Genomic DNA, 57,671 nt, shown 5'->3' on the forward strand with positions numbered 1-57,671 from the left:
CCCCCACCACGCTCCGCCACACCCCGCGGCCGCCCCCAGGGCAAGATCCGCCTACGCGGGTCGTCGTGGGGGGCATATCGGACACGAATGCCCCCACGGCGACCCGTGTGCATCCTGCACACCCGCAGCCCTCGGCGGCGGCGTCACGGACCGTGGCCATAGGTGTGATCGTGGGCGGATGGCGGGGTCGGGCGGCCGGTGGTCGTGGTGCGGCCGGTTCCGCGGAACACTGGGCGGACGGTTCGGGTCACCGTGCGTCCGGTCTGTGTGACCATGATGGTATGGGCCTGCTTGGCGATGCGCTCGAGGCACTGTCCACCAGTGACCGCCGCCGGGGCGGCGTGCACGCCCGCCTCCACCGCCGCACGGATCATGTTCGTGCGACGGCGGCCCGGAACGCGGAGCAGGCCGCTCGTGGCTTTCCCACGCTGGTCGAGCCGCCCGGGGCCCCGTACCGCGGCGCCGGGGCCAATGCCGGGGCCGATGCCATCCATGATCGATGGGGAACCCTGCTTGCCGCCGGGGATGCCCTGCGCATCGACTGGCACCGCGCGGATGCCGCCGCGAGCACCCCTGGCGGTACCGCCGATACCGATGCCACCGACGGTGAGGTGGGTGAGGTGGGCGAGGTGACGGTCGTGCGGGGGGAGCAGTGGCGTCGGCGTGGTGCCGATGGGCAGGTCACCGGCTCGCGGCCGGCGGAACGGGCGAGCTCGGTGCTGACCCTGTTCGTGCCGGAGATCGGCCCGCTGCGTCCCTGGCTGCTGTTGTCCCATCTGCGGCTGAGCGCACTCGAGCGGTCGGTGCGGCAGGGCCGTGACATCATCCGCCTGCGTGGCACGGCCCGCGGCGGCCCGCTGGGCATGCTGCGCCAGTTCCACGGCCTGCCTCCCGGCGACACCTTCGACCTGGCCGTGGACGACGCGACCGGCATCCTCGTCGAACTGGTCGCTCACTGGGACGGCGGCGAGGTCGAACGCTGGGAACTGCACGACCTGCGCGTCGACGACCCGTCCAACCCGACCACCGTGGACGAGGCGGGGACGACGGGCCCGGAGCCCTTCGACCTGGACGCCGTCGGCATCCCGCGGGACGTGCAGGAACCGTTCCGCCGGGCCGTCCCGCTCGCCCGGCTCGCCGCCCAGGTCGACTTCACGCTGCTCGCACCGCAGGACGAGTCCTTCGCCGGCGTCCTGCGCGAGGGTGCCGGGCCGGTGGTGGTGGCGCATCCGTCCGGGGGGCGTCCTGCCGGTCGGACGGTGTGGTTCGAGCAGTCCCGCGGGGCCGGCATGCCCGACACCACCGGCTGGGACCCGATCACGCTGGCCGACGGGACGCCGGCCCACCGCTGGTCACCAGCCGCCGACCCGGACCAGGTCGACCTGCACCTCACCCGCGCGGGCACCCAGATCTGGATTCGCGGCCGTGGTCCCGCGGAGATTCTCGCCCTCGCCGACGGCCTCCGCCCGGTCCAGCCCTAGATCCGTTTCGTCCCCGCAGAAGGGCCCACCCGCTCCGCCGGGCCGCCAGCGGCGACGATGTCCCGTGATGATGTCCCGTGACGATGCCCCGTGATGACGGCCTGTGACTGCGGCGCTGTCCCTAACGCCGCAGTCGTGGACGGCGGGTTAGAGGTCGTGGACCTCGCCGAGGGCGGCGGCCAGGCCCAGGCCCAGGTCGGTGGGGGCGGGGGCGAAGAAGCGGTCGATCTCGGCGTCGGTGACGTCCGCCAGGCGGGCCGGGGACCAGCGGGGGGTGCGGTCCTTGTCGACGAGGGCGGCGCGGATGCCTTCGACCAGGTCCGGGGTGGACAGCGCGGCGTTGGCGATGCGGTACTCCTGGTCGAGCGCTTCCTCGAGGCAGTCCATCGTCGTCGCCGCGCGCAGGGCACGCAGGGTGACGACCAGCGCGGTGGGGGACTTGGTGGCGATCTCGGCGCCGGCGTCCCGGGCGGCGGGCTTCACACTGTGGGTGAGCAGGCTGAGGATGCGGGTCAGGTTGTCGCCGCGGTAGAGGTCGTCGATCCACTCCCGCTGCGCGGCGAGTTCACCCGGCGGCGGGGTGTGCGCGGAGAAGTCGTAGGCGGCGATGGCCTCGGCCGGGTCCGCGGCGGTGCGCAGCACCTCGAGCAGCGCCGGGAGCCGCGCGGACGGCAGGTAGTGGTCGGCCAGACCCGCGGTGATCGCGTCGGCGGGGCCGATGTGGCGTCCGGTGAGGGCGAGGTGGGTGCCGAGCTGACCGGGGGCGTGCGAGAGCAGCCAGGTGCCGCCGACGTCCGGCACGAACCCGAGGGTGACCTCCGGCATCGCGAGCAGCGAACGCTCCGTGACGATCCGCACATCCCCATGGGCGGACAGGCCGAGCCCGCCACCCATCACGATCCCGTCCATGATCGCGATATAGGGCTTGGGGAAGCGGCGGATGCGGGCGTTGAGCCGGTACTCCGACGACCAGAACGCCAGCGCGTCCTCCGGCCGACCGGCGACGATGGCGTCACGCACGGCCCGCATGTCACCGCCCGCGCACAGCCCCCGCTCCCCGCCCCCGTCGAGCAGGACGACGGCGACGCCCGGATCGTTCGCCCAGTCGGCGAGCGCCTCGTCCAGCGCCTCCACCATGGTGGACGTCAGCGCGTTGATGGCCCGGGGCCGGTTGAGGGTGAGCCGGCCGAGGGCGCCGCCGACGCCCTCCCGGCTGACCAGTACCTCCGGCTGTGCGGACGATGCGGAGAGTGCAGACATCTCGTGTGCCCACCCTTCGGGTCGCGGTCCGCGGCCGCCGCCGTGGCCCCCCGGCCGTGATCTCACGGTCGGATGACCCGGTCGTCGGGACGCGGTGGTCGGTCGTGAACCGCGGAGCATGGCCGAAGCTGACGGCCGGCCGCACGGACGGATTCCGTACATCCTGACGGCCCGACCCGCCAGACGGTAGTGATCCGGCCTGCGCCTAGATGAGCGTCACCATCCCTACGTAATCCGTGACTATATTCTGACGATTCGCCGCTTTGGTTCTACGGATGCGGACAGCCATCTCACTCAAAGCGCATGACCTCCGGCGACTGGCTGAGCATGGGGTGATGTGCTGGCTACCCTCCTGGTCGGCGCCGATCGGTCCAGATCGGCAGATTTCGTGGCGAGTCAGGCCGCCACCACTCGCCACGCGGCCCGCCCACCTCTCCCGGCGCCTGATGTGGCCCATGCGGCCACAACGCCGCCCGCCTCTGCGTGGCGAACACCATCCGAACGCTCTCTCGGCCGCTGCGGACATCCCAGATCCACCCGACCCCATCCGCTACCTTCCGTCGTCGTCAGCGTCTGTTGGTAACCAGTTCGCTGGCTCGGTGCCTGTTGGCTGGCCGATTCGCCGGGTCGGTAGCTGTTGGTGACCGATTCGCCGGCTCGGGGGCGGATGCCGAGGGCTATTCGGTGCCATGCCGAGGGCTGTTCGGTTTTCGGGGGCCCTTGTCCTTGAACAACCCTCGGCATGTCATGATCTCATCCGATCTCGGCCACTATCCGGGGGCGCCAAGCGGCCCGAAACCCCGCCGCCGCAGCCCAGAAGCCTCGCATTTGGTGCATATAGGACTACCTGAAATCCATGATCCAATGCGGGATGACCTGGCGGGCCAGCGGGACGAGCGGTCGGGTCAGTGGGACGAGCGGGCGTGACGCTTCGACTTTCGACGGTGGGCGGCTGTCGCGCCGTGGGTGGCCGACGGGCGCAGACCAGCGAACACGCCCGCATCCGGTGCTGAACCCTCGACGGTCTGGTCGGCGAGGACGTTCTGGTCGCTGCGCGCGGTCTGCTCGGCGTGGACGGCCTGGTCGGTGCGTGTGGGCTGGTGGGTGAGGGCGGCCTGGTCGGCGCGGCGTTCGGCGAGGGTGCGGGTGCCGGGGCCTTCGACCAGGCCGTCGGGGACGTGGCGTTCGGGGGGCGGGCCGATCGGCTGGGGTGGGCGCAGGCTTGTCCAGATGCGGTAGAGGCGGCGGTAGCCGTGGGCCATCCGGAAGTGCCAGTCGAGGTCACCGGGGCTGGTGAAGGCGGCGGCGCAGTCGAGGTCGGTGCGTGGGCACGGGTAGGTCGTCACGTCGGGCTCCCTCCGTCGAGGACGGCATACCCGCAGCTCAGGGCAGGCATCCGCACCGGCCGTCCCACGCCACGAGGTGGGGTGATCGCGGGGCGGGAGCGGGAGGATCGTCGACGAGACGCCGGGGTGACCATCGGCGCGGTGGAGCGGGACATGTGGAACGGGACAGGTGGAGTGGGACATAAGGAACGCCAAGGGATGTTACGGGCGAGCTGCTGAAGTGTTGCCGCAGGCGCGGCGTGGTCGGTGCGGTGGGTCGGAGCGGAGCAGACTGGAGGTATGTCGACCACACCGCCGCCGTCGTCGTCGTCCACCTCGTCCGCACAGTCGCTGTCCGCACGGTCGGTGTCCGGGCAGTCGGTGTCCGCGGGGCCGGGCGGGTTGCGGTTGCCGGTGACGGCGCCGAACGCCGAGGCCGAGGTGGTCGAGCTGTGCTCGGAGCTGCTGCGGTTCGAGTCGGTGAACTGGGGTGACGGTAACGGGCGGGAGCGGCCGGCCGCGGAGTACGTGGCGAGCAGGCTCGCCGAGGTGGGGATCGAACCGACGATCCTCGAGTCCGAGCCGGGGCGCACCAGTGTGATCGCGCGGATCGAGGGGGCGGATTCGAGCCGGGCGCCACTGCTCATCCACTCGCATCTGGACGTGGTGCCCGCCGATGCCAGCCAGTGGCGGGTCGGGCCGTTCTCCGGTGAGGAGCTTGACGGCTGCCTGTGGGGGCGCGGCGCCGTCGACATGCTCGACATGGTCGCGATGACCCTGGCCACCGTCCGTGACCTGGTGCGCAGCGGGCGTAAGCCGTCCCGGGACCTGGTGGTGGCGTTCCTGGCGGACGAGGAGGCCGGCGGTGTGCTGGGGGCCCGGTGGCTCGTCGACAACCATCCGCAGCATGTCGCCGACTGCACCGAGGCGATCGGCGAGGTCGGCGGCTTCTCCTACACCGTCTCCGACGACCTGCGGCTCTACCTGATCGAGACGGCGGAGAAGGGCCTGGCGTGGATGAAGCTCACCGCCACCGGCCGCGCCGGCCACGGCTCGATGATCAGCGATGACAACGCGGTCACGGCGTTGTGCGATGCGGTGGCGCGCCTGGGTCGCCACGAGTTCCCCCTCGTGCTCACCGACACGGTGCGTCGGTTCCTCGGTGAACTCGGCGACGCGATCGGCATGCAGTTCGACCTTGACGATCTGGACGCCACCGTCGCCAAGCTCGGCCCGGTCGCCCGCATGATCGGCGCGACGCTGCGCAACACCGTCAACCCCACCCAGCTCGCCGCGGGGGAGAAGGTCAACGTCATCCCCGGGGAGGCCGTCGCCTACGTGGACGGCCGCTACCTGCCCGGCCAGCGCGACGAGTTCCTGCGCCAGCTCGACGAGATCCTCGGCCCCGACATCCGCCGGGAGTGGGTCGTCCTCGACGACGCCGTCGAGACCAGCTTCGACGGCCCGCTGGTTGACGCGATGGCCGGTGCCCTGCGCGCCGAGGACCCGATCGCCCGCCCCGTCCCCTACATGCTCTCCGGCGGCACCGACGCGAAGTCCTTCTCCCGCCTGGGCATCCGCTGCTTCGGCTTCTCCCCGCTGCTTCTGCCCGCTGACCTGGACTTCTCCGGCATGTTCCACGGCGTGGACGAGCGTGTCCCGCTCGAATCGCTGCGTTTCGGCGTCCGCGTCCTCGACCGCTTCCTCCACGCCTGCTGACGGTTTCCTCCACGTCCGCTGACGGTTTCCTCCGCGCCTGCGGACGGTCCCGCCGTCGGACACGGCGACCACGGGAACATCACTGCCTGTGGATGGATAGTCGGCTCGTTGTGACATCATGGATATGTGACGGACGACGCACTGGCGGCCCTCGGCCTGGCCCGGCCGACCGGGGACCGCTGGGCCGTCCCCAACCGCACCTACGCCTACCTGGTCCAGGTCAGCGCGGACGGCACCCGCTGGAACGCCGACTGGACCGAACCCTCCGGCGGCTTCGAGCCCGACACCGCCGCGTCCAACGCGACGGAGGTCGCCCGCCGCGTGCTACAACGCCGCTTCCTCCAGATCCGCGCGGACGGCGACCCGCACCGCCACCGCATGTGGTTCCGCATCGACGTCTGGTCCCTCGACACCGCCGCGCCCCGCAACGGTCATGACCCCTCGACGAGGAGCGTCGACCTGGCGGCGATCGCCTTGTCCGGGCGCCACCTGCTCTCCCGGGGCGTCCCCCCCGACGCCGTCGAGATCCGCACACCCGCCCAGGTCCGCCACGAGATCGACGGCGACCCCACCCCGCTCCGCACCCCCCACTGACCCAAGGCCCGCCCCGCTCCCGCCCCGCTCAGGGTTGTGATCATGAGACGCCGAGGGTTGTTCGAGGATTCCGGTACCGGTTTTCCAACTAGCCCTCGGCATGCGGCCGAATAACCCTCGGCATCCGGCCTCGGCCTGACGTATCGACCGTCGATCGCCGGCGAGTGCGGGGTGCCCAGCGGCCACACTTCGGACCCTGGTCGGCGCCCGTCCGCGGATCCACGAGGAAACGCCTAGGTGGGAAGGTAACCGGGCAGCCCACCGGGACGTCGGCGGCGACGTAGGACGGCTCGGCGGGAACCGTCCGGGAACAGCCGGAGCCGGTCGAGCTCCCAGTCCCCGAACTCGGCGTGCATCGTGAGGATCTGCACCGCGGCCCGGCGGTCCGTGCCCGGCGGCATGTACAGCTTCTGGTACTCGAGCTCGACTCCAGCCAACGCGACCTGACCTTGTACGACGAGCGGACGGCGGGACGACGGCGAACCACGGCAGGCGCCCGACGGTACGGCGACGCCGCCGACCACCGTGCGGTCCCACCACGTTAACCGTCCCGCTACCTGCCGCAAGGGATGCCGACCCGTTTCCAACCAGATATCCGCCGATCCACCCCGCGGCCCCCGGCCGTCCCACCCGGACGGTTCCGCGGAACCGCCGCCGGCCACCCCACCCGGACGGTTCCGCGGAACCGCTTCCGGCCGTGCCTGGTTGACGAACCCGGAGCAGTGGGATGATTACCGGCAGCACCAACGGCAAGCACGATCCGACGAGAGGACGCCTCGTGCCGCACGCCCCGTCCGACCCTGACCCAGAGCGCGACCCGGGTTCGGCCGCCGAACCCACGGCAGCGGCCGACGACACCACGGCAGTGGCCGAGGACGAGGCCCGGGACCTCCCACGCCCCTTCGAGCGCCCCCCGCTACGCCCAGTCGACTGGAACGGTGACTTCTCGCGTACTTGGGGTTCTCGTGACAGTCAGGCTGTGGCGCACGAGATCTCGTCCAAAGACGAAGCCGAGGAGAGCCGACGCTTTCTCGCCAAACTCACGCGCGAGCAGACTGACCAGGCAAACGCTCGTGCCGACGCACGTCTTGATGCTGACCTGGAGCAGGAGCTGCCGACTCCGATGAATCCAGAGGATGACGAGAGGTCGCGCCTTTGGAAAAAATTGGAGAATCTCGGACGCGTCTTCGATGAAGATCGAAAATGGTCGCGCGGTAGCCCCGAAGATTCACCAGGTGCGAGTTGAATAAAGATTTTACTCGTGTCTCGCTCCGAGTATTCAGGGGCCGAATCGGTGCCGACCGGACTCGCTAGGTAGAGGTTCAGTTGGCCCGGGTTTCTCGGCTCTGTCTGCTCCCTCGGATTCGCGATTCCTGAGGGTCGGAGCGTCGGAATTGTGCTCGGCTTGGCGGGAATGATCGGCACGGGCGCGGCTCGCGTCAGTAGCCGTATTTTCGGCGCTGAGAGTGCGTAGACGTTCGGCATTTACACGTTCGCTGAGCTCAGCCGCCTCGGAGGCACGCCCGGTCTTATGGCACACCGCAGCCAGTCTGTCTGCAGTCCTCAGAAGGTCTTCGGGAGCACCGCTAGGGGTGCGTTCCCGAATTCCGAGCTGCCGGTCAAAGTGGTAATAGGAGGCGTCGAATTCTCCGATGTCACGGTAGTGAGATGCCAGCGCCTCCCGGGCCTCAAGGGCATAAGGGTGATCTTCTCCCTCGAGTTCTTCGTGTCGGTCGAGTATCCGTCCGAATATTCGCGTGGCCTCTTCCGGTGTCCCGTTCGCGATGTGGGCCGCTGCAAGTCCTCTGTAGCTGTCGATGGTAGTAATGTGATCGGGGCCGAACTCATTTTCGCGGCCGGAGGTGGCTCGTTCCATCCATGGCACAGCGCGTTCTGCCTGGCCAGATTCGAGATGTGTCTCGCCGAGCATGTAGGCGCTTTCGAGAGTGTGCGGATGAGTAGGTCCGAGCACTCTTTCCCTGCCAGCGAAGGCCTGGTCAAGCTCGTGGGTGGCGTCGTCGTAACGGCCGGCCTGTCGATAGGTAAGCCCGAGAGCATGGTGGCTTTCGAGGGTCGCCGGATGGCCCGGATCGAGCACCTCTTTGCGTGCCGCCAAGACGGGCTCAGCATAACGGATAGCTGCTTCTGTATTGCCCATTGCACGGTAAGTGATAGCAATGTGGTGGCCGGTGTCGAGAGTGTGCGGGTGCTCTGAGCCGAGCGCGCGGTCCCGAGCTATGTGGGTCGTCAGCAGGATAGTGAGAGCTTCTCCTCGGCGACCGCTTTGGTCGATCACGGCGCCGAGGTTGTGGCGGCTTTCGAGGGTGTCGGGGTCGCGGTCGCCGAGGGCGGCCTTGCGGTCGGCGAGGTTCTGGGTGAACAGGGCCTCGGCGTTGTCGAGGTGGCCGGCCTTCTGGTAGACGCGGGCGAGGGTTTCGCGGCTGGCCAGGGTGTCGCGGTGGTCGGGGCCGAGGAGGCGTTCGCGGTCGTCGGCGTTGCGTTCGGCCAGGGGGCCGGCCTCGGCGAAGTTGTCGTTGTTGAGGGCGGCGCGCAGGTAGATGTGGCGGGCGGCGAGCGTGTCGGGGTGGTCGGGGCCGTCGAGGCGTTCGCGGGCCTGGGCGGCGCGGGTCGCGAGCAGTTCGGCTTCGGCGGGCTGGCCGCGTTCGAGGCGGTAGGCGGCGGCGTGTTCGGCGAGCCAGGCGGTTTCGGGGGTGTCCTGGTCGGGGCTGGTGTTCTCCAGCACGGCCAGGGCGTGGGGGAGCAGCGTGTGCCAGGCCTGCCAGGTCGCCGGGTCGCCGACGACGTTCTCCGGCAGGGCGGCGTGCAGGAGGCGGCCGATGCTCGCGTTCAGGTGGGCGGCGTGGTCCGGGGTGGTGCGTCCACGTAGGACGGTGCCCAGGACCGACGGTAGGTGCAGCTCGTCGCCCTGGTAGCGGACCAGGCCGTGGCTTTGGAGGTCGCTGACGGCGCGGGCGAGAACCCGGGGTCTGGCCGTCGCCGCGCGTAGCCCCTCGGCGGCCGCCGACCAGGGCGAGTCCGGGCTGGGGGCGTCTGGGCTGGGGGCGTCCGGGCTGGATGGGGTGGTGTTGCTGGTGAGGGCGTCCAGGCTGAGGGCGTCTGGGTGGTCGCGTAGGAGCCAGAGGGGGAAGGGGGTGGCGATGTCGGCGTGCGCGGCCAGGCGGAGCAGTTCGCCGGCGGTGGGGGCGTTCGCGTCGACGAGGCGGATCGACGCGTCCGACAGGGTGACAGCGGTGATGCCGGGGCGTCCCGGGGCTTCGCCCTCGGAGAGCAGGGCCAGCGGGTCGGCGCGCAGTTCGTCGAGGTAGTGGCGGGCCTGGAGGCTTTCGCTGATCATCAGGTGCGCCGCCTGGTCCAGCGCCTGGGGGAGACCGCCGAAGCGGTCGGCGATCTCGCCGGCGGCGGTCCGGTCGATGGCGGGGAGGCGGTCGGCGAGCAGCTCCACGGCGTGGGCGCGGTCCAGCGCCTCGGCGTGGATGACCTGGCCGTGGGCGTCCCAGCGGTCGTCACGGGAGGTGACGAGGATGCGGCCGTCACCGGAGGTGGTCGGTAACCAGTCGGGTAGGGCGTCCCGGCTGGTGGAGGCGTCGACGACGAGCAGCCAGCGGCGGTGGCCGGCGTCCAACTGGGCGAGGACCGCGGACGCCGAGGTCTCGGCGGGCAGGCCCAGCAGGGGTGCGGCCGCGCTGACCTGGTTGGCGATCTGATCGGTGCGGCCGGCGGGGACCCACCAGACCGCGTCGAAGTCGGCCCGGTGCGCGCGGACGTACTCCAGAGCCAGGCTGGTCTTGCCGATCCCGGCGGTTCCCGTGAGGGCGACCAGCGGGCGGTCACCGGCCATGGCCTCGGTCAGCTGGGCGAGCTCCGGGCGGTCGACGAACCGCGCGGTCGGCTCCGGCACGTTCCAGATTTTTGGCAGTTCCGCGGGGAACATCGGCATGGGCCGGGGCTGGCCCACCAGCAGCGGTCGATCCGTGGACCGCGGCCCCGGGGGAGGTGCCTGGCCGGGCCGCCCCTCGACGATCGGAGCGGGGAAGTCCGGTGAGGCTGACGGCTTCTCCCGGCCGTCCAACGTCGCCCTGATGTCGGTGCGCAGGCGTTCACGGGCCTCCGGCTCCGACAGTCCGAACAGGTCGAGGGAGACGATCCTGCTCAGCACCCCGACGGGCCGGAACTCCTCGACGCGAACGGGTATGAGCTTGCGCAGCGTTCCCTGCGGGTCCGCGGCCCAGGCGCTGCGCATCTCCTCCAGGCCGAACCTGGACCGCATGTACGCGGGGGACAGCACCGCGATCGTGCGCGCGGCGTGGATCATGCCCTGTTCCATCTGGTAGCGCCAGTTCGTGCCGGGCGTGGAGTCCCAGGCCTGGATCAGGACCTTGTAGTCGTTCTCCTCCAGATGCCAGGCGATCCACGTGGCCCACGCCGCATCGGCGCTGGTGTAGGACACGAAGAAGTCCCAGGTGAACCCATCGTGACGGCCCTGCTCCACGATGCACCATTATGTCGTACCGTGCCCACGTGCTCACGTGTGGGCAGCCGGCGTCGGCCATGGAGGTGGGGTCAGGGGACGTAGGCGAGGGTGAAGGCGAGGGTGGCGTAAAGAGTCATCGCGGCGGTGGAGGCGACCAGGGCCGCGGTGAAGATCTCGCGGCGGGTGGTCACCAGGGCCGCGACCAGCAGGAACGGGAAGGCGCCGTAAAGGTAGCGCTCGCCGGAGTCGAGGTTGCTGCCGGTGAGGACGGCGACGAGCACCAGGGTGCTCCACAGCGCGTACGACACCGGGAGCAGACGGTACATCACGATCAGGCCGGCGACGGCCAGCAGAATCCACGGGACGTGCAGGGCGGTGCCGAGTTCACCGTGGAACGCGCCGGTGGCGGCCTGCCACAGCACCGAGAGCGGGTTGCTGGTGGCGCCGTGGCGGGCGGCGTCCCGCTGCATCGTGAAGGGCGCCAGGCCGTCCCCGTAGGTGTGCGCCGACCAGGCCACATAGATCCCGGCGCCGACCAGCGGGGCGAACACCGCCACCACCCGCCAGCCGAGGGCCGCGCCGCGGCGGCGCCCATCCGGTCGCCACAGATCGCCGGGCGGCCCGGCCGTCACCGGGGACGGGGACGCGGACGGCAGGGCGGACGCGGCCGTGGACGGGTCCGAGAACGCGGACGGCGACGACGGGCCGGTGAGCGCCGCGGCAGCGGTGCGGTGCGAGGGCGAGGACGAGGGTGCGGTCGTGGGGGAGCGGGGCACCGACGCGGTGGACAGAGGCGGCGCGCCCAGACGGCGGACCAGCGGAAGCGTGGCGAGCCGTGAACCGCGGGTGGCCTCGATCGCGAGCGGGACGACGAGCAGCACCCCGAGTGGACGGCACAGCCCGCCGAGCAGGCCGGCGAGCGCGGCGAGTTCGAAGCGGCGGGTGCGGGCGCCGAGGAACACCGCGACGGCGAGCAGCCCGGCGACGGCCTCGGCGTAGCCCATGACCAGCACGAACGCCGGCGGGGCGAGCGCGGTGAACCAGATCAGACGCGAGGTGGCGTCCTCACCGAGGCCCTCGACGGTGGCCAGGCGCACCAGCGCCAGCGCCAGGCCCAACGCGCACACGTTGACGATCACCAGCAGGATCGGGCCCTCACGCCCGGCCGCACCCGGCACCTGCGCCAGACCCCGCACCGCCATCGGCAGCAGCGGGAAGAAACGGCGGCTTTCCGCCCCGGCGCCGCCGTAACCGGACTCGGCGATCGTGCGGTACCAGCCGGCGTCCCAGCCGAGCAGGCCGGTGGTGCGCAGGGTGAGGTTCTGGTCGCCCTGGGCCTGGTCGGCGAGGAAACGGGTCATGGCCAGGGCCGCGCCGACGACGACCCGGGCGGCCAGCCAGGCGAGCAGCACCTCACGCCAGCGCCACGGGTCCGGCCGCCTGCGTGCCCCGGTGTGGCGTCCACCGTCGCGCCGGCCGTCACGCCGCGTCCCGCGTCGTTCGTCCACGACGACGGCGGACGCGGGGGTCGGCGGGGCGGCGGTCATCGTCAGGACGCCTGGAAGCGCAGCAGAGCGTAGTTCTCGTAGACCTTCGCCGGCAGGCCCTGCTTCATCACCTGGTCGGCGTGCGGACGGGCCTGCGCCAACGTGGTCTGCACCTCGGTGCACAGCTCCTCGTAGGTGCGGTACGCCCCGGAACCGGCGAGGAACACGGTGTGTTCGGGGCCGGCTTCGGCCAGGGCGCGCCGGGCGATCTCACGTCCGTCGGCGTTCTCGTTGCGCTGTTCGTAGTCGACCCAGTTGACCCGGTCCGGCGCGTCGTACGTCGGGACGACGTGCACCTTCAGCCACGGCGGGATGGTGCGGGCCAGGCCCGGGCCGATCTGGTCGGGGCAGATCAGCATCACATCGCCGGGATGGGCCAGCCGTTCCAGCACATCGGCGGCCTCGGTGGCCTGCGACCGTTCCCGGTGCAGGTCGGTGGTGCCCGCGAGCAGACCGATGGCCGCGGCGACGGCGATGACGCCCTGGAAGATCCGGCGGTCCCCGATGACGGTCGAGCCCAGGCCCAGGACCAGCAGGAACGGGACGAACGCGGTCGCGGTGTAGCGGTCAGCCCAGGCGTTGCCGACCAGCTTGCCGGCGGTGACCGCGACGAACAGGGTGCCGGTGGCCAGGAAGAACAGGGTGCGGCCGGGTTCCCGTCCGCGCAGGTCGATGAGCAGGAACCGGCCGCCGGTGGACTGCCCGGCGAGACCGGCCGCGGCCAGACCGGTGATCAGGAACAGCAACAGCCGCCCGAGGGTCGTCGGACCGCCGGCCCACTGGCCGTAGGCGTGGGAGATCGCCGCGTAGCTGGCCGGCTCGCCCCACGGGGTGCCGGTGTGGGCGAGCTGGTCGAAGAAGCTCGGCAGCCACGGCGCGAACACCAGCCCGCCGCCGACCAGCCCGATCAGCGCGTGGATCGGCCCCCGCCGCGCCGCCGCGGCCGACGACATGCCCCCCGCGGCGGACGCGGACGTCGCACCCGAGGTGCCACGCCCCCCCGAGCGGTGGCTGCCGCCCCCCGAACGTCCCGTCGAACCGGTGGACGTACTGCCCGAAACCCCCGCGGCCCGTGGCACCGGCGCGCCGGCCGGGCCACCGCGACGGGCGCGCCGGGCGCGATACCAGGGGCGGACGATCAGCAGCCCGAGCAGCCACACGCCGACGGTGACCAGCAGGTACAGACACCAGTAGTGGGTCAGCGCCAGGCCGCCGGCGGCCAGCGCCAGGCCGATCACCGACTTCGCCGAGGGTGCCCGCAGCACCCGTTCGAGCGCCACCCCGCCCAGCGCGGTGAGCAGCACGATCAGGCTGTACATGCGGGTCTCGGTGCCGAAGTACAACGCGAACGGCGAGGTCAGGTACAGCACCACGCTGACCCGCGCGCCACGCTCACCGATCACCCGCCGCGCGAGCAGGTACAACGGCCAGGCCGCCGCGATGTTGACCAACGCCGACAGTGATCGCACCGCCAGGGTGCTCTCGCCGACGACGGCGATCCAGCCGTGCAGCAACAGGTAGTAGAGCGGCGGCGAACCGTCCTGAAGCAGGCCGTCCCACATGGTGGTACCGGATCCGGACAGGGGCAGGCGGGCGATCGCCACGCTCTGCGCCTCGTCCAGCCACAGGGCCTGGGTGGCGGTGAACCGTACGATCACCGCGGCGGCGACGAGCGCGCCCACCACGATGGTGAACGCCCGCCCCGCGCGGTCGGAGGCGTTGCCGACCTGGTCGACCGGTTCGGGCTTGCGCTCCGCCGGGCGCACCGCGACGTCCGTCACGGTAGTTCCTTCCGTCCACGTGGTCCGCGGTGCGGCGGGTCAGCCAGGCCGGCGTGTCCTCGACCGGCCGGGCAGGCCCGCACCCGCAGTGCTGGAATCGTGCGGGCTGGCCCTTCGGACGGGCCGCCCCGCATTCGGGCTGGTCCCGTCGTACGGGCTGGTTACGTCTGGCGGGCCCACGCGCCCGCGGGTCCGGACGGGTGCGGGGGGCAGGCCGCGGGTGCCGCCGGGCATGGGCCACCGACCGTCCGGCGATCCTGTGATCACCGAGCGGTGGGAGGCCACGCCCAGGCACCTATTCTGGCGGCGCCGACCCGCCCCGGCTATTCCGGGGGCGGGCCGGCACCCCTGTCTCGTCGCGTTCGCCGTCGAACCATCGGCGGCGGTCGGCGCGGAGCCGGCCGCCGGGCCAGGTGCCCGACGTCGGGTCAGCGCTTGGGGGAGGAGACCTCTTCGTGGTAATCCTCGTCGACGTTGACCTCCCACACGTCGTGGTGGGTGCCGTCGACGATGTTCTCGACGGTGAGCAGCGCGGTCAGCATCGAATGGTCCTGGTTGTTGTACCGGTGCATGCCGTTGCGCCCGACCGGGTGCACGTTCGGCGTGTTCTCGGCCAGCCAGGCCCGAATGATGTCCACGTTCTTCTTGTACTCGGTGTCATAGTACGGGTACGCCTTCGGCATCCGGACGACGTAGCCCGTCTCGACCTGGCTCGCCCGGATCAGGCCGAGTTCGACCAGTTCCCGGGTGCCGAGTGCGATGAGGTCCTCGTCCGAGCTGCTCCAGGTGTCGTCGCCCTCGAAGACGAAGTACTCCAGACCCAGGCAGGTCTTGCCGTCCTTGACGAGATACGGCGACCAGGACGCGAAGTTCTGGATGCGGCCGACCTTCACCGTGGGCGCGTGGATGTAGATCCAGTTGTCCGGGAATCCGGCGGACTCCGGCACGACCAGCGCCACGGTGAGGAAGTCGCGGTACTTCAACGCGTTCGCCGCGGCGAGCACGTGCGCCGGTGCCGGCGGGTCCATCACCTTCACCAGCGACGAGAACGACATCGACGAGATGAACTCGTCGCCGGTGTACTGGTACTCGCTGCCGAGGTCGGTGCGCGACGACTCGGGCGCACCCGCGCCCGGCCCGTACCCGCCGATGACCTCGGTGGTCAGCCCGGTGGCACGGCCGTTCTCGTGGTGGATCTTACGGACCTTCTCCTCGAAGACGACCCGCCCACCCTGCTTGACGATCTTGTCGGTGGCGGTCTCCCACATCATGCCGGGCCCGTACTTGGGGTACTGGAACTCCTCGATGAGGGACGTGATGTCCTTCTGGTTCTTCTTCGGCAGCACCGCGTTGACGATGGCGTTGAACATCGACAGGCTCTTGATGCGCTGCGCCGCCCAGTCCGAGGGCATCTCGTTGACCGGCACTCCCCAGACCTTCTCCGTGTAGGTCTTGAAGAAGGTGCGGTACAGCCGCCAGCCGAAGCGGGCGACCAGCCAGTTCTCGTAGTTGCTCTGGTCCTTCGGCGGGCGCACCCGGGCCGCGGCGTAGGAGGCGATGCAGCGCGCCGCCTCGACCACACCGAGGTTGCCCAGCGCGTTCGCCGGCTTCAACGGGTAGTCGAAGAACTTGCCGTTGTAGTAGATGCGGCTCGACCGCGGCCGCATCAGGAAGTCCTCGTCGGGGAGGATCTCGTGCCAGAGCTTCTCGACCTCGGGGACCTTCGTGAAGAAACGGTGGCCGCCGATGTCGAAACGCCAGCCGTCGCGCTGCGCGGTACGACTGATTCCACCGACGACCGAGTCACCCTCGATAATCGTCACGGGCACGTCCCGTTTCACCAGCTCCCAGCCGGCGGTCAGGCCAGCTGGCCCGGCCCCGATGACGACTACCTCTGGCTTTTCGGTCACTGTGCCGGACCTCTCCTCAACACACCTGCATGGTCACTCCCGCGCCGGCGCCGGTGCACCGGACCATGGGGGTGCCGGACCCTGGGGCCGGCTACCGGGTGAGTGTTGCACGTGTACGGCTGTGATCCACCCGCACCCCCTCGCCGTTCCAGGACAGCCAACCGTGGTACGCGAGTCGTCCGGCCCGACCCCGCACCGATCCCCCGGGACGGGGGTGGTCGGCCGCTCTGGGATCGTGCGGTGGTGAGTACGGTGCGCCGGTGCGGCGCGTGACGCCCCGTCGCGGTGCGGCGCGGGACGCGGGCCCCACCCCGGCCGTGCCCGCCGCCGGGCCGGTGACCGGCGGATCCCGTCCGGTGCTGGCCGCGGTCCTGGTCAGCTGGTGCGCGCTGGCCTGCGGGATCGCGGCCAAGGACGGTCGCTACGGCGCCTGGGCGATGGCCGCCATCGGCATCGGCGTCACCGCCGCCACCTGCGCCACCTGGTGGGCCCGCCCCCGCCCCGGCCCCCGCCCGCTCGGCGCGGACGGGTGGGGCGGGCAGCGTCTGGCGTGGGCGTTCGTCGCGCTCACCGTGGGGATCGGTCCGCTGGTGCGCCATCCCCGTTACTACGCCAGCGGAACGCTGGCCGCCGTCGCCGACATCCTCGCGGCCTGCGCCGGCCTGCTGGCCGCCGCCACCATCGCGCTGCACCTCGGCGGCCCCCGCCGGGCACCCGACGGCGATGCTCAGGCGTCGGAGAGCGAGGACGTCGTGCCGGGTGGCGGTCGGGGCGTGTCGGGCGGACGGCCACGATGGCGGCCGGTCGGGCCTGGCCGCGGCTCCACGGCGCTGTTCTGGACGGTGCTGACGGTGGCCTGCGCGGCCGGGGTGGCCACCATCCGGGCCGCCCCCACCCCGCGCATCGACGTGTTCCACCTGTTGCAGGTCTCCGCGGTCGGGCTCGTCCACGGCGCCGACCTGTACCGCCAGCAGTGGGCGCCGGACCGGGCGTCCTACGGCGTCGACGGCCTGTTCGACGTCTACCCGTACCTGCCCTGGACGTCGGTGCTGCTCGCCCCGGCCCGGCTGCTGCTCGGCGACGTCCGTTACGGCCTGCTCGCCGCGCTCGCCGTCGCGGCGATCTGCGCCCGCCGGCTGGGCACCACCACCGCCGGGGCGGTGGGGATGCTGCCGCTGCTGGTGGTGATCCTGCCGGAGTCGATGTACGCGCTGCAGCAGTCGTGGACCGAACCGCTGCTGATCGCCTGCCTGGCCGGGATGGTGCTGGCGGTGCGCCACGGGCATCTCCGGCTGGCGGTGGTCGCGTTCGCGCTGGCGCTGGCGTCCAAACAGCATGTGGCGCTGCTGGTCCCGCTCGCGGCGGCCTGGCCGGCGTTCGGGGTGCGGCGCACGGCGGTGAGCGCGGGCACGGCGCTGCTGCTGGTCGCGCCCTGGCTGCTCGCCGGCCCGGGCGACTTCGTCGACGACGCGGTGGTCACGAACCTGCGTTACAAGGTCCTCGGCCACTCGCTGTCGGTGCCGGGCTGGGCGTCCCATTTCGGTGTGACGCTCGGTTTCGGACCAGCGCTGGTCGTGCTGGTCGCGGCCTACGCGCTGGCCTGGCGGGCCCGGGGCGACGCGGTCGGGTTCTGCCTCGGCGGCGCGCTCGTCCTGCTCGGCGCGAGCCTGATGAACAAACAGACCTTCTTCAATCACTACACGTTGCCGATGGGTCTGCTCGTGCTCACCGCCGTCCTGCTCGCCACGCCCACGCCCACGCCGACCAGGGCGGCACCACGAGGTCGTCGTTGACCCGTGGTACCGCCCTGGCAGCGAGAGCGACCGGTGGGATCACCGGCCCGGCCGTCCAGCGAGATCAGCTGGTGGCGTCGGCCTGCCTGCGGGCCCGCTCGCCGTAGAGGATGGAGGGCTCGAGCCCGTCCAGCGTCGGGACGCGCAGCGCGTACAGCTCCTCGCGCCCCACCCGCTCGGCCTGGGCGACGATCTCGTGCTCGTCGTAGTGGGCGGCGAAGAACTTCCCGGAGACCGCGTCGGCCTTGCCGGAGGCGAGGAACGTGGCCATCTCCGCGGCCCGCTCCGGCGGGTACCAGCCCTTGTCCTCCAGCTCGTGGCCGGGCGGGAAGATCCAGGAGAAGTTCTCCGGCGGGTTCGCCGCGAGGCTCTCACGGATGGGCCACATCGGATCGGTCAGCTTGCTGAGCACATTGCCTGGAGTGAACGAGAAGACCGCGACGCCACGGCCTTCCAGCTCGAGCGCGAGCATTTCCGAGAAACGGATGATTCCCGTCTTGGAGACGCCGTAGGGAACCAGGTAGGGCATGCCGACCATGCCGGCGCCGCTGGCCACGTTGATGATGTGTCCGTGCCCGGCCTCGAGCATGGCCGGCAGCGCCAGACGGGTGAGGTGGATCGCGGCGATCAGGTTCAGGTTCAGACCGCGGACGATCGCCTCGGGGTCCATGTTCTCGAACCTGCCCGACGTGCCGGGGACGCCACCACCGGCGTTGTTCACCAGGATGGTCGGCGCACCGAACTCGGTCGTCGTGAAGTCCAGCAGCGCCTGGACGGAGGCCAGGTCGGTCACGTTGGCCGTGTGCGCCGCCGCCCGCCCGCCCGCCGCCCGGATGAGGGACGCCGTCTCCTCGATCTCGTCCGTGGAGCGCGCCGAGACCACGACGGCCGCGCCCTCCTCGGCGTAGCGCAGGGCGATGGCGCGTCCGATGCCACGTCCGGCACCGGTGACAACGGCCACCTCACCAGTGAGCTGACTCATGGGTCAATCACCTTTCGTCATGTGAATGCTGGTGCTGGAACCGGGGATTCCGGTTCCCGTGTGGCAGCCCGTCGAGGACGGCCGCCAGGCTTTCTCCGCCCCGTGGCGCAGGCGAATCCGGGTCAGCTGACGCCGGGCGCGCGGGGGGCGCGGAAGTCGCGCAGCAGGTACTCGTCCATGATCGCGGCGGCCATGCGGGTGCCGTCGAGGAAAAGCCCGACGTCGTCGCCGATCGTGGTGGCGTTCTGCTGCCAGGTCGTCTGGCTGACGTCGCCGCCGTAGAAACGGGACGGATCGAGAATGTCCTCGAGCGAGGCGAAGTACTCGTCGCTGATCGCGTCGAACTGCGTGGTATCGGAGAACGGGTCGTCGGAGGCCGGCTTGCCCGCCGCCGGCAGCACGCGGGCGACCACGTTACGCACGTAGTTGCGCGCCGGGTGGATGCGCAGGGACATCGGCTGGTGCACGTCGATCCAGTGCCGCACGAGCTGGTCGTGGGTCAGCGACGGCGGCCGGTAGAGCAGCGCGGTCACGGTGTGCCCCGGCAGTGGCCGGGTGGCGCTGACCTGCCGGGGGCCGTTCCATCTGACGACGGCCTCCGTCACCACACCGGTCACGTGGTCCGGCCACACGTCGTCGACGAGGGCGGCGGCGTCCGCGGTGTCCTCGCCGGCCTCGACCCACACCGACAGCGTGGCGGCGAAACGACGGGCGACGGGCTCGGTGCGACGCTGCCACCGGTCGGTCGTCGCGCGGTCCTCCAGCTGCAGGCTGATCCCGAGATAGCGCTCGGCGGGCAGTTCGCCCAGCAGACGCTGGTTGAGCTGCTCGACGTCGGCGGGGCTGAGCGAGGGGGTGTCCCCCGGCTGGTGGGCGACGAAGACGACCTTCTCCATGAAGCTCCCTTGCGATACCGGAGTGGATCTGGCGGGGATCTGGCGGGGATGGGGCTGTCCGGCCCCTAGCCGGTGCCCACCGGGTGGACCGAGGTCAACGCCGGCAGCAGGATGTGATCGACGAATCCGGCGAGGTAGCCGGGGGTGACCTGGATGCCCTCGAACAGGGCCCGGCCGGGCATCATCGCGAGGAAGGCGAGCGGGCCGAACTCGAGGGCGGCGGTGTCGGGGACGAGCTCGCCGCGCGTCACGGCCTGGTCGAGGATGTCGCGCAGGGTGTCGTAGAACGGGGAGAACAGCCGGTGGCGCAGGGCGGCGCCGAGATCCGGATCGAGATGGCTGGCGTGGGCGAGCCCGGCCAGCAGCGGGGCGTCGGTCGGGGCCACATTGCCCAGGACCTCGGTCATCACCAGCAGATCGCCGCGCAGGCTGCCGGTGTTGATCCGGGTGGGCCCCGGGTTGTCGTGGTGCAGGGCCTCGACGACCAGGTCGACCTTGCTCTGCCACTGCCGGTAGAGCGTGGCCTTGCTGACGTGGGACCGGGCGGCGATCCCGTCCATGGTCAGACCGTCGTAGCTGGACTCGATCAGGAGCGCGATCACGTTGGTGTGGATCTCACCGACCCGTTCGGCGCTGAGCCGGCGGCTGCCCGCCGGCCGGGGTCCCCTCGGCGCCGTCCCCGCGGGAGGAGGCCCATCGCCGTCATCCGCCATGGTCTCACCCCTTCGTTCCACCGACCTCCGCCTGGGAACGAAACGGTACCGTACCCAAGGTGTGGGCGAAAGGGATTCGTGGGACTACGGAGGATCGACGTCCGCGCGACCCGGTCACCCCCTCGTCACCCGAGCACCCCACCATCCAGGTCGTGTCGGGTGGGGGCGCAGGGTGGCGGGGTGCAGGGTGGCGGGGTGCGGGGCGGGCCGGGGCCGCTTCTAACGCAGGGTGGAGAAACGTTCCAGGGAGGCGCCCTCGTAGAGGTCGCGCTGGTAGACCTGCACCGTGCGGTCGCGCAGGGTGGCGAGCTGGTCGGAGAGGACCGCGCACGCGCCCTCGAGGAACCGGTAGCCGTCGGCGCGCACCAGCAGCACGGCGTGGTCGGGGCCGGCGAGCTCGTTGACCTCGGCGGCGAACGCCGTGCCGTTGGCGTGGCGCATCCGGTCGGGATAGTCGACCCAGTCGACCAGCGAGGGGCCCGAGGAGTCCGCGTAGACGATCTCGCGCACGGTCAGTGGGCCGTGTCGGCTCAGCGCCCGGTGCACCGCCGGGCCGAGCTGGTCGGGGCAGTAGGCGACGACGTCGCCGGGGCGGGCCAGCGCCACGATCCGACCGGCGATCTCCCCGGCCTGGGTGCGTTCGGTGCGGGCCAGCTGCCAGCCGCCGATCAGCCCGCTGCCCACCGCCAGTACCAGCACGATCGCCCGCACCCGAGTCCCGGGCAGCACCGCGATACCGAGCGAGGCGAGCATCAGACAGGCCGGCAGCGCGATACCGGTGTACCGCTCGGCGTAGGCACTGCCGCCGAACGCGTTCACGAAGTAGGCGAGCACCAGCGGGGCCAGCCAGATCGCCGCGAGATAGCGCCCCGGTACCCGTCCGGTGACCCGGACCGCGAGTTCGCGGCCACCCGCCGGGCGGGCGGTGAACCCGATCAGGGCCCCGCCGAGCAGCACCACGCCGAGCAGCGCCCCGGTGGACTGCGGCCCTGCCCAGTCGAACACCGTGTCCAGCAGCACCTGGGCCTGCACCTTCGGCGCCCAGGGGGTACCGGTGTGCAGCATCTGGAAGGCGAACGACGGCATCCACGGCGCGAACAGGACGGCCGAGGCCGCCATCGCCACGAACGCCCGCAGCGTCACCCGCCGGTAGTACGGCCGCCGCCGGGCCTGCAACAGCAGGAACGCCGCCACCGTGAAGATCAGCAGGAACGTCCAGTAGTGCGTGTAGACCAGCGCGGTCGTCGTGAGCGTGAGCAGGCCCAGCCGGGGCAGACTCGAACGTTCCAGCGCCCGCACGGCGGTGAACCCGAACACCAGCACCAGCAGCACGACCAGCGAGTACATCCGCGTCTCGCTGCCGTACCGGATGGCATAGGGCGAGCAGGAGAACAGCAGCAGCGTCGCGACGGCCACCCAGGTCGGCGCGTCCGACCCGGCGTTGCCCGCGCCGGAGGCGATCCGCCCGACGCGGCGCCCGCCAAGCCACGCCAGCGGCAGGGTGAGCAGCGACAGCACACCGGACAGCGCCCGCACCGCCACATCGCCGTCGCCGAACACCGCGATCCAGACGTGCAGCAGCAGGTAGTACAACGGCGGTGAACCGTCGTGGCGCAGCGCGTGCAACAGGTCCGACACGGGCAGCGACGCGATCGCCACGGTCAGCGACTCGTCCAGCCACAGATGGCTCGGTGTCGCGAACCGCAGCACCGCGCCGACGGCCACGGCGAACCCGACGGCCACCATCAGCAGCGCGTGCGCATGCCCGCGGACCAGCCCCCACAGTCCCCGCCAGGCCGGCCCGATGCCACGGGACGGTGCGACCTCGCCGGCCAGCCCGGTGCTCTGGGTCAGCTCGGTGTCCGAGGTGGGGCCGGTCCCCGGGATCGGCGAGGCCACCTTCGGCTCGGACGACGAGCCGTGGGCAGGTGGTGGGCCGCCCTCCAGGGATGCCAGCCTGCCCTCGAGAGGTCGAGGGCGCTCGGGATCGCGGGGGCCGGGCAGCAGCGCCGGTCCCGGAGCGGCCTCGCTGCTGCCCGTCGCGTCTGCATCCACGATGGGAACGCTACCCATCCTCTCGCCGCACGATCTTGCCTCCTGCCCGGGGCGTGCACGCGCCCGGGGCAGGGCGCGCCAACCGCGGCGACGTCGGCCCTCGTCGCCGCACCCTCAGCTTGTCATCCGGCGGTCACCGTACGGCCACCGGGCTGTCCCCGGGGACCCACCGTCCCAGACGGGGACACACCCCTGCCACATCGAGGGGCAACGTGGGCGACCTCTCGGTCAGCCGTTGCCGGCGGCCTCGTCCGGCGGGCTGGGCCGGCGGTAGTCGATCGAGGGCTCCAGCCCGTTCAGGGTCGGAATGCGCAGCGCGTACAGCTCCTCGCGTTCCACCCGCTCGGCCTGCGCGACGATCTCGTGCTCGTCGTAGTGGACGGAGAAGAACCGTCCGGTCGCCGCGTCCGCCCTGCCGGAGGCGAGGAACAGGCACAGCTCGGCCGAGCGCTCCGCCGGATACCAGCCCTCGTCCTCCAGGGCATGACCCGCGGGAAAGACCTTCGGGAAGTCCTCCGGCGGGTTGTTGATGAGCTCGTCGCGGTGGGGCCACATGGGTTGGGTCAGCTTGCTGAGCACATTGCCGGGTGTGATCGAGAAGACGGAGATGTTGTGTTCCCGCAGTTCCAGGGCGAGCATCTCGGAGAACCGGATGAGGCCCGTCTTCGAGACGCCGTAGGGCACCTGGTAGGCCATGCCGATCATGCCGGCGCCGCTGGCCACGTTGATGATCCGCCCGTGCCCGGCCTCGAGCATGTCGGGCAGCACGAGACGGCTGGCGTAGATCGGGGTGAGCAGGTTCAGGTTGACCCCACGCAGGATGCCTTCGGGCTCCAGCAGGCTGAACCGGCCCGACGTACCGCGGCCACCACCACCGGCGTTGTTCACCAGCACGGTGACCGGTCCGAACTCCGACCGGGCGAAGTCCAGGACGCCCCTGAGCGCCTCCAGGTCGGTCACGTCGGCCTGACGGGCCGCGGCCCGCCCGCCGGCGGCCCGGATCAGGGCGACCGTCTCCTCGATCTCCGCGATGTGGCGGGCGGTGACCACGACCGCCGCGCCCTCCTCGGCGAAGCGCAGCGCGATCGCGCGTCCGATGTTGCGGCCACCGCCGGTGACGACGGCGACCTCACCTGCGAGCTGACTCATGAGCCGATCACCCTTCTGACCTGTGTTGTCACTAACCTGTGTGGTGTCGACGGACCCGGGGATCCGCATCTCGGGAAGGCGGCGCGTCGGCGGCCAGGGCGCCGGCTACGGCCCGGCCGGTGGCGACGCCGTCGGCGACGATCCGACCAGCGCCGGCAGCAGGATGTGATCGACGAATCCGGCGAGGTAGTCGGGGGTGACCTGGACACCCTCGAACAGGGCCCGGCCGGGCATCATCGCCATGAAGACGAGCGGGCCGAACTCGAGGGCCGGGCTACCGGGTGGGATCTCGCCGCGTTCCACCGCGCGGTTGAGGATGTCGCGCAGGATGGCGTGGAACGGGGCGAACAGTCGGCGGCGTAACGCGGCACCGAGGTCCGGATCGAGGTAGCTGGCGTGCGCGAGGCTGGCCAGCAGCGGTGCGTCGGTCGGGGCGACGTCACCGAGGACCGTGGTCATCGCCAGCAGGTCGCCGTGCAGGCTGCCGGTGTCGATGCGGGCGGGCGGGGGGTTGTCGTGGCGCAGGGCCTCGGCGACCAGATCGGCCTTGCCCTGCCACTGCCGGTAGAGCGTGGCCTTGCTGACCCGGGACCGGGCGGCGATCCCGTCCATGGTCAGGCTCGCGTAACCGACCTCGATCAGCATCTCGATCACGTCGGCGTAGATCTCCCCGACCCGGTCGGCGCTCAGCCGCCGGCTGCCCGCCGGTCGCACCCGCGTCGCCGCCGCACTCCCGGGACGAGCCCCGTCACCACCGTCTGCCATGGCCTCACCCCACCGTCACCACTGTCGTCCGGGAACGAAACGGTACAGTTCCGCTGGCCGTGGGGCCACCGGCCCGGTCGGGTCGGATCGGGCTTACGCCGAAGGTCGACCCGGCGCGGGTGGCGGGGGTCAGACGGTGTCGTCGAGGTCGTCCTCGAGATCGTCCTCGGAGCCGTCCTCGAACTCACCGGCCTCGTGGCCGGCCAGCAGCGGGCCGAGTGACGTCACCCGCCGCCGTCCGCCGGAGGTGCGCACGGCGTGGCGGACGGCCGGGCCGTTGACCGCCACGATCGACAGGTGGCTCGCCGCCCGGGTCAGAGCCGTGTAGATCAGCGGGCGGGTGAGCATCCGCCCGGCCTCCGGGGGGAAGACGGCGACGACGGCCGGCCACTCGCTGCCCTGGGCCCGGTGCACCGTCACCGCCCACCCCAGGCGCAGATCAGCGAGCAGACCGACGGGAACCTCGACCGTCCCGCCGGGGAAGGCGACCCGCAGCGCGCCGCGATCGCCGAGTGCGACGACCGTGCCGATCTCACCGTTGGCGAACCCGATGTCGACGTGGTTCGCCGTGGCCACCACCCGGTCACCGATGTCGAACGCCGAGGTCGAGCCGCCGCCCCCAGCTCCGGGGCCGGACGTACCGGGATTGAGGACGCGCTTGAGGGCCGTGTTCAGCGCCGTGGTGCCGGCGGGACCGGCGTGCACGGGCGTGACGACCTGGATGTCGGTGACCGGGATGCCCAGGGCCCGCGGAATGGAGTCGGTGACGAGCTGCACCGTGCGGTGGGCGGCCTCGCCGGAGCTCTTCGCGGGTACGACGACGACCTCCCGGCCGGCGTCCGGCGCGGGCGGCGGCAGCTCACCGCCACGGACCGCGGCCGCCAGGGTCGCGATACCCCCGCCGTCCACCTGGCGGTAGAGCCGGCGCAGTTCCGTGACCGGTACCTCGCCCCGCGGATACGGGTCGTCCTGGCCGGTGTCGTCCTGGCCGGTGCCGTCCGGGCCGGCCTCGACGGGGCCGCGGGCCAGGCCGTAGTCGAGCAGGTCGGTGAGGACCTGGCCGGGGCCGATGCTCGGCAGCTGGGCGGGGTCACCGACGAACATCAGGTGGGTGCCGTCGGCGCAGGCGTCGAGCAGGGCGGCGGCGAGCTCGGCGTCGAGCATGGACGCCTCGTCCACGACCACCAGGTCGGCGTCGATCGGATTGTGTTCGCCGCGGGCGAAACCGGCGCCGCGGCCCTGGGCGCCGAGCAGGCGGTGCAGGGTGCTCGCCGGTGCGTCGCAGAGCTCCTCGAGGCGCTTGGCGGCCCGTCCCGTGGGTGCGGCGAGCGCCACCTCGGCGCCGGCCGCCTCGGCCAGCCGGACCACGGCCGCGACGGTGCGGCTCTTGCCGGTGCCCGGGCCGCCGGTGAGCACGCTCACTCCCGACTCCAGCGCCGCGTGGGCGGCGCGCAGCTGCACCTCGTCCAGCCCGTGCACGGCGTCGTCGGCGTCCCTGGCCGCGCCGGAACCGCCGCCGGCCGCGCCCACCTGATCGTCCGCACTGGCGTCGAGACCCGCGGCGTCGCCGTCGGTGTCCTCGTCATCGGCGGTGTCGCTGGTGTCCTCGGTGTCGTCGTCGAAGCTCAGCTCGGTCGCCGGCGGCGGGACGGGGACGGCCGGGGTCACCGCGTCGTCGTCGGTGGAGTCGGGCCGGCGGCGGGCGCGTGGCTGGTCGGCGCGCAGGGGCTCGGCGGTGGCGATGAGGCGTTCGATGCCGTCGGCGATCAACTGTTCGGCCATCGCATAGCGCTCGAGCGCGATGCGGTCGCCGACAGCGAGGATGCGTCCGTCCTCGAAGGCGGCGGCCAGGGCGATCCGCGGGTCGGCGACGCCCTCCCGGGCGGCGGCGGCGAGCACCGGCTCGACGGGGGCGGCGGTGTCCCCGGAGCGGGCGGCGGCCCGGCTGAGCAGGTAGGCGAGCACCGCCGGGCCGCGCAGCGGATCGTCGCGGTGGCGGCCACGTAGCCGGGCGAAGCGGTCGGCCTGGGTGATCTCGGCGTCCGCGCTGAGCAGCGCCCACGGGTCGGCCCGCAGGTCGTCGGCGGCGGTGGGGCCGAGCCGTTCGACGGCGGCGCGGGCCAGCCGCGCCGGCAGGTTCGCCCCGACGAGCAGCTCGACGACGGCGTAGGTGGCCGCGGTGGAACGGAAGCTGTCGACCAGTCGGCGGGCCCGTGGGCCGGAGACACCCTCCACCTGGCCGAGGCGTCCGACGTCGACATGGTCGGGCAGGCTGATGCCGGCGGCGGCCAGCCGGGCGCCGGTGGTGCGGCCCAGACCCGGCCACAGGCCGGCGTCGTGGAAGGCGGCGAACACCGCGTGCGGATCGGTGCTCTGCTCGTCGCCGGGCGGGGCCGGGGCCACGGCGGTGCTGCTCGGGTACGCGTCGGGCATGCCGGGAAGCGTAACCACGGATCGTCCGGCACCGGTCGATGCCCACTCGGTAGCGTGAGCGCAACCTCCGGCGAAAGGGACGACGCGTGACCACGGTTCTGCTGGTCCGGCACGGCCTGACCGCCGTCACCGGCAAACTCCTGCTGGGTTGGACGCCGGGCGTGGGCCTGGACGAGCGCGGCGCCGCGCAGGCCGCGGCGGTGGGGACACGGCTGTCCCCGGTGCCGCTGGCGGCGATCGTGTCCAGCCCGCTGGACCGCTGCCACCAGACCGCGCAGGCCATCGCCACGCGCCGCCCCGACGAGCCGGCGACCCCCGGCGGGCGGCAGGAGGTCACCGTCGACGAACGTTTCGGTGAGGTCCACTACGGCGACTGGACCGGTCGGGAGCTCAGCGACCTGGTCAAGGAACCGCTGTGGAAGGTGGTGCAGAGCCATCCCAGCGCCGTGGTGTTCCCCGGCCCCGAGGGGGAGGCGCTGCGGGACACGCAGTCGCGCGGGGTCGCCGCGGTCCGGGAGTGGAACGAGCGTCTCGGCCCGGACGCCACCTGGCTGCTGTGCTCGCACGGCGACGTCATCCGCACCATCGTCGCGGACGCCCTCGGTATCCACCTCGATCTCTACCACCGGATCACCATCGACCCGTGCTCCCTGACGGTGATCCGCTACGGGGAGCGGCTGCCGCTGGTGCGCCGCCTCAACGACGTCGGCGGCGACGTCACCGACCTGCTCCCCCCACCCCCCGCCGCGGCCACGGACGGTGCGGCCACGGATGGCGGTGCGGCCACGGATGGCGGTGCGGGTGGCGGCGGTGGTGCGTCCCGCGGGACGTCGACGTCCGAGGGGGCGGGTGGGCCGGGCACGTCCGAGGGGGGTGACGGGCATCCGGTCAGGGCGGACGAGGTGGACCCGGACGCGGTGATCGGCGGCGGAGCGGGCGCGTGGGTTCCGCCGCCCGCATAGAGAGCTGGCTCACATCGTCCGGTCGGGGACAGTCCGGGTACCGGCCGGACAGACTGGGCTGATGGGCGATACCGCGGTGGGTCCGACCGACCTCGGGCCGGGGCGACGCCAACCCCTCGACCCGCTCGACTGCGGCGGTCTCGAACTCGACGGCGCCCTCGACCTGCTGGCCGCGGGCGAACTCACCGTGACCGGGCGGATGACCGACGCCAGCAACGCCACCCTGTACTGCGAGATCGCCGCCGGGGAGAGCTCCGGTCGCTGCGTCTACAAGCCGATCCGCGGCGAACGCGCCCTGTGGGACTTCCCCGACGGCACCCTGGCCGCCCGCGAGCTCGCCGCCTACGAGGTGTCCGCGGCGCTCGGCCTCGGCATCGTGCCACCGACGATCATGCGGGACGGCCCGTTCGGCCCGGGCATGCTCCAGCTGTGGATCGACACCGACGTCACCGTCGACCTCGTCGCCCTCACCCGCTCGGACGACCCGCAGCTGCGCCGCATCGCCCTGTTCGACGCGGTGATCAACAACGCCGACCGCAAGGGCGGCCACCTGCTGCCCGCGCCGTCCGGGCGTGTCCACGGCATCGATCACGGCGTGACGTTCCACGCCGAGGGCAAGCTGCGCACCCTGCTGTGGACGTGGCGTGGCCGGCGCCTGTCCGCCGAGGAGACGGCGCTGCTGCGCGGCCTCGCGGAACTGCTCACCGGGGACCTCGGGCGCCGCCTCGAACCGTTGCTGACCGTCACCGAGCTCACCGCGCTGGACGCCCGACTGGACGGTCTGCTGGACACCGGTCGCTTCCCGCTGCCCTCCGGTGACTGGCCTCCCATCCCCTGGCCGCCGTTCTGACCTCCCGGCGCGGCATGTTTGCGCAGGTCGATTACGTCGCGGTTACCCGTCTTGCCGCCGCCGGACCCACCGTTCGCGGTTACGCTGACACGCATGCAGGCGTGGCCATCTCCCCCGGTACGTCCCCTTCCCGGCCGTGGCGGGCCGTTGAGGATCCTTGATACCGCCTCCGGTCGGATCCGCCCCCTGGCGCCGGGGCCCACCGCGCATCTCTACGTCTGCGGCATCACGCCCTATGACGCGACGCATCTCGGCCACGCCTTCACCTACCTGACCTACGACCTGGCCCAGCGGGTGCTGCGCGACGCCGGCCACGACGTCCGATATGTGCAGAACGTCACCGACGTGGACGATCCCCTGCTCGAGCGCGCCGAGCGGGACGGGATCGACTGGCGTGATCTCGCCAGCCGTGAGATCGCCCTGTTCCGCGAGGACATGGCCGTCCTGCGCATCCTCGCACCGGACGCCTACATCGGGGTCGTCGAGGCCATCGAGCTGATCGTCACGATGGTCGCCGAACTGGTCGAGCTGGGAGCCGCCTACCAGGTGGACGACGACGTGTACTTCTCCGTCGCCGCCGCCACCGGGTTCGGGGAGGTCTCCCGGCTGTCCCGCCCGCAGATGCTCGCCCTGTGCGCCGAACGCGGCGGTGACCCCGACCGTGCCGGCAAGAAGGACCCGCTCGACCCGCTGTTGTGGCGGGCGCACCGTCCCGGCGAGCCGTCGTGGCCCTCACCGTTCGGCCCCGGCCGGCCCGGCTGGCACATCGAGTGCGCCGCCATCGCCCGCCACCACCTCGGCGGCGTCGTCGACCTCCAGGGCGGCGGTGCCGACCTGACCTTCCCGCACCACGAGTGCAGCGCCGCCCACGCCGAGGTCGCGGCCGGTGCCCGTCCGTTCGCCCGCAGCTACGTGCACACCGCCCTGGTCAGCCTGGACGGCCACAAGATGTCGAAATCGCGGGGCAACCTGGAGTTCGTCTCCCGTCTGCGACGCGAGGGCGCGGACCCGGCCGCCGTCCGGCTGGCGCTGCTCGACCACCAGCACACCAGCGAGTGGGAATGGACCCCCGCCTGTCTGAGCGCGGCCACGGCCCGCCTGACGCGCTGGCGGGCCGCCGTGGCCCTGCCCGCCGGCCCGGACGCCACGGGCGTGCTCGCCGCCGTCCGTGCGCGGCTCGCCGACGACCTGGACGCCCCCGGTGCCCTCGCCGCCGTCGACGCCTGGGCGGACGCCGCGCTGGCCGACGGGCGGCCCGCGTCCGGGGTGCTTGCCGAAATGAGTCGTTTTGGCGGTGACACCGCAGGTGGGGTCTCGCGCGCTTGGCCTTCTGGTGACATGACGGGCGTGGGAGGGGAGGCGCCCGCACTGGTCTCCCGGCTGGTTGACACACTGCTTGGTGTAGACCTTGAACCCGTCCCACCTACAGGGAGCTGATGGATGGGGTCGCACCACCGCGGTACCGGGCCCGGATCCGCCGACGAACGGCCCTCCTTCGACGAGGTCGCCCACGGCTACGACCCGCGTCAGGTGGATGACTACCTCCTTACGTTGTGGCGTTACGCCAGCTCGGTGACCTCGCGTGCCGCGGCCGCCGAGAGCGCCCTGCGCCACGAACGGGAGCGTCAGGCCACGGCGAGCGCCGGTGGCCCGGGCGCTGCTGGTTCGGCTGCTGCTGGTTCGGATACTCCCTCCGCCGGCAGCCGCATCGGTCAGATGCTCGCGATCGCCCAGCGCGAGGCCGAGGACATCATCGAAGGCGCCCGCCGGATCGCCGAGTCGACCCTCGAAGAGGTCATCGAGGACGCCGGCGCCAACCACCCGATCGTCCGCGAGGCCCGCGAACAGGCCGAGAAGCTGCTGCTCGACGCGGTCGAGGAAAGCCGCCAGATCGCCCACACCCGCCACCTCGAACTCCAGGAGCAGATCGCCCGGGCCGCGGCCACCCTGGACGTGCTGCGCCACCAGCAGGGCGAGATCATCGGCGCGGTCCTGCGGCTGCGTGCCGTCCTGGGTTCCGACGAGGTCGACCGAGCCGTCACCGACCTCGCCCGCGCCGGCTCCGCCGCCCCGTCCGCCGCGCCCCCTGGCAGCGTCGACGGCAGTGCCGCCGGTTCCGGCCCGACCTTCGGGGCCGCCGGCGGTCCGTCCTCGTTCGGCCCCACCGCCTCCGCCGGTGACTCGGCATCCGCCAGCACCTCGACGTCGGGTGGCGACCCGGGCTTCGGCGACACCTCGACGCTCGGTGACGACCCAGGGTTCGGTGGCACCGCGACATTCGGTTCCGCCGGGTCCGACCCGTCGGCGTACGGCTCGTCGCCGGGCGGGCCGGTGGATTCCGGGGCCGGAACTGCCCAGGCATCGGCGGCCTCCGGTGCGCCGGGGTCGTGGCCCGGGGCTTACACGTCCTCGGCCGACGGGGCGCCGGCATCGGGGCGGCTGGGTGGCAGCCAGCCCCAGGCAACGTTCGGCCCGTCCGGTGCGGCCACCAGCGGCCCGGGCGGCCGCCGGTTCGGTACGGGCCCTGCCGGTCATGGTCCCGCCGGTCATGGTCCCGCCACCGGCGGGTGGGTGGCGTCCACGGCGACGGCGCCGAACGGGGCCACATCCGCCGGCACCGCCGGATCGGCGGGCGCGGCGTCGGCCGGCTACGCCACGGCGGGGACAGCGACGGTCGGCGACGGCTTCGCCGGCTCCACGGAGGGCTCGGCACGGCCCTTCGTCCCACGAACCCAGGGGACGGCCACGGCAACCTCGGCGGGCACATCCGCCTGGGCGACCGCCGGTTTCGGCCGTCGCGCGCCGGGACGCCACCGGCTCACCGACCCAGCCGCCGCCGACCCAGCCGGCCCCACCGATCCGGGCTCCAGCGACCCCGGCCACGCCGATGCCCGCTACGGCGACGCCCCTTACGGCGACACCCGCTATGGCGAGGCCACCTACACCGACGCCCGCTACGGCGATCCTGGCCACTCCGACGCTGGCTATCCCGATCCCGGCTCGACCGATGCCCGCTACGGCGAGGTCGGATACACCGCCGCCGGTCACGCCAACCCCGGCCAGACCAGTTCCGGCTACCCAGACACCGCACGGGTCGGCGGGGCCGACCCGTCGACCGGGTCCACCGCGCGTCCGGGCGGCAGCGCGACGACCGGCGTCCGCTACCGTCGCGGTGTCGACGAGGAGATCATCGACGCGGAGATCGTCGACGAATAGCGGTCACGGCCGGGCCGCCGGCCCGACGGTCGCCGGCGCTACTGACCGCGGCGGCGCAGGTACCGCTCGAACTCGCGGGCGATCGCGTCGCCGCTGGCCTCCGGCAGGGCCGTCTCCGGCTCGCGTGACTCCAGCGACCGGACGTACTCGGCGACCTCGGTGTCCCCGGCCGCGAGCTCGTCGACCTGACGTTCCCACGCCTTGGCCCGTTCGGGCAGGTCACCAAGCGGAATCTCGATGTCGAGCAGGTCCTCCACCCGGCGCAGCAGGGCCAGTGTCGCCTTCGGGCACGGCGGGTTCGCCACATAGTGCGGCACCGCCGCCCAGAACGACACCGACGCGAGCTCCGCGCGCGCGCACGCCTCCCCGAACACCCCGACGATGCCCGTCGGCCCCTCGTAACGGGACGGCTCCAACCCCAACCGCGCGGCGGTGGCCGCATCCCCGGCAGTGCCACTGATCGGAACCGGTCGGGTGTGTGGCGAGTCGGCCAGCAGCGCCCCGAGCGAGATCACCATATCGCTACCGAGCGCGTGCACGGCCTCGATGAGCTCGTCGGTGAACCCCCGCCAGCGCATGTTCGGCTCGAGCCCACGGATGAGCACCAGGTCCGTCTCGGACTTGGGCGGCCGGGCCACCGACAGCCGGGTGGTCGGCCAGGTGATCTTCCTGGACGCCCCGTCGGTGCCGGTCACCGTCGGCCGGTTGACCTGGAAATCGTAGTAGTCGTCCGGGTCGATCGCACCGATCACCCGCGCCTTGAACGCCGTCTCCAGATGCTCGACGGCCGCGGACGACGCGTCGGCTGCGTCGTTCCATCCTTCGAAGGCGGCTACCACAACCGGCGACCGCAGCTGGCCGACGCCGGAGAACTCGATCACCTACCACCTCCTGCCGCCCAGCGGCGGCCCACTGCCCCCGTGACAGTGCCACGGTACGTCCTCACGTGGACGTCTCCTGCCCCGAGCTGACATCCGGTGACGTCAACCCGCCTCGCCCTCGGTGGGAATCCCCCGCCCATGGGGGACCCGCCGCGGTTCCAGTCTGCCGGTGTTCTCGTGGGAACGCCTTTCCTCGATCTGACGACAGTCCGCCGGCACCCCGGAGACAGTCCGACGGTCACACTCTGCAACGTCACTAGTGCACCCTGCCCCAGCGGCGTCGGACGGTGCCGGGTGTACCGGGCACACGTCCCGGAATGTTGCGCTGGCAGCACCGTATCGGCTTCGGACGGATACCCGCCGATGCGGGATCGTGAACAGTCCCGCCACAAGCTGTCCGAGTCACGACAGCCGGCGCCCACCCGTTCGACCCGGCCGGGTGTCAGCCCCACCGGCGCCGTCCGGCAGCATACGAACTGGACGGTTCACCACACCACCCGCACCTCCCGCACGACCGGCAGCCTGCGCACCACAGGCAGCCGCCTCCGCACGATCCGTCATCTCAGCCCAGGCAGGAGCGAACGTGGGTAGCCTCGCGGCGGTCTTCTTCGACATGGACGGACTGCTGGTCGACACCGAGCCGATCTGGACCGTGGCCGAACACGAGGCGGCCGCCCGCCTCGGAGGGACGTTCACCCCCGCCATGAAACGCGCCATGATCGGACACGGTATCGACACCGCTGTCCCCATCATGGTCACGATGCTCGGCCAGCCGCTGTCCGCGGTCGAGGAAACCGCCCAGTTCCTGCTGCGCCGCTCCGCGGAGCTGTTCCGCGAACCGGGCGTCATCGTCGCCCAGCCCGGCGCCCTGGAACTGCTCACCGCCCTACACGAACGTGGCGTGCCCACGGCGCTGGTCTCCTCCTCCTTCCGCAACCTGATGGACCCCGTCCTGGAGATCGTCGGCCGCGGCCTGTTCGCGGTGACCGTCGCCGGCGACGAGGTGCACCGCCGCAAGCCCGACCCCGAGCCCTACCTGAGCGCCGCCGCGCACCTGGGCGTCGACCCGCGCGCCTGCATCGTCCTCGAAGACAGCCTCTCCGGCGCCTCCGCCGGCATCGCCGCAGGCTGCGCCACCATCATGGTCCCCTCGATGCCCCCCCACGACCCCACCACCGACCTACCAGCCCCCACCGCCCCACCATCTCCCACCGGCCCATCGGCCGTGACCGGCCGCTCGGCGGAGGCTGACCTTCAGGCCCTCGCCGACCTACCGGAGGTCGCCCACCTGCGTGACCAGCTCGCCGGCCTCGTCGCGAGCCTGCACGCCCTCGACCCCGACAGCCTTGAGGACCTCCTCGCCGCCCACCGCACCCGCATCTGAGCCGCCCCGCCCCTGACCCGCCCCCACCTCAGCCATGGACGTCAGAGCGTGGTGGCCGGGCGGGTCACCTGCAGGGACCAACGGATCTGCTCGATGACGGCATGCGCGCGAAGCAGCAGATCGGTCCAGGTGAACCGCAGCACGATCCAGCCAAGGGACAACAGGTCGTTCTGCCGGGCACGGTCACGGAACAGCGCCCGCGGATGCTCGTGCACAGCGGTTCCGTCGACCTCCACGGCCACCAGGCGGCTCGGCCACGCCAGATCAACCCGGGCCAGCAGCCGTGGCCGAGCCGACCACGCCTCCTTGGCCAAGGCCGTGGAAGCACGGGACCGCTCATACGGTTCCTCCGCTTCGGAGCCCTCGGGTAGCCAGCCTGGCTCCCGGCCGTCACCCCAGATCGACCATTGCAGCTGCTCAGGCGTGAGCCCCGCATCCATGAGCACCAGCCGCATGCGCGTCTCCAACGGCGACTCCGCCCGCCCGTCGACCAGCCCCAACCATCCATACCGCTCGGCGACGCCCCTGCGCCCCGCGGCGGCGTCGCGGATCTCCCCGATGTCCGTGATCCGCCCTTGATGCAGCGCCGCGTCCAGCAGACCGACGGCAGTCTCCCGATCGCAGCTCACGAGCAGATCAACCAGCGTTCGGGTGACCTCGGTCACCGGGATGCCACGGACCTTGACCACCTCCTGCGCACGGTAGGCGCCAAGATGCCGCACCAGCCCACGGACATCCGCCCCGTGCGCGCTACGCGGCAGCAGCACATGCACCGGATGGATGTAAGCCGCCCTGCCCGGGCGGCCAGCCCCAACCATGGTGCCCGGCCCCTCCCTGTTCCCGGCGCTGGCCGGACCACGTCGGTCAGACACGTCGGAGCTGGGGGTTCGTGGCGGAAGACGGAGATCGGGCAGGCCCGGTAGCCCAAGCAGCGCGGCCGCCGTGACATTGCAGATCACCGCGCTGGGCCGGCCGACCAGCGCGGCCCGCGCCGGCCCCCGCACCGGATGAGCGTCCGGGAGCAGAACGGTGCCGCGGCAGGGAACGACCCAGCCATCATCGCGTATGCAGCGCTCGAACTGCCAGCGCCGAATCCCGGCTGCCCTGACCTGCGACCAGGTGAGCATGCCATCCTGCTTCCGCGCGAGACGCCGCAGATCGGCGGGAACCTCGATGGGCTTCACCTGTTCCACACTGGCCCGATCCCGGTCGGATGACCATCACCCGTGGAAACCTGTGGAAAAACGCGCTCCTGTGGACAACCCTCTCGAGGTAGTGCACCAGATCAGTGCGGTGGCGCTCGTTGGATCCCGTTGTCCCCGCCCACGGTTTCGCCTCCAGTGATCAGGCTGCGTGTCACGCCTCCGGTCGACGGCTGGCCGGCGCTGCTGGAATTGCTGGAGTTGCCGTGCCGAGGGTTTTTCGGTCACATGCCGAGGGATGTTCGAGAATTCGGGGGGTGGAAAACCAAACAACCCTCGGCATGAGGCGAAGGCGGCGCACGGCGCGGCCGGAACGCGCGGCATTGGGGAGGAGAAATAGGGCAAATAGGAAAATTCGGGAGCAGGGAGCGGGGGAGTGTCAGGTGGTGGAGATGGCGCGCAGGATGTCCATGCGGGCGGCGCGCAGGGCGGGGAAGACGGCGGCCAGGACGCCCAGCAGGATGCCGACGCCGATCACCGTGATGATGGTGGGGGAGGGGTAGGCGAAGGTGCTGATGCCCTGGCTTGCGAGTGCCTTGGTGAGGGCCCAGCCGAAGACGCTGCCCACGGCGACGCCGAGTACCGCACCGAAGACCGAGATGATGGTCGACTCCATGACGACCATGGCGCGCATCTGGCTGCGGGACATACCGACGGCCCGCAACAGGCCGATTTCCCGGGTCCGTTCGATCACGGACAGGGCCAGGGTGTTGACAATGCCGAAAAGGGCGATGATGACGGCGAGCGCGAGGAGTACGTAGATGAAGCCGAGCAGCTGATCGACCTGTTTTTCCTGTTGGGCGACGAACTCGGACTGGTCGCGGACCTCGACGGTGGCGTAGGGCTTCACCGCCGTGTCTATGACGGCGCGCACGGCGGCCGGATCGGCACCATCCGCCCGTTTGACGAGAACGAAAAGGTCGAGGTCCTGGGTGGAATGCCGGGCGTACTGACCGGTGGAGACGATCCAGGAGCCGGCGACCTGGCTCTTCTTGTAGATGCCGGCGACGGTCAGTTTGTCGGTGCCGTCGGGGTAGGTGACGGTTATCGCCTGCCCGACGCGAAGGTGACGGTCGGTGGCGGTGGCCTCGTCCACCAGCAGGGTGCGGTCGTTGAGGTTGTGCAGGTCGCCATCCACCTTTTTGATGGCGAGAACCTGGAGCAGACCGGCGGGGTCGCCGGCGAGAAGCTGAACGGTTCTTCCTTCGACCTTCGCGAGGCCACCGCGCAGGCCGGTGGCCACGCCGACGCCGGGGCGGGTGGCGATGTCACGGGCGACCTGGCCGCTGAAGCCGGTACCGAACCCCTTGGCGGTCAGGTAGTAGTCGGCACCGAGGCTGTTCTGCACCGTGGTGCGCACCGATTCCTTGATGGACTGGCCGAGAATCGAGAACGCGCTGACCAGGGCCAGGCCGATCATGAGGGCGGAGGCGGTGGACGCGGTGCGGCGTGGGTTGCGCATCGCGTTCTGCCGGGCGAGATGCCCGGTGGTGCCGAACGCGGCGACGAAGGGGCGTCCGAGCACCCGGATCACCGGGACGGACAGCAACGGCGACAGCGTCGCCACCCCGAGGAAGATCGCCGCGGCACCGCCGCCGACCGCCCCGGCCGCGGACTTCCCCGCCGAGGCGGCGCCCACGGCCAGCAGGAGCACGCCCAGCCCGGTCAGCACCAGCCCTGAGATCGCCCGCAGCCGCAGCGAACGCGTGGGCAGCACGTAGGTGTCCCGCATCGCCGCGATCGGTGGAACCGACGCGGCCTTACGCGCGGGAACGAACGCCGCCACCGAGGTGATCACGATGCCGACGGCGTAGGCGATGATGATCGTGCGGGTTTCGAAGACCAGTGATCCGCTGGGCAGGTCGACGCCGAACGCGCCCACGGCCGTGCGCAGCAGCACGGCCAGGCCCGCGCCGAACACGAGCCCCACGGTCGCCCCGGCGGCACCGACCAGGGCCGCCTCGACCTGCAGGGACAGCTGGACCTGACGTCGGCTGGCCCCGATGGCGCGCAGCAGTGCCAGCTCCCGCACCCGCTGGGCGACGAGCATCGTGAACGTGTTGAAGATGATGAACGCCCCGACGAACACCGAGATCGCCGCGAAGATCAGCAGGAAGGTGGAGAAGCCGCCGATGGCCTGCTGGATGGCGCTGGCGTTCTCGTCCGCGAGCTGTTTGCCGGTGATGGCCTGGACACCGGCGGGCAGGGTCGCGGCGATCCGGGCCCGCAGTTCCTCCTGGCCGAGTCCGGGCGCGGCCGCGAGATGCACCGCGTTGAACTGGTCCGGGGCGAGCAGCACCCGCTGGGCGGTGGCCGTGTCGAACGCCGTCACGGCCGCACCACCGAGACTGTCCTGGCCGCCGATCCTGAACGTGCCGACCAGCGTGTAGGTCGCGGGGGCGCCCTTGGTCTGGACGGCGATCCGCGCGCCGAGCGCCAGGTGCATCGAGCGGACAGTGGACCCGTCCACCGCGATCTCGCCGGTCTTCGGGGCACGCCCGGTCACGATCTCCTGGGTGGACGTGGGGTCGCCCCCGGTCCAGTTCGCACCGATGCCCGGTGGAGCGTTGTCACCGCCCGCGGGTTTGCCGGTCCGCGGGTCGATCAGCACCGCCTGGCCCTGCACGGAGCCGGTCGCGGCACGCACCCCGTCCACCTTCGTCAGGGTGGCCACGATCGAGGCCGGCAACGGTGGACGGCCGGCCTCGCTGGACGCGTCGATCTGGTTGACCGCTCGTACCGCGACGCTGACGTTCTTGTCGATGCCCGCGAACAGGCTGTCGAAGGTCTTGTTCAGTGTGTCGGTGAGGACCAGTGTGCCGGTGACGAAACTCACCCCGACGACGACAGCCAGCATCGACAGCGCCAGCCGCGTCTTGCGGGCCAGCAGGCTCTTGAAGGTCGCACGCAGCATCTGGCTCAGGCCCACCCGGCTGACTGTGACCCGCCGGGGCGATGCCGTCGCCGCCCCCCGTCCCGGTAGAGGTCACCGACCTCACCAACCGTGACATCCCCGCCACCCCGACCGTCCGGACCGTCTCGACCGTCGGGACTGTCGCGGCCGCGGTCAGGGTCGTCGTACGTCCCGGCGTAGCCGCCGGATGCGCCGCCGTCGGCGTACCTCGGGTCCGGCCCGAGATATCGCGGGTCCGGCCCGGGGACGCGCGGGTCCGGGGTGGCGTAACGCTGGCGTTCGTCGTCGTACCGCTGGTCCGGGTACGGATAGCCGGCGGTGTCGACGCCACCGGCGTAACCGCCCATGACCGACGGGTACTCGCCCGTGGGCGGGCCGTAGCTCCCGGGCTCGGCGGGATAGGCGGCGTGGTCGGGGCGCGCGGGTGCGGGCGCCCCGCGATGGCCGACGGGCTCGGCCTCGTACGAACCATCGGCCTGGCCGTACCCGCCGCCCGCACGGCGGTCGTACTCGTCCTGCTCACGCGGGTCGTAGCCGCCGCCGGCACGCCGATCGCCGTATCGGCCGTCGCGATCCCGGCCGTCGCGATCCCGGCCGTCGCGATCCCGGCCGTCGTACTCGCCGCCGGCACGCCGGTCGTCGTAGTCACGGGGTGCGCTCTCGGCGGTGCGCGGACCGACGCCGCGGGCGTCCTGGGCCGCGTCCCGCTGTGGGGGTCGGGTGGCGCGGCGGGTGCCGCCGGTGGCGGGGGGCGGGACGTACCCGGGTGGGTTGGGGCCGTAGTCGGCGGCGGCGCGGCTGTGCGCCTCGCTGGCCGGGGCGTAGTCGTGTTCGTCCGTGGACGGGCTGGCCACCAGGCCGCGCTGGGCCGCGTCGAGGTGCTTCATCCGGTCGAGCACCTCGTCGGCGGTGGGCTGGTGCAGCGAGTCGACGAGCCGACCATCCGCGAGGAAGACCACCTCGTCGGAGTAGGAGGCGGCGGTCGCGTCGTGGGTGACCATCACGATGGTCTGGCCCAGTTCGGTCACCGAGTCGCGCAGGAACCCCAGTACCTCGGCGCCCGAGCGGGAGTCCAGGTTGCCGGTCGGCTCGTCGGCGAAGATGATCTCGGGCTTGGTGACGAGGGCCCGGGCGCAGGCGACCCGCTGCTGCTGGCCGCCGGACAGCTCCGTCGGACGGTGTGCCAGCCGCGGCGCGAGACCCACCGCGTCCACGACCGTGCGCATCCACTCCCGGTCCGGCGAGCGGCCGGCGATGCTCAACGGCAGCGTGATGTTCTCCTCGGCGGTCAGCGTCGGCAGCAGGTTGAACTGCTGGAAGATGAAGCCGATCCGGTCGCGGCGCAGCCGGGTGAGCTCCCGGTCGGACAACCGGGACAGGTCGATGTCACCGATGAACACCCGACCGCGACTGATCGTGTCCAGCCCGGCCAGGCAGTGCATCAGGGTGGACTTGCCCGACCCGGACGGCCCCATGATCGCGGTGAACCGACCGCGGGGGAAGCCGATGTCGATACCGCGCAGCGCGGTGACGATCGTGTCGCCGGAACCGTAGACCTTGGTCAGCTGACTGGCCCGGGCCGCCGCGACCGGCATCGCCCCCGTCTCCCCGCCCCGACGCGCACCACCCGCACCGGACGGACCACCGCCCCCGCCACGGGGATCGCCACCACCGCGGGGGCCACCGGTGCCGACGGGAGCGTCGTCGTCGCGGCCGCGACGGCGGCCGGCCGCGGTGATGTCACCGCCCCCCGAATCCCGCCTCCCGCCGGGCGATGCTCCGGTGCGTCGGGCCATCGTGGGGTCCTCCTCGCGCGCGTCGCCGCCTGTGCGGGCCGGTGTTCACCGCGGCCACCGCGGCCGGGGGGCATGCCATCGTCCTGGATACGTCTGTGACCCCGGGGTAGCCGCGGCGCGTTTGCCCCGGTGGCCATCGCCGCAACGGCAACGAACGGGAGGCGATCAACGTCTCCGGCGGTTACCGTACCGTCGCCGTGCGAACCGCCTCCCATCGTCCACTGAGCGCGCGCGGCGCCACCACCGGCCACCTCGGCTCACCCGTCGGCCTCGCAGACCGTGGGGGCGCTGTCGTCGAGACCGGGCGCGGCGTGCGGCGGCAGCGGCGGCGGGGTGCCTCCGAAGGCCGGGCAACGCGACTGGTGATCGCACCAGGAGCACAACCGACTCGGCGTGGCCCGCCAGTCGCCCGTGCGGTGGGCCCGCTCGATCGCCGCCCACAACGCCGTGATCCGCCGTTCGGTGGAGCGCAGATCGGCCTCGTCCGGCGAGGTGCGCAGCCACGTGCGGTCACCCAGGTAGTACAGGCGCAGCTCGCGGGGAATCACCCCGCGCACACGCCACAGCAGCAGAGCGTAGAAGCGCATCTGGAACATCGCCGACGCCTCGAACGCCGGGCCCGGCGAGCGCCCCGTCTTGTAGTCGACCACCCGCAGCGCCACGCCCTGCTCCGTGGCCGCCGAATCGAGCCGGTCGACATAGCCGCGCAGCCGCAGACCCGACTCCAGCACATGCTCGACGTACAGCTCCCGGGCGGCGGGCGAGAGCCGGGTCGGATCCTCCAGCACGAAGTAGCCCTCGAGCAGATCACGCGCCGAGTCGAGCCACGTGGCCAGCGCCTCGGCACCGTCGAACAGGCCCTCGACGGCCGGCTCACGCTCCCGCAGCCGCGCGTAGGCGGGCTCCACCAGCTCCCGGGCGGCCGTCAGCGTGCGCCCCGCGGCGGGCAGGTCGAACAGCCGCTCCAGCACCGTGTGCACGAGCGTCCCCCGGCTGGCCGCGGCGCTGGGTGGTTCGGGCAGCCGGTCGATGACGCGGAACCGGTACCGCAACGGGCAGCTGACGAAATCGGCTGCGCGCGACGGCGACAGCGACCCGATCAGCGGCCGAGAACCGGACGGTGGGGTTGTCGTGGTCACGCCTGGACCCTAGATCCCGCCACCGACAGTTTGACGCCCCGCCTCCCGGCTTCGCCCACCCCAGCCGGTCACGAGCGCGTACAGGCCCGGCAGACGGGCCCGGATCCACTCCGTAGCATCGGTTCCATGACGGACCAGCGCTCCCAGGCCAGCTCGGATGCCCACGGCGGCCCGGGTGGCTCCGGGCAGCCCCCGGGTCAGCGGCCCGGGCAACCCGGCGGGGAACGTCCCGCCGGTATGACGCTCGGGCGGGTCCGCGGCGTCCCGATCCTCGTCTCACCGTTCGCGCTGGTCTTCGCGGTCCTGGTCGCCTACCTGATGTCCGACTCGATCCGCGACCGGCTGCCCGACGCCTCCGACGGGCAGGTGCTGGGCCTGGCCGCGGCCATCTCGGTCGGCTTCCTGGCGTCCCTGCTCGCCCACGAGCTCGGGCACGCCCTGGTCGCCCTGCGCCTGGGGCACACGGTCCGCACGGTGACCCTGCACGGTTTCGCCGGGTTCACCGAGTTCGAACCCGAGCCGCGCAGCGCCGGCCGGATGTTCCTGATCACCTTCAGCGGCCCGGCGGTCAACGGCATCCTCGCCGGGGCCTGCGAGCTCGGTCTGCTCGCCGTCTCCGGCGACTCCCACCTCGGCGTCGTGCTGCGCGACCTCGGCCTGGTCAACCTCACGCTGTTCGTGTTCAACCTCGCCCCCGGCCTGCCCCTGGACGGCGGGCGCATCGTCGTGGCGGCCGTGTGGGCGGCGACCGGCGATCAGCTGCGCGGGCTGCGGGCCGGCGCCTACGGCGGGTTCGTCGTCGCCGGCGCCCTGGTCGTGTGGGGATCGATGGTGGGCGGCGAGGGCATCGGCCTGTTCTACACGTATGCTCTGGCGGGCTTCCTGGCCTTCGCGGCCTATCAGTCACTGCGCGCCGCCCAGCTGCGCGGGCGCCTGCCCGGGCTGTCCGCCGGGCGGCTTGTGCGGCGCACCCTGCCGGTCGAGGGTGCCGTCCCGCTCGCCGAGGCACTGCGCCGCGCCCAGGAGGTCGGAGCCACCGCCGTCGCCGTCATCGGCCGCGACGGCGCCCCCCAGAAGATCATGAACGGCTCGGCGGTCGATGCGCTGCCCGAGCATCGGAGGCCGTGGATGAGCGTGGACGAGGTGAGCCGGGAGATCGGGCCCGGCATGGTGTTCGATGCCGATCTGGAGGGCGAGGACCTGCTGGCCGCCGTCCAACGGGTCCCCGCCTCGGAGTACCTCGTCACCCAGGGGGGCCGGCCCGTCGGCGTGCTCGCGATGGTCGACCTCGTCGCCCGGCTCGACCCCGCCGCCGCCGCCCGCATGGTGGCCCACCGATGACCACTGCCACGCCCGACCCGACCGCCGCCACCGCCGTGACGAGCGAGCCAGCCACATCCGAGAGCGGGCCGACGGCCTCCCGCGCGGGCGAGCCGACCGACGCGGTGGGCACCTCCACGGTGGACGAGGGGGAGTCGGTGTTCCGGCCGGCTCCGACGGGGGCGTCCCATCGACGTGGCCTGTTCACCAAGGGTGACCGGGTGCAGCTCACCGACCCCAAGGGACGTAAGCACACCGTCGTCCTCGAACCCGGCAAGCAGTTCCACACCCACCGGGGCGCCGTCGAACACGACGGGCTGCTCGGCCGGCCCGAGGGCATCGTTGTCACCAGCACCGGTGGCACCGACTACCTGGCGTTGCGTCCGCTGCTGGTCGACTTCGTCCTGTCGATGCCCCGAGGGGCGACCGTCGTCTACCCGAAGGACGCCGGCCAGATCGTCACCTACGCGGACATCTTCCCCGGCGCGCGGGTGCTCGAGGCCGGGGTCGGCTCAGGCGCCCTGTCGTGCTCGCTGCTACGCGCCATCGGTGACCACGGCCAGCTGATCTCCTACGAACGACGGGCCGACTTCGCAGACATCGCGCGGCGCAACATCGAGACGTTCTTCGGCGGCCCGCACCCCGCCCACACCATCCACGTCGGTGACCTGGCCGAGACGTCCGAACGCGACATCGACCGGGTCGTGCTCGACATGCTCGCGCCCTGGGACGTCGTGGACGCCGTCAGTGCCGCCCTGGTACCCGGCGGCGTGGTCTGTGCCTACGTCGCCACCACGACGCAGCTGTCCCGCACCGTGGAGACCCTGCGCGGCCACGGCACCTTCGCCGAACCCGCCGCCTGGGAGACCATGCTGCGCGACTGGCACGTGGAGGGCCTCGCCGTGCGACCCGGCCACCGCATGGTCGGTCACACCGGCTTCCTGGTCACCGCCCGCCGCATGGCCGACGGCGTCACACCCCCCGTACGCCGTCGCCGCCCCGCCAAGGGCTCCCTACCCGACACCACCGACACTCCCACCACCACCGACACTCCCGCCACCGCCACCGGCACCGGCACCACGGCGATCACCGATGCTCCCGACACCACCGGTTCTCCCGACACCACCGGCTCGCTCGGCGCCACGGCGGTCACCGATTCCGCTGAGGTCCTTTAAGCGGGTCCGTGTGCGGGATTCGGTGGGCCGGCTCCGGCTCCGGCTCGGTCAGGGCTGGGTTGCGGTCGCTGGGCACGGTGACAGTCGGGGTGGGTGACCGCGGTTCGGGTGAGAGGGCGCCGCGTCAGGCGGCGCGGGCACCGTCCCGCGTGCGTCTGGTGGCTTCGTGGTGACGACACGCCCGAGATCACCCCGAGCCGAGACATGCCCGGGGCCGTCACGTCACGCCGAAGATCCACGGGATCGACCAGGATGCCCTCGCGTACATCCTCGACGACCCACCATGACCAATAACGGGCCCTGAGTCCCGGTAGCCGCCGCTCCGGCCCGAAAAATTACGGTGTGTGACGAGAATCTCGGCGGGTGCGGGCGGCGGTGGGCCACGCGGGTCGCTGTGGGGGTGTTCGTGTCCGATATGCCCCCCACGGCGACCCGTGTAGCGAGATCTGGCCTGGTGGGTCGCTGCGGGGCGTGATCGGCGCATGTCCAGCAGGACGTGGGACGTGACGGTGTCGGAGGTGGGCGTTGGACGTGGGGCGTCGGGCGTCAGGACACCGGACGTGGGGCATCGGACGTGGGGCATCGGACGTGGGGCGTCGGACGTGGAGATGTCGGACGTCGGGGCCGGTGGGGACGGGACGTGGGTCAGCCGTCTTCGGGTGTGGGCTCGGGGGTTTCCGGTCAGTCGTCCTCGGAGGGGCCGCCGGCCTCGAGGGTGCCATCGGGGCGTTCGACGTAGATGCATGTGCCGGGGCACTCGTCGGCGGCGCCCAGGACGGCGTCCACGAGGGGGAGGGGGACGGGGACGTGCGCGCCGTCGAGCGTCTGGAGTTCGCCGGAGTCGTCCTTGACGTAGGCCAGGCCGTCGACGTCGAACTCGAACACGCTCGGAGCGAGCTGGACGCACAGGCCATCGCCGGTGCAGGCGTTCTGGTCGACCCGCACACGCAGGCTGGCCGAAACGCCCGGCTTCGCTGGAGTTGCCACAGGGCTCCGATCTTCTGTCACCATGGCACCGTAACCCGCTGTTTACGGCAAAGCCGGGTCGTCCTTGCCTGACCGGCCTGCCAACGGCGGTCACAACGGTAGTGTGGGTGCGTCCCGGTCAGCACGGGGGAGGTGGAGGCGCAGTGTCCGGTCCCCGTTCGGGCTCTGGCTCCGATGGGAGCACGGGTCGTCCAGGTGATGCCGAATCACGGCGGTCGGCGTACGAGAAGGAATCACACGAGCTCACGACGCAGGTCGCCTTCCTGGAAGAGGAAGTGGCCATGCTGCGGCGTAGGTTGTCCGAATCGCCCAGGCAGGTGAGGGTGCTGGAGGAACGGCTCGCGGAGGTCCAGGCGGAGCTGTCGTCTGTCTCAGGGCAGAACGACAGACTCGTCGCGACTCTGCGCGAGGCGCGCGACCAGATCGTCACTCTGAAGGAGGAGGTCGACAGACTCGCGCAGCCGCCCAGCGGCTACGGGATCTTCGTCTCCAACTACGACGACGGCACCGTCGACGTGTTCACCCAGGGCAGAAAGCTCCGGGTGACGGTGTCGCCGAGTGTCGTCATCGAAGCGCTCGAGCCTGGCCAGGAGGTCATGCTCAACGAAGCCCTCAACGTGGTCGAGGCGCGCTCGTTCGAGCGACAGGGCGAGATCGTCCTGCTCAAGGAGGTCCTCGAGGGCGGTGATCGAGCACTGGTGCTCGGTCACACCGACGAGGAGCGCGTCGTCATGCTGGCCCAGCCACTGTTGGCCGGGCCGATCCGGGCAGGCGACTCGCTGCTCATCGAGCCCCGCTCCGGGTACGCCTTCGAGCGCATCCCCAAGTCCGAGGTCGAGGAACTGGTCCTCGAAGAGGTCCCGGACATCGGCTACGAGCAGATCGGTGGGCTCAAGAGTCAGATCGAGTCGATCCGGGACTCGGTCGAGCTGCCGTTCCTCTACAAGGATCTCTACAAGGAGCATCAGCTCAGGCCACCGAAGGGCGTGCTGTTGTACGGCCCGCCCGGCTGTGGCAAGACGCTGATCGCCAAGGCGGTCGCCAACTCGCTGGCCAAGAAGGTCGAAGCGGCGACCGGCCAGGGTTCCGGGCGGGCGTTCTTCCTCAACATCAAGGGCCCGGAGCTGCTCAACAAGTTCGTCGGCGAGACCGAGCGGCAGATCCGGCTGGTGTTCCAGCGGGCGCGCGAGAAGGCGTCCGAGGGAATGCCGGTGATCGTGTTCTTCGATGAGATGGACTCGATCTTCCGGACCCGTGGCTCGGGTGTGTCCTCGGACGTGGAGAACACGATCGTTCCGCAGCTGCTCAGCGAGATCGACGGCGTTGAGGAGCTCGAGAACGTCATCGTGATCGGCGCGTCCAACCGCGAGGACATGATCGACCCGGCGATCCTGCGGCCCGGCCGGCTCGACGTCAAGATCAAGGTGGAGCGTCCCGACGCCGAGGCGGCGCGCGACATCTTCGCCAAGTACGTCGTGACCAGCCTGCCGCTGTATCCGGATGATCTCGCCGAGTTCGATGGCAACCGTGAGGCCACCGTCGCGGCGATGATCCAACGGGTTGTTGAGCGCATGTACGCCGAGACGGAGGAGAACCGCTTCCTCGAGGTGACCTACGCCAACGGCGACAAGGAAGTCCTGTACTTCAAGGACTTCAACTCCGGCGCCATGATCGAGAACATCGTGGCCCGGGCCAAGAAGATGTCGGTCAAGGAGCACATCGAAGGCGGCAAGAAGGGCCTGCGCATGCAGTACCTGCTCGCCGCCTGCCTGGACGAGTTCAAGGAGAACGAGGACCTCCCGAACACGACCAACCCGGACGACTGGGCCCGGATCTCCGGCAAGAAGGGCGAGCGGATCGTCTACATCCGCACGCTCGTCACCGGTACCAAGGGCACTGAGGCCGGTCGCTCCATCGACACGGTGGCCAACACCGGCCAGTACCTCTAGGCACCTCCCGGCCGTACCTGGCCGGAGCATCCGACGCGGGCCTGCCTGCGAGATCGAGTTCGTCCCTCTCGGACGATCACGGTCCGCCGGCAGGCCCTCGTTCGTCTCCGGCCGACCTCGGCGCCACGGGAGCGAGCCCGTCCGGGCCGGTCGGAGTCCGCGGTGCCAGTCGGAGTCCGCGGTGCCGGTCGGAGTCCGCAGGGCCGGGCCCGCCGGGTGGCCGAAGCAGCGGGCGGCCGGGCGGCCGGGTGGTCCGTCCGATGGGTGCGAAGGTGCGCCGATACCCGAAGGTGCGGGCGTGGGGGTGGGTGGACAAGCGCGGACAGAGCGTGGGAACAGCACGTGAACGGGCGTGTGCGGACAGCGGCTGGGGCGTTCGTGGCGGGCCCGGAGAGGGCGGGGCGCAGCGCCCAGAACAAACAAGCGCGACGTCCGGCTAACCGATGGGCCGCGTAGGACCTACGCTTGCAGGGTGAGCGCGCGCCGGATCATGGGGATCGAGACCGAGTACGGAGTGTCGGTGCCCGGTCAGCCGAACACCAACCAGATGTTGGCGTCGTCCTTGGTGGTGAACTCCTATGCCAACCGGGCGTCGTCCACGGGCAGTCGTGCCCGGTGGGACTTCGAGGAGGAGTCGCCGTTGCGGGACGCCCGCGGCTTCGAGCTGCCGCGGGAGCCGGTCGTGGATCCGACCGCGCCCGCCAACGAGGACGACCTGGGCCTGGCCAACGTCATCCTGACGAACGGGGCCCGGCTCTACGTCGACCACGCGCACCCGGAGTTCTCGGCCCCGGAGGTCACCAACCCGCGGGACGCGGTGCTGTGGGACAAGGCCGGCGAGCGGGTGATGGCCGAGGCGGCCCGCCGGGCGCTGACGGTGCCGGGCACGCGTCCGGTGCACCTGTACAAGAACAACACCGACAACAAGGGCGTCTCCTACGGCTGCCACGAGAACTACCTGATGGCGCGGTCGACGCCGTTCGGGGAGATCGTGCGTCATCTCACGCCGTTCTTCGTCTCCCGGCAGGTCGTGTGCGGGGCGGGCCGGGTCGGCATCGGGGTGGACGGGCGCGAGTCCGGTTTCCAGATCAGCCAGCGGGCGGACTTCTTCGAGGTCGAGGTGGGCCTGGAGACGACGCTGAAGCGGCCGATCATCAACACCCGGGACGAGCCGCACGCCGACCCGGAGAAGTACCGCCGACTGCATGTGATCATCGGTGACGCGAACATGAGCGAGGTCGCCACCTACCTGAAGGCGGGCACGACCTCGCTGGTCCTGTCGATGATCGAGGACGGCTGGTTCAGCGTCGACCTGTCGGTGGAGGCGCCGGTGGCGACGCTGCGGGCGATCTCCCACGATCCCAGCCTCACCCATCTGCTGACGCTGACCGACGGCCGGCGGATGACCGCGGTGCAGCTGCAGATGGAGTACTACGAGCAGGCCCGCAAGTTCGTCGAGAGCCGTTTCGGCGCCGACGTCGACCCGCAGACCGCCGATGTGCTGGCCCGCTGGGAGTCGGTGCTCGGCCGCCTCGAGGTCGACCCGATGACGTGCGCGCGTGAGCTGGACTGGGTCGCGAAGCTGTCGATCCTGCAGGGTTACCGCTCGCGGGACAGCCTGGCCTGGGACTCGCCCCGCCTGGAGCTCGTCGACCTGCAGTACCACGATGTGCGCCCGGACCGCGGCCTGTACAACCGTCTGGTCGAGCGGGGACGCTTCGACCGGATCCTCACCGAGGACGAGGTCGTCCGCGCGATGACCGAGCCGCCGGAGGACACCCGGGCGTTCTTCCGCGGCCGCTGCCTGGCCCGGTATCCGCAGCAGGTCGCGGCCGCGTCCTGGGACTCGGTCATCTTCGACATCGGCCGGGACTCGCTACAGCGGGTACCGACGCTCGAGCCGCTGCGGGGCACGAAGGCGCACGTCGGGGAGCTGCTGGACCGCTGCGCCACCGCCGCGGAGCTCGTGGACGCCCTCGCCGGCCGCTGACGCCGAAGTTCCGCGTTGCGCCCTGGGCGGACGGGGCCACGCGGCGGCCAGATCGTGATGGAGTGGACCTCTCACCGACCCGTCCGACAGCGTCGGTGGGGCGGGATAGTCTCACGCGAGGCGATCGAAGGAGGGCGTCATGGCCACCAGGGACAGTGACGGCGGGCAGCAGAATGCCAACCGGCGCGCGGACGAGGCTGACGAGGTCACGACGGAGGACGCCGCCGCCTCCGATCTCAAGGAGCGGCACGAGAAGCTCTCCGAGGATGTCGACTCGCTGCTCGACGAGATCGACGACGTCCTGGAGGAGAACGCCGAGGAGTTCGTGAAGGGTTACGTCCAGAAGGGCGGCGAGTGACCGACCGCGGTCCTCGCGGCTCGCACTGATCCGCCGATCCTCCGTTCTCACCGACCGACCGAGCCGCGTGGTCGCACCGAGCCGCGTGGTCGCACCGAGCCGCGCCGATCCGCTGCGCCGCTGATCTGCTGATCCACTGGTCGGGTGGCCCGCCCCGACGTCGCGCGGGCGACCCGACCAGTGCGACCGACCGGTCAGGCGGGCGGTCGGGCAGCCAGGTGGTCCGTCAGCCGGCCAGGCGCCCGTCGGTGGCATGCGTCGAGGCTCGAAGGTGGTGCGGGCCGCGGCCCGAGCGTGCTTCGGGTGGCGGGCGGTGCGTCGTGGTGACACGGACGTGACCCGGTCGGTGGCCCTCCCGGGCCATGACCGCGGGTGATGGCCCTATGTTGTGCTCATGCGCACGTCCGACGCGGCGCCGGGAGCCCCCGGATCGCCGCGTCCGGGCGAGTACGTCTATCGAAAGGGGGATGCGTGGCGGATCCATTGGGTGGCGCCGGGCGCCTGCCGGCTGTGTTCATGGCGCCGGGCACGTCGTCGTTCACCGATTTCCTGTCGCAGTCCGCGCCGCACCTGCTTCCGGGAGCCCGCGAGGGACTGCCGGCGCCGGTCACCGAGGTCGCGCACGGCACGACGATCGTCGCGGTCACCTTCCCCGGCGGCGTGATCATGGCCGGTGACCGGCGGGCGACGCAGGGGCACATGATCGCCCAGCGGGACGTCGAGAAGGTGCACCACGCCGACGACTTCTCCTGCGTCGGCTACGCGGGTACCGCGGGCGTCGGCGCGGAGCTGATCCGGCTTTTCCAGGTGGAGCTCGAGCACTACGAGAAGATCGAGGGCGCCACCCTCAGCCTGGACGCCAAGGCCAACCGGCTCGCCGCGATGGTCAAGGGCAACCTGCCGATGGCGCTGCAGGGCCTCGCGGTCGTCCCCCTGTTCGCCGGCTACGACGAGGATGACGGCATCGGGCGCATCTTCTCCTACGACATCGCCGCGGCGAAGTCCGAGGAGCGGACCTACGAGTCGATCGGCTCCGGGTCGGTGTTCGCCAAGGGATCGCTGAAGAAGCGTTTCCGCGCCGACCAGAGCCAGGCCGACGCGGTGCGCATCGCGATCGAGGCGCTGTACGACGCCGCCGACGACGACTCCGCCACCGGCGGCCCCGACCTGATCCGCAGGCTGTACCCCATCGTCGCCGTCGTCACGGTGGACGGGTACCGCCGCTACGGCGATGACGAGGTCGAACCCGTGGTGAGCGCCATCATCGCGGACCGTTCCACAAGCGCGGGAGGCTGACGTGACCATGCCGTTCGGATACGCGAGCCCCGAACAGCAGGTCCGCGACAAGAGCGAGTACGCGCGCAAGGGCATCGCCCGCGGACGTAGCGTCGTCGTGATCACCTACGCGGAGGGGATCCTGTTCGTCGCCGAGAACCCCTCGGTGACCCTGCACAAGATCAGCGAGATCTACGACCGGATCGCGTTCGCCGCCGTCGGCAAGTACAACGAGTTCGAGAACCTGCGCACCGCGGGCATCCGGCTGACCGACTCCCGCGGCTACATGTACGACCGCCGCGACGTGACCAGCCGTGCGCTCGCGAACGCCTACGCGCAGACCCTCGGCGCGATCTTCACCGAGAGCGTGAAGCCGTACGAGGTCGAGATCGTCGTCGCCGAGGTCGGTCGCAGCAGCGACGACGACCAGATCTACAAGCTGACCTTCGACGGGTCGATCGCCGACGAGCGCGGTTTCGTCGCCATCGGCGGCGCGTCCGACCAGGTCACCACGTCGCTCAAGGAGCACCACCGCGACGGCCAGTCCCTCGCCGACGCGCTGCGGACCGCGGTGCGGGCGCTGACCGTGAGCGTTCCCCCCGGCATGCCGCAGAGCGGCGAGCGGGTGCTCGCCGCGGCCAACCTCGAGGTCGGCATGCTCGACCGCACGCGGGCCCGCCGCCAGTTCAAGCGGATCGGCGGCCGGGTCCTCGAGGACCTGCTCGCCGAGACCGCCTCCGCCTGACCCGCGGGACCTGCCGCCCCGCGGGGCCGGTCCCGCCCAGGCCCCCGCGGTGGCCGGCCCTCGGCCGCCCACCGCAGGGGCGCGAGGCGGGAAGCGGCCGTCTAACGGGGACGGACGCGGTGGTCGAGGAAGGCGAGCGTGCGCGACCAGGCGTCGGCCGCGGCGGCGGGGCGGTAGACGGAGTCCCGGTCGTCGCTGTGGAAGGCATGCCCCGCGTCGGGGTAGCTGATCAGCTCGGTCGCCTGGCCGCTGCGCCCCGCCGCCGCCCGCAGCGCCGCGATCTCGTCGTGGGAGATCAGCTGGTCCTGTTCGCCGTACAGGCCGAGCCACGGGCCGCGTAGCTGGACGGCGGCCTCCGCCAGCGCCGGCACACCCGGCCACGCCGACGTGCTGACCCCGCCGCCGTAGAACGACACCGCGGCGGGCAGCTCGTAGCGCGTCGCGGTGTGCAACGCCACCGTGCCGCCCATGCAGAAACCGAGGATCGCCCGCTGGGACGGGTCGAAGCCGACGGCGTCGAGGTGGGCCAGCGCCGCGTCCACGTCGGTGTCGATGCCCTCGCCGGTCAGGCGGTCCATCGTCGGGATGGCCTGGGGCCAGCCGTCGGTGGGGTCGACCTCGTCGATGCCCTCGCGGTGGTACAGGTGCGGGGCCACCGTGAGCCAGCCCGCGTCGGCCAGTCGGTCGCACACCGACATCAGGTACGGCGTGATGCCACGGGCGTCCTGGACGACGATGATCCCGCCGCGGGGCGGATCGTCCGCCGCGGGGGCCGCGACGGTCAGCGGCACCGATCCCTGGCGGACGACCTCGGCGCGCAGGTGGCTTTTGAGCGCGCGCACCCGGCCCGCGCGGATGGTCGCGTCGTTCGTTCGGCTCGTCATGGCGCCCATCCTTCCCCGTCCGCGCCGCCATGACCATCAAGCGGCGGACTCCGTCCGCGCCCCTCACCGTTACGGGGGGGCCGTACCCGGCCCGGGCTCCCCGGCTGGCCGGTCGGGCCGGATGGTGGACGGCCTGGTCTGGTTCGCCGGGACACGCCCGAGGGCGACACGCCGGACGGCGACCGATCGAACAGGACGTGGCTCCACGCAGGCATCACGCTACTTCCTGTAGTCGTCCCGGCGGCTCCGCCGGACGGAGGGGAGACAGCGGTGAGCAGAGCTCGGCCGGAGGAGACAACGGGCGATCCGGTGCCCGGCATGGCGAGAGCCCCGATGGGCGCTGGGACATCCCCATGGTGACGGGAGACGGGCGGCCATGGCCCGGCGACCGGGAGGGTCTGCCCGGCCAGCGCCTCGCCCAGGGCGCCGGCGCGACCCAGCCCGACCCCGCGCCGGTCCATCCCGACCCCGCGCCGGCCGGCTCCGCCGTACACCCCGCCGCGGTTGACAGCGTGGCATCCGGGGGTGCGGTAGCCAGCGAGGCGGTAGCCGATGGTGGGGTGACCGGCGCCGCGACGGGCCAGCGTGGGGCGGCCCACAGCGCCGCGACGAGCGCCCGCGCCGCGGGCGTGACGGCGGATGCCCGGCTGGGGGCGCTGCGCCGCCTCGGGCTGCTGACGGTCGCGATGGCGCTGCTCACGGGCCTGCTGGTCTGGTTGTACGGAACGTCGGTGACCAGCCTGCGGCCGCGGAACCTGCCGATTCTCACCGTCGGGCAGCAGCTGGCGGCCGGGGCGCTCGCCGATCAGATCAGCCGGGTGGAACCGGGGGCGCTCTCGGTGCGCACGGTGGGCGACGTCGCCGCGGCCGACCGGGCGCTGCGGGACCGGGAGGCCTACGCGGCCATCGTGATCGGGGACGGCGGGCTCACGCTGCGGGTCGCCTCGGCGGCGAGTCCCGCGGTGACCGAGGCGCTCACCCGGGGTATCCGGGTGTTCATGCCCGGCCTGGAGATCCCGGTCGTCGACGTCGTCCCGACCGCGCCACGGGATGTGGGCGGTGGGGGACTGGCCGCCGGCTACCTGCCGTTGGTGCTGGTCCTGGCGGCGGCCGGGGTGCTGCTGACCAGACTGGTGCGTTCACGCGCGGTGCGCCTGGCGGGGATCGCGCTGTTCGCGGTGCTCGCCGGGTTCGCGGGCGCGGTGGCGCTGCGCGGCGCGCTGCACGTGCTGCCCGGGTCACTGCTGACCACGATGGCGGTGGTGACGCTGCTGGCCCTGGCGGTCGTCGCGCCGGTGGTCGGCGCGGGCGCGGTCGGCGGGACGGCGGGGCTGGTCGGCATCACGCTGGTGATGGTGGTCGCCGCGGCGCTGTCGGCGGCGGCGTCGGCACCGGAGATGCTGCCCCGGCCGTGGGGGGACGTCGGCCAGTTCGCCCCGCCCGGCGCGGGGGTGACCCTGCTGCGCTCGACGGACTACTTCGACGGCGCCGCCGGTGGACGTCCCGTCGTGGTGCTGGCGGTGTGGCTGGTCCTCGGCCTGTGGCTGGCCTTCGTGGGGGAACGGGGCGCCCAGCCCGCGGCCACCGCCTGGCTGCTCTCCGGCGGGCAGCGTCCGATCGGTGGGCAGCGTCCCATCGGTGGGCAGCGTCCCACCCGCGCCGCCCACGCGGCCCACACCGGACGGACGGCCCGGATCGCCCGCGTGGGCGGTGCCGGCACGGCCCCGTCCGGCTCGCGGACCCGCGTCGGTTCACCGCCGCCGGATGGCCCACAGGTGCCGGTGGAGGAGGCGGGTGACGGGACGCTCGAGGCGCCCGCCGCGGACGCCGGGGCCGGCGAGGCGGTCGGACCCGCGCAGGCGACGGCCGTCCCGGGGCGACGTTCCACCCTGGAGCGGACCGTCCCGCTGGAGCCACCGCCGGCCAGCGGATCGACCAGACGATGACAGCGGCCCGGGCGTCTGCCCACGCCCGGGTGGCATCCGAGCATAGGGTCACAGACGTGGATCGCCGCATCTTCGGTCTGGAGAACGAGTACGGCGTCACCTGCGTGTTCCGGGGGCAGCGAAGGCTGTCCCCGGACGAGGTGGCGCGGTACCTGTTCCGTCGTGTCGTGTCCTGGGGGCGCAGCTCGAACGTGTTCCTCAAGAACGGCGCCCGCCTCTACCTCGACGTTGGAAGCCATCCGGAGTACGCCACACCGGAATGCGACTCGGTACCCGACCTCGTCACTCATGACAAGGCCGGCGAGCGCATCCTGGAGGGCCTGCTCGTGGAGGCCGAGCGCCGCCTGCGCGAGGAGGGGATCGCCGGCGACATCCATCTGTTCAAGAACAACACCGATTCGGCCGGTAACAGCTACGGCTGCCACGAGAACTACCTCGTCGGCCGGCACGGCGAGTTCTCCAAACTCGCCGACATCCTCGTGCCGTTCCTGGTCAGCCGGCAGATCCTGTGCGGGGCTGGCAAGGTGCTGCAGACCCCGCGCGGCGCTGTCTACTGCATCTCGCAGCGCGCCGAGCACATCTGGGAGTCGGTGTCGTCCGCGACCACCCGGTCGCGTCCGATCATCAACACCCGTGACGAGCCGCACGCGGACGCCGAGCGTTTCCGCCGTCTGCACGTCATCGTCGGCGACTCGAACATGAGCGAGACGACGATGCTGCTCAAGCTCGGCTCGACCGACCTGGTGCTGCGGATGATCGAGGCCGGCGTCATGCTGCGCGACATGACCCTGGAGAACCCGATCCGGGCGATCCGCGAGGTCAGTCATGACATGACCTGCCAGCGCAAGATCAAACTGGCGAACGGTCGGGAGGTGTCCGCGCTCGACATCCAGCGCGAGTACCACGCCAAGGCCGTCGAGTTCGTCGACCGTCGTGGTGGGGACGCGGTCGCCAAGCGCGTCCTGGACCTGTGGGGACGGACCCTGCTCGCGATCGAGACCGACGACCTCGAACTGGTCGCCCGCGAGATCGACTGGGTGACCAAGTACGTGCTCATCGAGCGTTTCCGGCACCGCCACGGGCTGTCCCTGGCCTCGCCGCGGATCGCCGAGATCGACCTGAAGTACCACGACATCCACCGCGACCGCGGCCTGTACTACCGGATGGAACGCGCCGGCCTCGTCGAACGGGTCACCCGTGACCTGGACGTGTTCGAGGCGAAGTCGCTGCCGCCGCAGACCACCCGGGCCCGGCTGCGCGGCGAGTTCATCAAACGGGCCCAGGAGAAACGTCGCGACTTCACCGTCGACTGGGTGCACCTCAAGCTCAACGACCAGGCGCAGCGCACCGTCCTGTGCAAGGACCCGTTCCGCTCCGTGGACGACCGCGTCGACAAGCTCATCGCCAGCATGTAGCCGCCCGCCCTGCTCACCCGTCCGTCCGCCCGCCCGCCCGTCCGCTCGCCGCGGTGTCGGTCGGGTCGGTCGGGTCGGTCGCACCCGCGTGCCCCTCGGGTGTGACCGGGTTCGGTCGTGCGAGCATGTGCCTCGCGTGCCCGAACCCACCCCCGCCAGCGAGGAACCCTTCCCCTGTGACATCCGTCTCACGTCGTGTTGTCGGCGTCCCGACCCAGCCCGGCATTGCCGTCGGACGTCGTCCCGGTGCCCACTCGGGACGGCGACGCCGTGCTCCGGGAACCAGAGCCCGGCTGGTCGGGGCCGTGCTCGCCCCCGTGCTGCTGGTCGCCGCCCTCGCCGGCTGCTCGGCGTCCACCGCGCCGGACGGCACCGCCGCCGCGCCCGCGTCCTCGCGTCCGGACACCTCGCAGCTGCCCGCCGTCACGAACGGGACCGACCTGCGTGCCGCCCCGCGGATCGCCGCCGGGCACGGTAGCGCCCCCACCGACCTGCTCACCCGTGATCTCGTCACCGGCACGGGCACCACCGCCGACGCGACGAGCACCGTCACCATCCAGTACACCGGTGTGCTGTGGCGCAACGGCCAGGAGTTCGACTCCACCTGGGCCGCTCCCGGCGCTGCCGGTTCCGGGCAGGCCGCGACGTTTCCGCTCGCCGGCACGATCACCGGGTTCGGCCGTGGCATCGACGGGATGAAGGTCGGCGGACGGCGCGAGATCCTCATCCCACCGGCGCTCGGCTACGGCCCGGCCGGCGGCCAGCCGCCCACGATCCTCGCGGACGACACCCTGGTCTTCGTCGTCGACCTGCTCGACGTCGACGCCGCGACCGCCGGCCCTGGCATGTCGTCCGACAACGGTGCCTCCGGCGGCACCGGCGCCGGCCAGCCCTAACGGCTGGCCTCAACGGCCATCCTGCCGCGGTCGGTCCACAGCGGTCAGCCCGCGGCGGGCTGACCGCCGCGGACGGCGGCGGCCGCGGGTATGTCGGTGGGGGTGGCCTCGGGTGCCCGCCGGCGGGCGACTAGCCTGTATGGCTGTGTCCCGGCGCCGGGTGGAACGCCTGCTGAACCTGACGATGTGTCTGATGGCGACGTCGCGGTTCCTCGCCGTGTCCGAACTCGGGGAGCTCGTCGAGGGGTACGAGCCCGGCGTCACCGCCGAGGAGCAGGACGCGTTCCGGCGGATGTTCGAACGGGACAAGTCGTATCTGCGTGAGATCGGCATTCCGTTGGAGACCGGGCGGGGCTCGGTGTTCAGCGACGAGGTCGGCTACCGCATCCACCGCGGGGACTATGCCCTGCCCGACCTGGCCCTCGCACCGGACGAGGCGGCCGCGCTCGCGCTCGCCGGATCGCTGTGGTCGGTCGCGGCCCTGGCCGGGCCGGCCGCGAGCGCCCTGCGCAAACTCGCCGCCAGCGGCGTGTCCGCGCCCGGAGGCGGCGAGGGCGGCGGCAACGCGACGGTCGGCCAGGCCCGCCCCGACGCGGACGCCGGCGGGGCCGCGGCGGTCGGGCTCGGGATGCTCGACGGGTTCGAGCCGCGGGTGGACGCGGCCGAACCCGCGTTCGAGGCGTGTCTGGCGGCGGTGCAGACCGGGCGGGTGATCCGTTTTCCCTACCGCAAGGTCGGCGACGCCGAGGTGGTCGAGCGGCACGTCGAACCCTGGGGTGTGCTGTCGTGGCGGGGCCGCTGGTATCTGGTCGGGCACGATCTGCATCGCGGCGCGGAACGGGTGTTCCGGCTGTCCCGGGTCGCGGGGGCGGTGCGGCTGGTCGGCCCGGCGGGCGCGGTGGTCGTCCCGGCGGATGTCGATCTGAGCGCGATGGTCTCCGCGCAGGCCCCCGCCGAACGGGTCCGGACCGCCACCCTGGCCGTGCGCCAGGGCACCTGCCACGCGCTGCGCCGCGGCGCCCAGGCGGTGTCGACCGGCTGCATCCCGCCGGCCCGTCCCCGTCCGGTCTTTCCCGCGGACATGGATCTGCTGGAACGCACGTTCACCGACACCGAGCGGTTCGCCCGCTGGATCGTCGGCTCCGGCCCGGACGTGCTGGTCCTGGACCCGCCGGAGCTGCGTACCGCCGTCATCGATCGGCTGCGTGCCGCCGCGGGGCCCGCAGCCGAGGGTGAGGGGCGGTGAGCTCGGCGACCGAGCGGCTGTCCCGGCTGCTCGCCCTCGTCCCGTGGCTGCGCGCGCATCCGGGGGTGTCGCTGGCGGACGCCGCGGCGACGTTCGGGATCACCCAGGGGCAGCTGCGTAACGACCTGGACCTGCTGTTCGTCTGCGGCCTGCCGGGTGGGGCGCCGGGCGACCTCATCGACCTGAGCTACTCCGGGGATCAGATCACCGTCGCCGATCCGCAGACCCTGGACCGTCCGTTGCGGT

At 71.8% G+C, this 57,671-nt stretch carries 43 protein-coding genes (1 of these 43 running past the window's edge); 22 read left to right on the forward strand and 21 right to left on the reverse strand.

Going from position 1 to position 57,671, the window contains the following annotated elements; genetic code table 11:
* Window positions 1-281: 281 nt before the first annotated feature.
* On the forward strand, window positions 282-1,481 hold the full coding sequence (locus MXD61_RS25340) for a hypothetical protein (RefSeq protein WP_248815931.1): 1,200 nt from the start codon (window positions 282-284) through the stop codon (window positions 1,479-1,481).
* 147 nt (window positions 1,482-1,628) lie between these two features.
* On the opposite strand, the gene MXD61_RS25345 is transcribed toward MXD61_RS25340, so the two are convergent.
* Together MXD61_RS25345 and MXD61_RS25350 are read right to left on the reverse strand one after the other, a co-directional pair.
* Window positions 1,629-2,741 (reverse strand): enoyl-CoA hydratase/isomerase family protein, encoded by a 1,113-nt coding sequence (locus MXD61_RS25345; protein ID WP_248815932.1) that lies wholly within the window; start codon window positions 2,739-2,741, stop codon window positions 1,629-1,631.
* A gap of 905 nt (window positions 2,742-3,646) precedes the next feature.
* The gene (locus MXD61_RS25350) at window positions 3,647-4,087 is read right to left on the reverse strand and encodes a hypothetical protein (RefSeq protein WP_248815933.1); all 441 of its coding nucleotides are present in this window, start codon (window positions 4,085-4,087) and stop codon (window positions 3,647-3,649) included.
* A 279-nt stretch (window positions 4,088-4,366) separates the two neighbouring features.
* Here MXD61_RS25350 and MXD61_RS25355 point away from each other — a divergent pair, with 279 nt between their 5' ends.
* Window positions 4,367-5,785, forward strand: a complete 1,419-nt coding sequence (locus MXD61_RS25355) for a M20/M25/M40 family metallo-hydrolase (RefSeq protein ID WP_248815934.1) — start codon at window positions 4,367-4,369, stop codon at window positions 5,783-5,785.
* Window positions 5,786-5,911: 126 nt separating this feature from the next.
* Entirely contained in the window at window positions 5,912-6,379 is a 468-nt protein-coding gene (locus MXD61_RS25360; RefSeq protein WP_248815935.1) for a hypothetical protein, read from the forward strand.
* Between the two features lie 233 nt (window positions 6,380-6,612).
* Here the strand turns inward: MXD61_RS25360 and MXD61_RS25365 are convergent, their stop codons facing one another.
* A complete protein-coding gene (locus MXD61_RS25365; RefSeq protein ID WP_248815936.1) occupies window positions 6,613-6,816 on the reverse strand; it encodes a DUF5703 family protein in 204 nt (67 codons plus the stop codon).
* A gap of 290 nt (window positions 6,817-7,106) precedes the next feature.
* Here MXD61_RS25365 and MXD61_RS25370 point away from each other — a divergent pair, with 290 nt between their 5' ends.
* Window positions 7,107-7,625 carry a hypothetical protein gene (locus tag MXD61_RS25370; RefSeq protein ID WP_248815937.1) on the forward strand — a complete coding sequence of 173 codons (519 nt, stop codon included), beginning with the start codon at window positions 7,107-7,109 and terminating at the stop codon, window positions 7,623-7,625.
* A 33-nt stretch (window positions 7,626-7,658) separates the two neighbouring features.
* On the opposite strand, the gene fxsT is transcribed toward MXD61_RS25370, so the two are convergent.
* The 4 genes from fxsT to MXD61_RS25390 form a co-directional block, all read right to left on the reverse strand.
* Window positions 7,659-10,889: an FxSxx-COOH system tetratricopeptide repeat protein gene (gene fxsT / locus MXD61_RS25375; RefSeq protein WP_248815938.1), complete on the reverse strand. Its 3,231-nt coding sequence runs from the start codon at window positions 10,887-10,889 to the stop codon at window positions 7,659-7,661.
* Between the two features lie 71 nt (window positions 10,890-10,960).
* Entirely contained in the window at window positions 10,961-12,418 is a 1,458-nt protein-coding gene (locus tag MXD61_RS25380; protein ID WP_248815939.1) for a hypothetical protein, read from the reverse strand.
* 2 nt (window positions 12,419-12,420) lie between these two features.
* Window positions 12,421-14,199: a glycosyltransferase family 39 protein gene (locus tag MXD61_RS25385; protein ID WP_248815940.1), complete on the reverse strand. Its 1,779-nt coding sequence runs from the start codon at window positions 14,197-14,199 to the stop codon at window positions 12,421-12,423.
* A gap of 428 nt (window positions 14,200-14,627) precedes the next feature.
* Window positions 14,628-16,109 (reverse strand): NAD(P)/FAD-dependent oxidoreductase, encoded by a 1,482-nt coding sequence (locus MXD61_RS25390; protein ID WP_248815941.1) that lies wholly within the window; start codon window positions 16,107-16,109, stop codon window positions 14,628-14,630.
* A 260-nt stretch (window positions 16,110-16,369) separates the two neighbouring features.
* Here MXD61_RS25390 and MXD61_RS25395 point away from each other — a divergent pair, with 260 nt between their 5' ends.
* Complete coding sequence (locus MXD61_RS25395; RefSeq protein WP_308222849.1) at window positions 16,370-17,902, forward strand: glycosyltransferase; 1,533 nt, start codon at window positions 16,370-16,372, stop codon at window positions 17,900-17,902.
* Between the two features lie 64 nt (window positions 17,903-17,966).
* On the opposite strand, the gene MXD61_RS25400 is transcribed toward MXD61_RS25395, so the two are convergent.
* The 7 genes from MXD61_RS25400 to MXD61_RS25430 form a co-directional block, all read right to left on the reverse strand.
* On the reverse strand, window positions 17,967-18,884 hold the full coding sequence (locus MXD61_RS25400) for an SDR family NAD(P)-dependent oxidoreductase (RefSeq protein ID WP_248815942.1): 918 nt from the start codon (window positions 18,882-18,884) through the stop codon (window positions 17,967-17,969).
* A 122-nt stretch (window positions 18,885-19,006) separates the two neighbouring features.
* Window positions 19,007-19,780, reverse strand: coding sequence for an EthD domain-containing protein (locus tag MXD61_RS25405; RefSeq protein WP_248815943.1), 774 nt, complete (start codon window positions 19,778-19,780; stop codon window positions 19,007-19,009).
* 65 nt (window positions 19,781-19,845) lie between these two features.
* Window positions 19,846-20,493: a TetR/AcrR family transcriptional regulator gene (locus MXD61_RS25410; RefSeq protein ID WP_248815944.1), complete on the reverse strand. Its 648-nt coding sequence runs from the start codon at window positions 20,491-20,493 to the stop codon at window positions 19,846-19,848.
* Between the two features lie 219 nt (window positions 20,494-20,712).
* A complete protein-coding gene (locus MXD61_RS25415; protein ID WP_374629561.1) occupies window positions 20,713-22,551 on the reverse strand; it encodes a hypothetical protein in 1,839 nt (612 codons plus the stop codon).
* A gap of 225 nt (window positions 22,552-22,776) precedes the next feature.
* Window positions 22,777-23,697, reverse strand: a complete 921-nt coding sequence (locus MXD61_RS25420) for an SDR family NAD(P)-dependent oxidoreductase (RefSeq protein ID WP_248815946.1) — start codon at window positions 23,695-23,697, stop codon at window positions 22,777-22,779.
* Between the two features lie 105 nt (window positions 23,698-23,802).
* Window positions 23,803-24,462, reverse strand: a complete 660-nt coding sequence (locus MXD61_RS25425; protein ID WP_248815947.1) for a TetR/AcrR family transcriptional regulator — start codon at window positions 24,460-24,462, stop codon at window positions 23,803-23,805.
* 129 nt (window positions 24,463-24,591) lie between these two features.
* Entirely contained in the window at window positions 24,592-26,895 is a 2,304-nt protein-coding gene (locus MXD61_RS25430) for an ATP-dependent RecD-like DNA helicase (protein WP_248815948.1), read from the reverse strand.
* A gap of 86 nt (window positions 26,896-26,981) precedes the next feature.
* On the opposite strand from MXD61_RS25430, the gene MXD61_RS25435 reads away from it, so the two are divergent.
* The 4 genes from MXD61_RS25435 (at window position 26,982) to MXD61_RS25450 (ending at window position 31,923) form a co-directional block, all read left to right on the forward strand.
* A complete protein-coding gene (locus MXD61_RS25435) occupies window positions 26,982-27,857 on the forward strand; it encodes an MSMEG_4193 family putative phosphomutase (protein ID WP_248815949.1) in 876 nt (291 codons plus the stop codon).
* Window positions 27,858-27,918: 61 nt separating this feature from the next.
* Window positions 27,919-28,707, forward strand: a complete 789-nt coding sequence (locus MXD61_RS25440; protein WP_248815950.1) for an SCO1664 family protein — start codon at window positions 27,919-27,921, stop codon at window positions 28,705-28,707.
* Window positions 28,708-28,800: 93 nt separating this feature from the next.
* Window positions 28,801-30,144 carry a cysteine--1-D-myo-inosityl 2-amino-2-deoxy-alpha-D-glucopyranoside ligase gene (gene mshC / locus MXD61_RS25445; protein WP_248815951.1) on the forward strand — a complete coding sequence of 448 codons (1,344 nt, stop codon included), beginning with the start codon at window positions 28,801-28,803 and terminating at the stop codon, window positions 30,142-30,144.
* A 3-nt stretch (window positions 30,145-30,147) separates the two neighbouring features.
* Window positions 30,148-31,923: a hypothetical protein gene (locus tag MXD61_RS25450; RefSeq protein WP_248815952.1), complete on the forward strand. Its 1,776-nt coding sequence runs from the start codon at window positions 30,148-30,150 to the stop codon at window positions 31,921-31,923.
* Between the two features lie 38 nt (window positions 31,924-31,961).
* Here MXD61_RS25450 and MXD61_RS25455 read toward each other — a convergent pair whose 3' ends face one another.
* Complete coding sequence (locus MXD61_RS25455; protein WP_163550703.1) at window positions 31,962-32,804, reverse strand: PAC2 family protein; 843 nt, start codon at window positions 32,802-32,804, stop codon at window positions 31,962-31,964.
* Between the two features lie 583 nt (window positions 32,805-33,387).
* On the opposite strand from MXD61_RS25455, the gene MXD61_RS25460 reads away from it, so the two are divergent.
* Window positions 33,388-34,188, forward strand: a complete 801-nt coding sequence (locus MXD61_RS25460) for an HAD family phosphatase (RefSeq protein ID WP_248815953.1) — start codon at window positions 33,388-33,390, stop codon at window positions 34,186-34,188.
* A 41-nt stretch (window positions 34,189-34,229) separates the two neighbouring features.
* Here the strand turns inward: MXD61_RS25460 and MXD61_RS25465 are convergent, their stop codons facing one another.
* The 4 genes from MXD61_RS25465 to MXD61_RS25480 all read right to left on the reverse strand — a co-directional run bounded on the left by MXD61_RS25465 (window position 34,230) and on the right by MXD61_RS25480 (window position 41,239).
* Window positions 34,230-35,381 (reverse strand): endonuclease domain-containing protein, encoded by a 1,152-nt coding sequence (locus MXD61_RS25465; RefSeq protein ID WP_248815954.1) that lies wholly within the window; start codon window positions 35,379-35,381, stop codon window positions 34,230-34,232.
* 388 nt (window positions 35,382-35,769) lie between these two features.
* Window positions 35,770-38,304 (reverse strand): ABC transporter permease, encoded by a 2,535-nt coding sequence (locus tag MXD61_RS25470; RefSeq protein WP_248815967.1) that lies wholly within the window; start codon window positions 38,302-38,304, stop codon window positions 35,770-35,772.
* A 5-nt stretch (window positions 38,305-38,309) separates the two neighbouring features.
* Entirely contained in the window at window positions 38,310-40,100 is a 1,791-nt protein-coding gene (locus MXD61_RS25475) for an ATP-binding cassette domain-containing protein (RefSeq protein ID WP_248815955.1), read from the reverse strand.
* A gap of 257 nt (window positions 40,101-40,357) precedes the next feature.
* On the reverse strand, window positions 40,358-41,239 hold the full coding sequence (locus MXD61_RS25480) for a PD-(D/E)XK nuclease family protein (RefSeq protein WP_225438167.1): 882 nt from the start codon (window positions 41,237-41,239) through the stop codon (window positions 40,358-40,360).
* Between the two features lie 126 nt (window positions 41,240-41,365).
* On the opposite strand from MXD61_RS25480, the gene MXD61_RS25485 reads away from it, so the two are divergent.
* Window positions 41,366-42,580 carry a site-2 protease family protein gene (locus MXD61_RS25485; protein ID WP_248815956.1) on the forward strand — a complete coding sequence of 405 codons (1,215 nt, stop codon included), beginning with the start codon at window positions 41,366-41,368 and terminating at the stop codon, window positions 42,578-42,580.
* A complete protein-coding gene (locus MXD61_RS25490; protein WP_285223383.1) occupies window positions 42,577-43,734 on the forward strand; it encodes a tRNA (adenine-N1)-methyltransferase in 1,158 nt (385 codons plus the stop codon). The genes MXD61_RS25485 and MXD61_RS25490 overlap by 4 nt, the downstream gene beginning before the upstream one ends.
* Before the next feature lie 681 nt (window positions 43,735-44,415).
* On the opposite strand, the gene MXD61_RS25495 is transcribed toward MXD61_RS25490, so the two are convergent.
* Window positions 44,416-44,745, reverse strand: coding sequence for a ferredoxin (locus MXD61_RS25495; RefSeq protein WP_163548147.1), 330 nt, complete (start codon window positions 44,743-44,745; stop codon window positions 44,416-44,418).
* A gap of 119 nt (window positions 44,746-44,864) precedes the next feature.
* On the opposite strand from MXD61_RS25495, the gene arc reads away from it, so the two are divergent.
* From arc to prcA, 5 genes are all read left to right on the forward strand, one after another.
* The gene (gene arc, locus MXD61_RS25500) at window positions 44,865-46,670 is read left to right on the forward strand and encodes a proteasome ATPase (protein WP_163548148.1); all 1,806 of its coding nucleotides are present in this window, start codon (window positions 44,865-44,867) and stop codon (window positions 46,668-46,670) included.
* A 472-nt stretch (window positions 46,671-47,142) separates the two neighbouring features.
* Window positions 47,143-48,660, forward strand: a complete 1,518-nt coding sequence (dop, locus tag MXD61_RS25505) for a depupylase/deamidase Dop (RefSeq protein WP_374629556.1) — start codon at window positions 47,143-47,145, stop codon at window positions 48,658-48,660.
* 139 nt (window positions 48,661-48,799) lie between these two features.
* Window positions 48,800-49,018, forward strand: a complete 219-nt coding sequence (locus MXD61_RS25510) for a ubiquitin-like protein Pup (protein WP_163548149.1) — start codon at window positions 48,800-48,802, stop codon at window positions 49,016-49,018.
* Window positions 49,019-49,489: 471 nt separating this feature from the next.
* Window positions 49,490-50,314 carry a proteasome subunit beta gene (prcB, locus tag MXD61_RS25515; protein WP_248815957.1) on the forward strand — a complete coding sequence of 275 codons (825 nt, stop codon included), beginning with the start codon at window positions 49,490-49,492 and terminating at the stop codon, window positions 50,312-50,314.
* Between the two features lies 1 nt (window position 50,315).
* On the forward strand, window positions 50,316-51,038 hold the full coding sequence (gene prcA / locus MXD61_RS25520) for a proteasome subunit alpha (protein ID WP_248815958.1): 723 nt from the start codon (window positions 50,316-50,318) through the stop codon (window positions 51,036-51,038).
* 101 nt (window positions 51,039-51,139) lie between these two features.
* Here prcA and MXD61_RS25525 read toward each other — a convergent pair whose 3' ends face one another.
* Complete coding sequence (locus tag MXD61_RS25525) at window positions 51,140-51,922, reverse strand: dienelactone hydrolase family protein (protein ID WP_248815959.1); 783 nt, start codon at window positions 51,920-51,922, stop codon at window positions 51,140-51,142.
* A gap of 353 nt (window positions 51,923-52,275) precedes the next feature.
* Between MXD61_RS25525 and MXD61_RS25530 the strand changes: the two genes are divergently transcribed.
* The 5 genes from MXD61_RS25530 to MXD61_RS25550 all read left to right on the forward strand — a co-directional run.
* The gene (locus MXD61_RS25530) at window positions 52,276-53,868 is read left to right on the forward strand and encodes a hypothetical protein (protein WP_248815960.1); all 1,593 of its coding nucleotides are present in this window, start codon (window positions 52,276-52,278) and stop codon (window positions 53,866-53,868) included.
* A gap of 56 nt (window positions 53,869-53,924) precedes the next feature.
* A complete protein-coding gene (gene pafA / locus MXD61_RS25535) occupies window positions 53,925-55,283 on the forward strand; it encodes a Pup--protein ligase (protein ID WP_163548152.1) in 1,359 nt (452 codons plus the stop codon).
* Between the two features lie 176 nt (window positions 55,284-55,459).
* Window positions 55,460-56,179: an FKBP-type peptidyl-prolyl cis-trans isomerase gene (locus MXD61_RS25540; RefSeq protein ID WP_308222850.1), complete on the forward strand. Its 720-nt coding sequence runs from the start codon at window positions 55,460-55,462 to the stop codon at window positions 56,177-56,179.
* A gap of 145 nt (window positions 56,180-56,324) precedes the next feature.
* Window positions 56,325-57,425 carry a helix-turn-helix transcriptional regulator gene (locus tag MXD61_RS25545; protein WP_374629563.1) on the forward strand — a complete coding sequence of 367 codons (1,101 nt, stop codon included), beginning with the start codon at window positions 56,325-56,327 and terminating at the stop codon, window positions 57,423-57,425.
* Window positions 57,422-57,671, forward strand: the 5' end (the start) of a protein-coding gene (locus MXD61_RS25550; RefSeq protein ID WP_248815962.1) for a YafY family protein. The gene runs 926 nt beyond the window's last position; only the first 250 of its 1,176 coding nucleotides appear in the window; the start codon lies at window positions 57,422-57,424; its stop codon lies beyond the right edge, outside the window. Before MXD61_RS25545 ends, MXD61_RS25550 begins: the two co-directional genes overlap by 4 nt.

This window comes from Frankia sp. AgPm24 (assembly GCF_023243055.1).
Classification (GTDB): domain Bacteria; phylum Actinomycetota; class Actinomycetes; order Frankiales; family Frankiaceae; genus Frankia; species Frankia umida.

What these genes read in the sequence shown, in the direction of transcription:
- MXD61_RS25525 (WP_248815959.1), bottom strand. Translation starts at nt 51,922, where the DNA reads ATGACGAGCCGAACGAACGACGCGACCATCCGCGCGGGCCGGGTGCGC.
- MXD61_RS25490 (WP_285223383.1), top strand. Translation starts at nt 42,577, where the DNA reads ATGACCACTGCCACGCCCGACCCGACCGCCGCCACCGCCGTGACGAGC.
- MXD61_RS25495 (WP_163548147.1), bottom strand. Translation starts at nt 44,745, where the DNA reads ATGGTGACAGAAGATCGGAGCCCTGTGGCAACTCCAGCGAAGCCGGGC.
- MXD61_RS25450 (WP_248815952.1), top strand. Translation starts at nt 30,148, where the DNA reads ATGGGGTCGCACCACCGCGGTACCGGGCCCGGATCCGCCGACGAACGG.
- MXD61_RS25355 (WP_248815934.1), top strand. Translation starts at nt 4,367, where the DNA reads ATGTCGACCACACCGCCGCCGTCGTCGTCGTCCACCTCGTCCGCACAG.
- MXD61_RS25510 (WP_163548149.1), top strand. Translation starts at nt 48,800, where the DNA reads ATGGCCACCAGGGACAGTGACGGCGGGCAGCAGAATGCCAACCGGCGC.
- MXD61_RS25340 (WP_248815931.1), top strand. Translation starts at nt 282, where the DNA reads ATGGGCCTGCTTGGCGATGCGCTCGAGGCACTGTCCACCAGTGACCGC.
- MXD61_RS25470 (WP_248815967.1), bottom strand. Translation starts at nt 38,304, where the DNA reads ATGCTGCGTGCGACCTTCAAGAGCCTGCTGGCCCGCAAGACGCGGCTG.
- MXD61_RS25405 (WP_248815943.1), bottom strand. Translation starts at nt 19,780, where the DNA reads ATGGAGAAGGTCGTCTTCGTCGCCCACCAGCCGGGGGACACCCCCTCG.
- MXD61_RS25380 (WP_248815939.1), bottom strand. Translation starts at nt 12,418, where the DNA reads ATGACCGCCGCCCCGCCGACCCCCGCGTCCGCCGTCGTCGTGGACGAA.
- MXD61_RS25430 (WP_248815948.1), bottom strand. Translation starts at nt 26,895, where the DNA reads ATGCCCGACGCGTACCCGAGCAGCACCGCCGTGGCCCCGGCCCCGCCC.
- MXD61_RS25400 (WP_248815942.1), bottom strand. Translation starts at nt 18,884, where the DNA reads ATGAGTCAGCTCACTGGTGAGGTGGCCGTTGTCACCGGTGCCGGACGT.
- MXD61_RS25425 (WP_248815947.1), bottom strand. Translation starts at nt 24,462, where the DNA reads ATGGCAGACGGTGGTGACGGGGCTCGTCCCGGGAGTGCGGCGGCGACG.
- MXD61_RS25475 (WP_248815955.1), bottom strand. Translation starts at nt 40,100, where the DNA reads ATGGCCCGACGCACCGGAGCATCGCCCGGCGGGAGGCGGGATTCGGGG.
- MXD61_RS25530 (WP_248815960.1), top strand. Translation starts at nt 52,276, where the DNA reads ATGGTGACGGGAGACGGGCGGCCATGGCCCGGCGACCGGGAGGGTCTG.
- MXD61_RS25485 (WP_248815956.1), top strand. Translation starts at nt 41,366, where the DNA reads ATGACGGACCAGCGCTCCCAGGCCAGCTCGGATGCCCACGGCGGCCCG.
- MXD61_RS25370 (WP_248815937.1), top strand. Translation starts at nt 7,107, where the DNA reads ATGATTACCGGCAGCACCAACGGCAAGCACGATCCGACGAGAGGACGC.
- MXD61_RS25410 (WP_248815944.1), bottom strand. Translation starts at nt 20,493, where the DNA reads ATGGCGGATGACGGCGATGGGCCTCCTCCCGCGGGGACGGCGCCGAGG.
- MXD61_RS25440 (WP_248815950.1), top strand. Translation starts at nt 27,919, where the DNA reads ATGGGCGATACCGCGGTGGGTCCGACCGACCTCGGGCCGGGGCGACGC.
- MXD61_RS25420 (WP_248815946.1), bottom strand. Translation starts at nt 23,697, where the DNA reads ATGAGTCAGCTCGCAGGTGAGGTCGCCGTCGTCACCGGCGGTGGCCGC.
- MXD61_RS25345 (WP_248815932.1), bottom strand. Translation starts at nt 2,741, where the DNA reads ATGTCTGCACTCTCCGCATCGTCCGCACAGCCGGAGGTACTGGTCAGC.
- mshC (WP_248815951.1), top strand. Translation starts at nt 28,801, where the DNA reads ATGCAGGCGTGGCCATCTCCCCCGGTACGTCCCCTTCCCGGCCGTGGC.